This window comes from Microcoleus sp. Z1_A1, from assembly GCF_036700305.1.
Classification (GTDB): domain Bacteria; phylum Cyanobacteriota; class Cyanobacteriia; order Cyanobacteriales; family Microcoleaceae; genus Microcoleus.
In genome coordinates this window covers 1-54813 of the sequence record NZ_JAUBOR010000022.1, presented here as the reverse complement: position 1 = coordinate 54813, position 54813 = coordinate 1, and the positions used below count along the sequence as shown (strand labels likewise).

The window sequence follows — 54813 nt, the reverse complement described above, 5'->3', positions numbered from 1 at the left end:
AGTTCACAGCCAACAGCTATTTTTATATTAAACGACACAATATACGACCAATTGAGAGCATATTTTCGATCGCACAATCAGAGATTAGCCGAAATGTGCGATCGAGACTTCGGCTGGGACTAATCAATATAGCGGTTCTCAAGCGTGGTGAGGTATGGGGGCGAGCCCTATGCCCACGGAACCCTATGCCCTATGAGCACCTCATGTTTTGGCAGTTGGCACAAGAAAGAAAAAATTTTTGCCTTCTTCCTTCTTCCCTCTTCCTTCTTCCCTCTTCCCTCTTCCTTCTTCCCTCTTCCTTCTTCCCTCTTCCTTCATAGCCGATTTGCGGGCGTTGATCTAAAATCAGTACAGTCCTCTGCTGACTTGCTTTTAGCAAGATTTCAGCATACTTACCCTGAAACCTGATAATAATCCTTGTGCCAGACACTGCCCAGAACCGCCCAGAGCTGGATCTGAAGACCATATTTCCCTTCGAGCTAGATAACTTTCAGAGAGAGGCGATCGCCGCCCTCGATGCAGGTAAATCCGTTGTCGTGTGCGCTCCCACAGGCTCTGGGAAAACGTTAATCGGCGAATACGCCATCCATCAAGCACTCGACAGAGGGCGGCGCGTCTTCTACACCACACCCCTCAAAGCACTCTCTAACCAAAAGCTGCGCGACTTCCGCAGTCAATTTGGAGACAACAACGTAGGTTTGCTCACCGGCGACATCTCCGTCAATCGAGATGCGCCGATTTTGGTGATGACTACCGAAATATTTCGGAATATGCTCTACGGTACGCCGATCGGAGAAGTCGGCACTTCCCTCACCGGAGTCGAAACCGTCGTGCTCGACGAGTGTCACTACATGAACGATCGCCAGCGCGGTACCGTCTGGGAAGAATCGATCATCTACTGTTCGAGCGAAATTCAACTGCTGGCCCTCTCAGCAACCGTTGCCAATAGCGAGCAACTCACAGACTGGATTAACAAAGTCCACGGGCCCACAGAGCTCGTCTACTCAGACTTTCGGCCAGTGCCGCTGCAATTCCACTTCGCCAACCAAAAAGGGATATTTCCGCTGCTAGACGAGACCGGCAAAAGAGCGAATGTCCGGTTAGTCCCCAAAAAGAAGCAGCAAAAAGTAGAAAGAGGCAGCATCCCCACTCCGAGTTTGACCGATGTTTTGGCCCGGTTGGACGATCGAGATATGCTACCAGCAATTTACTTCATCTTCAGCCGTCGCGGGTGCGACCAAGCAGTCGCAGAAGTCGGCAACTTCTCCCTAGTTAACGAAGCCGAAACAGCCGAACTCAAACGCATCATTGACGATTTTTTACAGCGAAACCCAGAAGCAGAACGCTTCGGTCAAAAAGAAGCACTTTTAAAAGGCATCGCCGCCCACCACGCAGGCATTTTGCCCGCTTGGAAAGGTTTAGTAGAAGAACTCTTCGGCAGAGGTTTGATTAAAGTCGTATTTGCCACCGAAACCCTAGCAGCCGGGATAAATATGCCCGCCCGCACCACAGTCATTTCCACCCTGTCCAAGCGCACCGACAAGGGACACCGACTGCTAAACGCTTCAGAATTCCTCCAAATGGCCGGTCGGGCGGGTCGGCGGGGCATGGACAAGCAGGGGCACGTGGTCGCAGTTCAGACGCGCTTTGAAGGCGCAAAAGAAGCCTCCTATTTGGCAACAGCCAAAGCCGACCCCCTCGCCAGTCAGTTTACGCCCAGCTACGGCATGGTGCTGAATTTGCTGCAAACACACACTCTCGACGAAGCTCAAGAGTTGGTAGAGCGGAGTTTTGGTCAATACCTGTCTACCTTGTACTTGCAGCCCCAGCAATCAGAATTAGACCGACTGCAAACAGAATTAGCAGTGCTGGAACAGTCCCTAGCGGCCGGAGGAAATGTCTCCACCCTGGAAAAAAACCTCGCCCATTACGAAAAATTGCAGGGCAGACTCAAAGAAGACAAACGTTTGCTGAAAACTCTATTGCAGCAAGCTGAAGAAGCCAGATTTAAGGAAATGTCCGTAGCTGTGGCTTTTGCAGTGCTCGGCACGGTTCTGAGTCTCAAAGGCAAGCACGTTCCGACAGCCAAACGATCGCACACAACTCCTGTACCCGCCGTATTGGTTGCCAAAGTCGCAGGTTCCGGCCAAGCACCAAATTTGGTGTGCTTGGGCAAAGATAACCGCTGGTATGTCGTCGCCATTAGCGATGTCGCTACCCTGCACGCCGAATTACCCCGCTTGAGCGTTGCAGATACCTTGAACCCGCCCTCGGAAATGCCCCTGAGACTCGGCCAGTGCCGCTTGGGAACTGAAGAAACTGCTTCAATTGCTGCATCGATCCCACCATTGCCCACACCAGAACCGACCCCAGAGGCTCACGAGCAACAGCGGAAAATCGCAGCCCTAGAAGCTCAGCTAGAAATTCACCCGGTTCTAGAATGGGGCAATCCCGGTACTTTGCTCAAACGTCAGCGCCGCCGGGAAGAATTGAAAAAAGAAGTTCGCAAAAGCGAAGAAGACTTAGAAAAGCAGAGAGCTCGCTACTGGGAGGAATTTCTCAACTTAATCGACATCTTGCTGAATTTTGGCTGCTTGGAAAGAGTAGTTTCGGCAAATGTAAACCGAGATGACTCCTCCGGTAGGTTAGTACCCACAATCTTGGGTCAAGCTTGCGCCGCCATTCGCGGCGATAACGAACTGTGGCTGGGTTTGTCCCTGATGTCTGCCGAGTTTGACGAACTCGACCCCCACCACCTCGCTGCAGCTTGCGCGGCCTTAGTTACAGAAGTTTCCAGGCCCGACAGTTGGACTCACTACTCGCTGTCGCCAGAAGTTTTGGCACCTTTGGACAATCTGCAAAAAGGCTTGCGCCGCCGATTGTTTCAAGTGCAGCGCAAGCACGATTCTGCAATTCCGATTTGGCTGGAACGGGATTTAGTGACTTTGGTTGAACAGTGGGCTCTGGGTGTTGAATGGCTGGAACTGATTAGCCATACGAGTTTGGATGAAGGGGATGTGGTGCGGATTTTGCGCCGGACTTTGGATTTCTTGTCTCAGATTCCTCATGTTCCTCATGTTTCCGATTCTTTGCGGAGGAATGCTTGTCGGGCGATGCAGTTAATCGATAGATTCCCGGTGAATGAAGCTGCAAGTTAGAAAAGTGTTGACAGTTGACAGTTGACAGTTGGCTGTTGACAGTTGACAGTTGGCTGTTGACTTTTGGCTGTAAGGATCGTGGATTAAATAACTTCGTAGGTTGGGCCCGTGGAACGAACCCTACGCTTCGCTCCGCCCAACGCCACGCTTGATTGTTGGGTTTCGTTCCTCAACCCAACCTACAACAAATGCAAGTTATTTAATTCTCATTCCTAAGCTGTGCGGCATCTAAATTGTATTTTTGGTTTTTCAACCCAAATGCACCCAGATTTTAATCTAAAATCGTTTCCGGTGGCATCGGTATTGTTCAAATGTCCAAATATTCAAACAGTCAACTGTCAACTGTCATGAGGAATAGACCCAGATTTAAATCCCAAATCCCAAATCCCAAATCTAAAATCTAAAATCTAAAATCTAAAATCTAAAATCGCTCGATCTTAATTGTTATTGAAATTTTCCGAAACGGTGCGCTGGGTAATTCTCCTATTTTATGATGCAACAAATCAAAAAGCCCGATCGACTGCCTGATGCCTGCTCCCAGGCTAAAAAAACTCGCTTTTTCACTTTCTTGCAAAGAGTCTTAATTGGCACTCTAGCGAGTACATTACTCAATCTATTTATCCTATTTCCCTCTCCGAGTTTCGCAGAAGTAGTTCTGGGCGTAGTTCGCAGTTCCGAGAATTCTCCCGACTGGGTAAAGATTACCACGCGCCTCTGGGAAAGCGGCATTGCTTACAAACCAATCAATCTCGAAGAAATCAAAAATTTGGGGGATTTAACAGGCGTTAACGTGCTGTTTTTGCCCAACATTGAAACTTTGAGTCCGGCACAAATTAAAGTTTTAGAAGCTTGGGCATCCCAGGGCGGCCGCTTGATTGCTTCGGGCCCCGTCGGCCGCAGTTCCCCAGCCTTGGTGCGCCAATCTTTGCGATCGCTCCTTGGGGCCTATTGGGCTTTTCCGTTAACCCAACCGGCGACTCCGCAACCGCGCAGCCGCTGTCGGGATCTGGCTTGCACTACTTCTAGCAATTGGGTGCCACCCGAACAAAAAAATGCCTCAGTCCAAGGCGGTGTCTTGATTCCGGCTGATGCAAACAGTCAAACTATTGCTACTTGGAAAGATAGTTCCGGTTCCTCCGCAGCCATCGCCACGGATCGCGCTACCTACCTTGGCTGGCGTTGGGGTAGCGACGGTTCGGCAAATGTAGATAAGGCTTGGCTCCAAGCCTCGATCGCCCGCTGGGGAGGCACAATCGCTTCTGGGCCCTCCGCGCCGCCCACTGCTGCCGCGACCCCACTGCCAACCCCCCCCTCCAGAGTCACTAGAAACAGCCCTAGTTTGCCGCGTACTACCCCGCTGAGCCGACTTTCTCCCTCTGGCTCGCTTCCCGATTCAGTACCTGCAACTTTTACAGACCCTTCGGATCAGTCGGCGCCGGCGGGTTTGGACGTGCAGCCCAATTCCAATAAGCCGATCGTCAGCATTGAAGCGTACTTGATGCGCCAAGAACTCACCAACCTCCTCGGCCGGTTTGAAAGCGCCCTGACAGCATCTAATTCAGCCAATACCGCCATCAATCTCAATGCTGCTACCTCCCCTCAACTGCTGGCTGCAGAACAGGGCGGAGGCGGCCCAGCAGCCAGTCGCCCCCCTGTTCTGCAAGCGATCAGGGTACGGGCGATCGCCCAGGCGCGGCAGGTTTTGCAAACTTTTGACCAACTGCTGCAACAGCAAAACTACGCGGAGGCGAGAAAGCAGTGGGTGGAAGCGCGGCAGTTGCTGTGGGAAAATTACCCGAAGGAAGGACAGCGGGTTGGGGCGGAAATTCGGGCGGTTTGGCTCGATCGGGGGACGATCGTCGCAGCACGATCTGAACAGGGTTTGGCGGCAGTGTTCGATCGACTCGCCGCCGCAGGTATCAATACTGTTTTCTTTGAAACATTGAATGCCGGATATACCATTTATCCCAGTCAAGTTGCACCGCAACAAAATCCCCTAACAGTTGGCTGGGACCCGCTGGCATCGGCAGTTAAATTAGCCCACGAGCGAGGCATGGAACTGCACGCTTGGGTCTGGGTTTTTGCCACAGGAAATAAGCGCCACAATACTTTAATTGGCCAGCCTAGTTCTTATCCCGGCCCGGTGCTTTCCGCTCATCCACAGTGGGCAAATATTGACAATAAAGGACGCACGCAAAATCCTAACGATGGTAAATTTTATCTCGATCCGGCAAACCCGGAAGCGCGGAATTATTTGCTACAAATAGTCAGCGAAATTGCCAATAACTACAAAGTAGATGGAGTGCAATTAGACTATATTCGCTATCCTTTTCAAGATGATAATGCGAACTTTACTTACGGTTACGGTATTGCGGCGAGGCAGCAATTTAGGCAGTTGACTGGTGCAGACCCGGTGAATATTTCCCCCAGAAACGGCAGTTTGTGGCGGCAGTGGGTTGAGTTTAAAACTAATCAAATTAATAGTTTTGTAGCTGAAGTTTCTCAGCTTTTGCGGCAGAATTATCCGCGCACAATTCTGTCGGTTGCAGTGTTTCCGCACCCGGAAAGTCAGCGGATTTACAAAATTCAGCAAAATTGGGAAGTTTGGGCTCGTCAGGGCATTGTAGATTTGATTGTGCCGATGACTTATGCTTTGGATACGAACCGACTTCAACGCATCACTGAACCCTTGGTAAATGAACAAATTCTGGGTTCGGCTTTGATTTCTCCCTCGGTTAAGTTGTTGACTCTCCCGGAAGTTGTGGCGATCGACCAAATTCAAGCTTTGCGCGATTTACCGACTGGGGGCTATGCTATTTTTGCTGTGGAAAGTATCAGCAGCGCGATGCAGGGGTTTTTTAACCGCACTCAAGGCCCGCCAGTGCGTTCTACTTCTGCTGCAGAGCCCATTCCTTACCGACAGCCGTTTGCAGCGGCGGCTTCGCGGTATACTGCTCTCAAGCAGGAATGGAGTTTTTTGTTAGCTAACAATGAGTTGCGGGTGTCGGAATCTGAACTGAAGGTTTTGCAAAGTCGGGCGGATGAATTGGCGCAAGCTTTGAGCAAGTTGGCGGCAAATCCTTCTAGAGAAAGTTTAGCAACTGCTAAAAGATTGTTGGGGAGTTTTCAATCTCAGTTTCAATCTTCGATGCGCTTGCATTCTGCGGAAAATAGCTATCAGGTACAAACTTGGCAGAATCGTTTGGAGAGTTTGGATATGCTTTTACGTTACGGCGAAAGGATGGAGTTGAATCGCAGGTAAATACAGATTTTTGGGGTGTTTGCTGCTCTGGATAGTGCGATCGTGCTAACATTTGGGCGATCGTACTCTAATTAAGTTAGTTCGCGATCCACGGGTAATCCTCACCTTGTTTTTTTCACAGTCATACTTCGTTCAATCCCGCAGATTCAGCAAAAAACCCGGTGTTTGAGCGAAGCCGAAACCCGCTGTCTTGGGTCGGAGTGCGATCGCGAACTGTAAGTTTGTAAGGAATGAGAATTAAATAACTTACAATGCGTCATGGTTCTTGTGGGATGGGCGTCCCGCCCGTCCATAAAGGGCGGGCTCTTAGGCCCAACCTCTACTCCCCACTTTCAAGAGTGTCAATTATTTAATTCGCGATCCTAAGTAGGTCATCACAAAATAACCATAGTATCTTATCAGGGAGGATTGAGCTAAGATCCACGATCACAGCGAGTAGATGAGTCCTCTCACCCGCCCGAACCATGTAATGTTTATTTGCACTCACATCTTGCACCATTCTCAAGAACGGGCTCTGGGGCCCGTTCCACAAAAGATAATTTTTCTTGTGGAACAGGCCGAAAAGCCTGTTCCTAAAAGGCTAATTGAGAATGGTGCCAGATATAAGTTTGCACCTACTTAGTGAGGACGGAAGTCCTCAAAACTCTTAAAGGTCCAGTTAAAACAATTTGACGATGAGTGATTAACCGGATTTTATATTCCTCGCTCGTCTCTCGACCCAAGATTTTAACATCTACTAATTTAAAATGCCCATTTTCACTACTTTTAGGATGAATATGTTTCCTAAACCCCTCAATCGTTTAGCTACAAAATTTATCGGCAAAGTTCCATTACAAACGGTGCTAGTGGTTCCTTTTTTAGTGCAAATTGTCGGCACGGTAGGAGTTGTAGGTTGGCTATCTTTCCAAAACGGTCAGCGGGCAGTCAACGATGTTGCTGCTCAGTTGCGGGGAGAAATTAGCGATCGCATCAAAGACCGCATGGAACATTATATGTCAATTCCCCACATTGTAAATTACCTGAACCTTCAAGGCATAAAACTGGGGCAATTGAACCTAGAAGACAAGCAAAAACTAGAACATCATTTTCTAGAACAAATTCAATATTTTGATTCTATCAGTATCATTTACACAGGCAAAGAAAATGGAGAACACTCTGGAGCAATCCGCACTAAAGATGGGATTTTGATATCGGCTGCTGACATCTCTACTGACAATAAATTAGCTCGATATACTGCGGACTCTCAGGGAAACCGCGTTCAATTAGTGCAAATTTCACCCGATATTTATGACCCGCGAACTCGCCCTTGGTACATAGCAGCGGCTGCGGCAAAAAAACCTATTTGGACTCCAATTTATACAGATTTTTTGACTAGGGAACTGGCAATTACGGCTGCTTTGCCTATCTACGACGACGCTGGCAAATTGTTAGGCGTAGCTGGCAGCGATTTGCTGTTTTCCCGCATCAAAGAATTTCTCGTTAGCCTCAAAATTGGCAAATCAGGACAAACTTTTGTCATGGAGCGATCGGGGATGTTAATTGCTACTTCTACGGCGAGTCCAGAATTCGTGGTGGAAGGTAAAGAAACAAGGCGCATTAAAGCTTCAGAAAGCGAAAATCCGGTAATTCGCCAAACTGCACAACATTTAGATAAATCCTACGATAGCTTAGCTAAAATCAATAATTCTCAACAACTTACTTTTGATGTTGATGGCCAGCGAAATTTTATTCAGGTAGCTCCTTTTAAAGACGATCGAGGGTTGGATTGGCTGATTGTCGTAGTTGTGCCAGAGTCTGACTTTATGGAGCAAATTAACCTCAACACGCGCACGACTTTTTTACTGTCGCTTGCAGCATTGCTGGGGGCGACAATTCTGGGAATTCTTACTGCTAAATGGGTAATTCAGCCGATTTTAAGATTGAATGCTGCCGCGAAAGCTTTGGCGCGGAATGAATGGGATACAAAGCTCACTCTGAATCGCGAAGATGAACTCGGAGAACTTGCCACTGCTTTTAACAGCATGGCCGAGCAATTGCAGCATTCATTTACTTCTCTCTCGGAAAGCGAAAACCGAGTAAAACAATTTTTAAATGCAGTACCGCTAGGAATTTTTATTGCCGATCCCAACGGTCAACCTCACTACATTAATCCTACTGGAGAGCAATTGTTAGCTCAAGGAATTGTACCAGCCGATTCCGAAACTTTACGTCAATCCTACCGAGTTTATTTAGCTGGGACTCAGGAAATTTACCCGGCAGAACGCGACCCAATTTTAAATGCTTTGCAGGGTAAGAGTGTAACAGTTGATGACCTTGAAATCACCTCGACTGACAAAACTGTTCCCCTGCAAGTTTGGGGAACTCCTATTTATGACGCTCAAGGAAATGTTATCTACGGGATGTGCGCTTTTCAAGATATTACAGAACGCAAACTAGCGGAGAAAGTATTAAAGGAATACAACGACAATTTGGCAGTGCAAGTTGCCGAACGTACCGCCGATTTTGCCAAAGCACAAGAAAAGTTTTCTAAAGCTTTCCGTTTAAGCCCTAATGCGATTACCCTGACTAGAATCAGCGATGGTCGTCATATAGAAGCCAATGAAAGCTTTTGTCGGATGATGGGGTACAGTCACGAAGAAATCATTGGCAAAACTGCGGTAGAACTCAATTTTTGGGCGAGTTTGGGAGAGCGCGATCGCATGATTCAAATGTTGAAAAATAAGACGGCTATTCACAATTATGAGCTGAGGTTTCGCAATAAAAATGGTACAGAAAGAACGGCACTACTGTCTATAGAAACCATCAATATTGACGGAGAAGCTTGTTTTTTGTCGATTTCTAGCGATATTACCGAGCGCCAAAAAGCCGAAACTGCACTCCGGGAAGCAGAAGAAAAGTACCGCAATATTTATGAAAATGCTTTGAATGGAATTTTTCAAACTGCTATTGACGGGAAATACATCAGCGCTAACCCCGCTTTAGCTAACATCTACGGTTACGACTCGCCAGCAGATTTAATAGCAGTACAGCCGAATTTCCATAACCAGCTTTATGTGAAACCCAACCGCCGCGATGAATTTGCTGCGCTGATGAACGAGGACGGAATACTATCAAACTTTGAATCGGAAATTTACCGCAAAGATGGCAGCATAATCTGGATTTCGGAAAATTGTCGCGCTGTCTGCGATGAAGCAGGAAATCTGCTTTACTACGAAGGCTTTATTAAAGACATTACTGATAGCAAACAAGCGGAAATCAAAATGCAGCAGGCGAAAGAAGCGGCCGAAGCAGCAAACAAAGCGAAGAGTACCTTTCTCGCCAATATGAGCCACGAATTGCGATCGCCCCTGAACGCGGTCATCGGTTTTGCTCAAGTCATGCTTCGCAGTAAAACTTTGTCTCAGGAAAATCAAGAAGATGTCGGAATTATCCTGCGGAGTGGCGAACATTTACTGACTTTAATTAACCAAGTTTTAGACTTATCAAAAATTGAAGCCGGACGCACTACTATTAATTCAAAAAGCTTCGATTTGTACCAACTAATCGACGATTTAGAAGATATGTTTGCTCTCAAAGCTGAGCAAAAAGGTTTGCAATTAATATTCGACAGGGATGCAGAAGTTCCCCATTACATTTGTACTGATGAAGTTAAATTGCGGCAAGTCTTAATTAATTTGCTCAATAATGCAATTAAATTTACTTCAGAAGGGGGAGTGTCGATGCAAGTCAAAGCAGGAAGGCGGAATATACATAAAAACAGCACTGACCAATTGCCCGGCCACTACTGGCTGCATTTTGAAGTTCAAGATACTGGTGCAGGCATTGCTGCTGAGGAAATCAATCAGTTATTTGAAGCATTCGTGCAGACGAAAACAGGTAAAGATTCTCAGGAAGGAACGGGTTTAGGTTTAGCTATTAGCCGCCAGTTCGTGCAATTAATGGGAGGTGAAATTACGGTTAGCAGCGAGATCGGAAAGGGTGCAGTATTTCAGTTTGATATCCAAGTTCATTTGGTTGAAGCTAGTGAGATTGAAAGCAAAAAAACTCAACGTCGAGTTGTTGCCCTCGAACCGAATCAGCCGAGTTATCGCTTGCTAATTGTGGACGACAAACCATTGAATCGCCAACTGTTGGTAAAACTTCTCAGTCCACTCGGATTTGAGTTGAGAGAAGCGAATAACGGTAAAGAAGCGGTTGATATTTTTAGGGAGTGGGAGCCGCATCTGATTTGGATGGACATGAGAATGCCTGTAATGGACGGCTATGAGGCAACGAAACAGATTAAAACTACAACTGGGGGGCAAGCAACGGCGATTGTGGCCCTAACTGCTAGCGTTTTGGAGGAAGAACGGGCGGTGATTCTTTCGGCGGGTTGCGATGATTTTATGCGGAAACCGTTCCGAGAGGAGGATATCTTTGTGGCAATGGGGAAACATTTAGGAGTACGCTATATTTATGAAGATCCAACGGCAGTAAGTGCCACAGGTGTAGAGGAGTCAAGTCAGGAGGTGCTGATACCGGAGGCTTTCGCCTCTCTTTCTCCAGATTGGATGGCCCAATTCAAGCAAAGTATTTTGAGTGTGGACATGGAGGCGATCGCTAGTTCGATCGCACAAATCGGCACTGTCAATCCCTCTCTTGCGGCCAAGCTTCAAGATTGCATTAATAATTTTGAATATGACAGAATTTTGAACATAATCGAACTCAGCGAGAAACAGTAAAGACCCGATGACTTTAACTATACCTAAAACCAATCGAGCTAATATTTTAGTAGTAGACGATACCCCAGAAAACCTGCGGCTGCTGGCAGGAATTTTGAGCGAAAAAGGCTATCAAGTTCGCCCCGTACCCAATGGCAAGCTAGCATTGTCTGCTGCTCAAAAAATACCTCCGGATTTAGTGCTGCTGGATATTATGATGCCGGAAATGGACGGCTATCAAGTTTGCCAGCAACTCAAAGCTTCTGAAATTACCAAAGACATTCCTGTTATTTTTATTAGTGCGATTAATGACGTGCTGGATAAAGTTAAAGCTTTTGCAGTTGGTGGAGTTGACTTTATTACTAAACCGTTTCAGGTTGAAGAAGTTTTAGCCCGGATAGAAACTCATTTAAAAATTTGTTCGCTGCAACAAACTTTGCAAGAAAAAAATCAAGATTTAGCAACGGCGCTCCACCAACTGCAAGCCACCCAAGAGCATTTGATTCAATCGGAAAGAATGGCAGCCCTGGGACAACTGATTGCCGGCATTGCCCACGAAATCAATACCCCCCTGGGCATTATAGGTTCTTCTATTAATAATATAGCTAATTTTTCCGACGATTTTTTAGAGAAATTTCAGGAAATTTATCAAAAACTTTCTGACGAAAGCAAAGCTTATTTTTTAGCTTTAATGTACAGAGCAACCCATCAAGAAGTTTTATTCACAAGTAGAGAAAAACGCAAGTTTAAGCAGCAGTTGACTGCGGACATGATGGCAGAATCTGTTGAAAACTCCGAGGAAATTGCGGATACTTTAGTTGACATGGAAATCTACGAAAATATAGAAGAGTTCTTGCCGCTTTTCAAATCGCCGGATTGGGAAGTAGTTTTAAATAGTGCTTACCAGTTTGCGAGCTTTAAAAAAAGTATTAGCCTGATCCAAAGAGCCACAGCGAAGTCGGGAAAAGTAGTATTTGCCTTAAAAACCTACGCTCATTTTGATAGCAAACCAGAAAAAGTCCAGGCGAACTTACATGATGGCATTGAAACGGTGTTAACCCTTTATCAAAATCAACTAAAACACGGTATAGAAGTAGTGAAAAATTATGGAGATTTACCCGAAATTATGTGCTATCCCGATGACTTAAATCAAGTTTGGACGAATCTCGTTCATAATGCCCTGCAAGCAATGGATTATAAAGGTGTTTTGACGATTGAAACTGGGCAGCAAGGGGCGAATATTTTACTTAAGTTTACTGATAACGGCAAAGGTATTCCCTCAGAAGTTATTCCCAAAATTTTTCAGCCATTTTTTACGACAAAATCTGCGGGCGAAGGTAGCGGTTTGGGATTGGATATTGTGAGAAAAATTGTGGAAAAACACGAAGGCACAATTGCTGTTGATTCTGTACCGGGGCAGACAACTTTTACAGTCTCGCTGCCAATTTATTAAACAAAACTTACCTGTAGGAGCTGATTCCCTCTGACCGAAAACATCCAGGATGCCAGCCCCCAAATTCACCCGTCCAGAAATAAAAAACTTGTATCGGATAAAGGCGCGCCCGAATTTATCTCGCGCAAGTCAAGGCTTCAATTCTTTAATCTGCAATCTAAAATCTAAAATCGATTGACTCCCGTCGCTGTCTCGCTGACAAATACAAGATTTATTACAATAAACCGGGTTAATCTTCGGAAGTCCTATTAAAATAAGATAGGGGACAGATATCCTGCTTCCTTGCCCGAAATCAATAATGTAAAAAAATGTAAAAGCAAGTCCTATCGATAAACCTAAGAAAATTTAAGCAGAGAGGAAAAGATGAATAAGCCTGTAATTATTTGCGTTGACGATGAACCAGATATCTTGAATACTCTCAAGATGCAGCTCAAAAATGAATTTAAAAATGATTATTTTTATGAATTAGCTGAAAGTGGTGATGAAGCTTTAGATTTACTTGAGGAATTTCAAGAAAAAGCTCAGGTGATTGTGGTTGTTTCGGATTGGCTGATGCCGGGAATTAAAGGTGACGAACTTTTAATCAAAGTTCACCAAAAGTATCCTACAATTATTAAAGTGATGTTGACTGGACAGGCCGAGGTATCGGCTGTTCAGCGGGCAGTAGAAGAAGCAGATTTATACTGTTGTTTGTACAAACCCTGGCAAAGCAAAGACTTAATAGAAATTATAAAATCTGGGCTGGCTAAGTTATGAAAAAACCTGTGATTGTTTGTATTGATGATGAACCTGACGTTTTGAACAGTTTAAAGATTGAACTGAAAAAGGCGATCGGCGATCGGTGTATAATTGAAACCGCTGAAGGGGGGGCTGATGCTTTAGAGTTGCTGGCAGATTTGCGGGCAGATGAATACGAGATTGCTTTGGTGCTTTCCGATTATATCATGCCGGATATTAAAGGAGATGAACTGCTCAGAAAAATTCACGAAAGCTCGCCGGAGACGCTGACTATTATGCTAACGGGACAAGCTGATTTGGAAGCCCTGAGCAATGCTATCAAGTATGCTAAGTTGTACCGTTATATTCCTAAACCTTGGCAAAATGAAGACTTAAAATTAACGGTAGTAGAAGCAGTTCACAGTTATTTGCAAGATCAAAAGTTAACAGATGAAATTCATAAGCGCCAAGAAGTAAATGAGGAGTTAAAGCTAGCAAATGAGGCGCTGTCTGCCAGTGAAAGCCGCCTGAGTCAATTTTTAGAAGCTTTGCCAGTGGGGGTATCTGTTTATCATCCCGATGGCTCGATCGCCTATTTCAACCAGACAGCGCGGGATTTGCTGGGTGCAGACACTATCCCGGAAAGCACTGCGGAACAATTAGCTGCGACTTATCAACTGTATGTTGCCAATACTGATGAGCTTTATCCGCCGGATAATCTGCCAATTTTGCGTGCACTGAATGGAGAATCTGTCAAGGTTGACGATGTAGAAATCCGTCAAGATGGCAAAAGAATTGCGATCGAGATCAATACCACGCCGATTTTTGACGCTAGCGGAAATATTGTTTATGCGATCGCAGCTTTTCAAGATATTAGCGATCGCAAACAAGCGGAAAAAATACTAGCAGATTACCACCACACCTTAGAAGCCCAAATTGACGAACGTACAGAACAACTGCAACAAGCTGCATTAGCTGCTGAAGCAGCAAACAAAGCTAAAAGCACGTTTCTCGCCAATATGAGCCACGAGTTACGCACCCCTCTCAATTCTATACTCGGCTTTGCACAAATCATGGAACCCAGTCCGGATCTTACTGTCGAAAACCGAGAAAATATGAGAATTATTCGCCGTAGTGGCGAACACTTGCTTACCTTGATCAATGAAGTCTTAGACTTGTCAAAAATCGAAGCGGGGCGGATGACACTTAACCCGAAAAACTTCGACATCTACCGCTTGCTTGACGATTTGCAAGATATGTTTCAACTGCGGGTACATAATCAAGAATTGCAGTTGCATTTTCAGCGCGATGCTGACGTTCCTCAGTACGTGCGAACCGATGATATTAAACTGCGGCAAGTGTTGATTAATCTTCTGAGTAATGCGATTAAGTTTACCCAAACAGGCGAAATCATCTTAAGAGTTATCAAGTTAGAAAAATCGGGTTTTCTGGATTTACTGGATAGTTCTACAGCTTGCTTTGATACCACAAGAAGTATTCGGGATTTTTCGAGAACTAGCAGTGATTTTGCAAAGGTTGAATGGAGCGATGAGGCTGAGGGTTCAACTGTGCCTGGTTTTTTTCTTCTATTTGAAATTGAAGATACAGGAGTTGGCATTGCTCCTGAAGAATTGGGCAGCATTTTTAATGCTTTTGTGCAAACAGCTTCCGGTCAAAAAAATCAGAAAGGCACGGGTTTAGGATTGAAGATCAGTCGTCAATTTGTCCGCCTGATGGGAGGCGAAATTGTCGTAGAAAGTCAACTGGAACTCGGCACTACTTTTAAATTTGAAATTCCAGTGGGTGCCGTTGATGCTGCTGAGCTTCCCGATCCGGAACTTAACCGCGAAGTGAGTGGTTTGGAACCCAATCAACCGTGCTACCGGATTTTAATTGTGGACGATCGCGAAGACAACCGCCAACTTTTAGTCAAAATGCTTTCTCCTTTAGGTTTCGGGGTGGAAGAAGCCACCAACGGCCAGGAAGCAATAGAAATGTGGGAAAATTGGCATCCGCACTTAATTTTGATGGATGTGCGAATGCCGGTGATGGACGGCTACGAAGCTACTAAACAAATTAAGACTAGAATCAAGCAGAGAGAGCAAGAGGGGGAAATGAATATTTCCGATCCCGAATCCCCGATTCCGAAGATTATTGCTTTGACAGCTAGTACAATTGAAGGAAGGCAAGCGTTTGCTTTATTGGTCGGCTGCGACGATTTTATTAGCAAACCTTTCCGCAAAACCGATATATTTGATGCCATCACCAAACATTTGGGGGTGAGGTATCTCTACTCTAACTCAACGGACTTTATCTCAATAGGCGATCCAAATAATTTATCTGACTCGCTCTCTAATGCTGCGCTTGCTTATTTACCCATACTTCCCGCAGAATGGATAGACAACATGAAGCAGGTAATCCGCAGTGCTGATTTTGACTTAATTGTCAGGACAATCGACGAAATAAGGAGGCCTCATCCTGAATTGGCGGAAATCCTCCAGGGTCATCTCGATAATTTTGATTACCAGAAAATTCTCAATTTAATTGCCGAGGCGGAGGAATCAGATAATGCAGATGAAGGCGGAACAAACTGAAAACCATCAAGCGGATATTTTAGTAGTTGACGATACACCAGATAATCTGCGTTTGTTAATTAGAATTTTGCAAAAAAATGGCTATAAAGTTCGACCAGTTACTAATGGTTTTTCGGCGTTAGATGCTATTCAATCTAGCGCGCCAGATTTGATTTTGCTCGATATTATGATGCCGGATATTGACGGGTACGAACTATGTAAAAAATTAAAATCCCAATTGCAATTTCGGGAAATTCCCATCATTTTCCTGAGTGCGCTGGAAGAAGGAATAAATAAAGCCAAAGCTTTTGAAGTGGGCGGCTCGGATTATATAACTAAACCTTTTCAGGTGAAAGAAGTATTGGCACGAGTCAGCAATCAACTTACTGTGCGTTCATTGCAAATGCAATTGCAAGAAAAAAATCAAAAATTGACCGATCAAAATATCCAGTTGCACCAGGAAATCGCTGAACGCCACCAGGTGGAAATGGAAACAAGATTGCTGCTGCAGGCTACACAAGCTATTAGCAAATCTGAAGATTTTGAGTCGGCTATAGATGTGATCTTAGGTTTAATTTGCAAAACTATTGAATGGAATCTGGGCGAAGCTTGGATTCCTTGCAGTGAGGGTTTTTTAAAATGCGCTACAGGTAGGTACGTCAGTGACTCCAGTTTTGCCCAATTCCAACAAACAAGTTGGGAGTTGATTTTTGCTCCCGGTGTGGGACTTCCGGGTAGGATTTGGCAGTCGCAGCAGTCTGAATGGATAGATGATGTTTCTAATGCACCGGAACAAGTTTTTTTAAGAGCTAAAATTGCGCTGAGTGTGGGATTGAAAGCGGCTTTTGGGGTGCCAATTTTGGCGGAAAACCAAGTGTTAGCTATTTTGATTTTTTATCGCGAGAAAGTTCTGAATTGTCAGCCGCGCTTGTTGGAATTAGTGAGCGCGGTTGCTACGCAGCTCGGTTCGTTGATTCAGCGCAAACAAGCTGAAGCAGCTCTGAAAGTGCAGCAAGAGCAAACAGAAAAATTGCTGCTGAATATTTTACCGAAACCTATTGCGGATCGTTTGCAAAAAGAGCAAAAGTTGATAGCGGAGCATTTTGATGAGGTGAGCGTCTTGTTTGCTGATTTGGTGGGTTTTACAGAGTTTTCGGCTCACAAAAGTCCGACGCAGTTGGTAGAAATTTTGAATGGGATTTTTTCGGAGTTCGATAGGTTGTCTGAATTGCACGGGTTGGAAAAGATTAAGACGATTGGGGATGCTTACATGGTGGTTGGGGGTTTGCCGACGCCGCGGGAGGATCACTCCTCGGCGATCGCACTTTTAGCTTTGGAGATGCAGGCAGCTTTGGGGAGGTTTAATGCCAAAATGGGAGAAAATTTTCAATTGAGACTCGGAATTCACAGCGGTTCGGTGGTGGCTGGAATTATTGGGATTAGTAAATTTAGCTATGATTTGTGGGGCGATACTGTTAATGTTGCTTCACGCATGGAGTCGAACGGATTGCCTGGTAAAATTCAAGTGACGGAGGCGACTTACGAGCGTTTGAAAGAGCAGTTTGTTTTGGAAGAACGGGGTCATATCCCGATCAAAGGCAAAGGAAAGATGCTGACTTACTGGTTAATTGAAGAACAAAAGAAATCTTTTTAAGTTTATGATGTAAATTTCAATTAATATGAAAGGTAGACCGCATTTATACTTTCAGGAGGGCTAATCCTTTGCAAACAGTTGAAACAAAATCGCCGACAGCGTTGAAAAGAGTCCTAGTTATTTTAATATCACTGCTAGCAGTAGCGGTACTGTCGATCGCTACTTTTATCGCTCTACCCGGAGAAAAAACAATGTTTGCTGGAACTAGACCTGCCAATATCGGAATTCAGTCAGGAAAACTCGCAGCGTGCCCGAGTTCCCCCAACTGCGTCAGCAGCTTCAGTCAAGATGCCGAACACAAAATTGAGCCTTTGGCATACACTTCGTCCCAGAGTGAAGCGATGGTAAAGCTAAAAGGGGCGATCGAGTCCTATGGAAAAACTAAAATTATCACGGCAACTGATAATTACCTGTATGCGGAGTTCACCAGTGCTTTGATGGGGTTTGTTGATGACGTTGAATTTTTGGTAGATGATGGAGCGAAAGTGATCCATGTGCGATCGGCTTCGCGTCTGGGACAGTCGGATTTGGGAGTTAACCGCAAACGGATAGAAGCTATCAGAACTCAATTCAATCAACTCTGAACTTAAAATTTCTAGCTTTCCCGAAGCCCCTCTCCTACACGGCTGTTTCATTATCCGTAGGGGCAAACCCCCCGTGGTTGCCCCGATATTTGAAACACCGATTCCCCACGTCCGTGGAGGGGGTAGGCACGGGGGCGCTACCCCTACAAAACGATGATTTCCCTTCATCCGTGGAGGGGGTAGGCACGGGGGCGCTACCCCTACAAAACCATGATTTCCCCACGTCCGTGGAGGGGGTAGGCACGGGGGCGCTACCCCTACAAAACCATGATTTCCCCACGTCCGTGGAGGGGGTAGGCACGGGGGCGCTACCCCTACAAAACCATGATTTCCGTGAGAATAAAACAGCCCTGCCCTCTCCTACAAGATGAGGGGCTTTGAGATTTGTGTACTACTATGTAATGTTGATTTGTCACTACCTAGTTAACAATTATTAACAGTAGGCACAGCGCAAAGGAGTGTCCAGCAGGGGGAGTAGGACACCGCAATGCCGTTTTCCTACGGTTGGCTTTCAGTTTTAAAACTTGTTATAAGATTGACGATTTTATAGTTTTACAATCTTTAAAATAGCTGAGCGCGCTAGCACAGAAGAAGAGATGCCGTAGTATTCCTATAGGATTAAACAACCTAAATGATACACTTCTGACTTTAGGGAGAGGGAACTGAACGAATTAATTTCTACTATTAAATTAAGTAGAACAAAGAGGAAAAACACATGGCACTTCAAAAATTAGCAGACTTTTATCCTAATTATCAGGAAGAAATCTTTGCTGGAGACGACATCAAGGGATTTGATGTTTATGCTGGCGACTCGGATGAAAAAGTAGGCACGGTTTATGACGCTTTGGTTGATGACAGTGGTCGTTTTCGCTATCTGGTAATTGATACCGGTATTTGGATTTTTGGCAAAAAAGTATTGTTGCCAATCGGCTCGGCTCGCTTCGACTACGGCGCCCGTCGCGTCCACGCCACAGGTCTTCGCAACAAAGCTCAAGCAGAACAATTGCCAGCTTACAATGAATTAGAACCATTAGATTACGATCGCGAAGAACAGGTAAGAGGCGTCTACCGCAATCAAGAAACTGCCACTGCCCGCACTGCAACTCCTGCTAGCTACGATCGCAGCAGCTACAGCTACGATATGGATCGCCCCCTCTACGAAACCAACGAACAGCAGCACCAAAATCTCAAGCTTTATGAAGAACGCTTGATTGCTAACAAACACCGCGCAAAAACAGGCGAAGTAGCAGTTGGCAAGCGCGTGGAAACTGAAACAGCGCGAGCTTCAGTACCCATTGAAAAAGAACGAGTTGTAATCGATCGAGTAACCCCGGTAGAAGCGGGTCGAGTAGTTTCAGTCGGTGAGGCTGACTTCCAATCAGGGGAAGTTGCACGCATGGAAGTCTACGAAGAAACTGCCGACATTCACAAGGAAGCTTTCGTGCGCGAAGAAGTCAACGTCAGAAAAGAAGTTGTTCGCACCACGGTTGAGGGCGAAGAAACCTTGCGTCGTGAAGAATTAGAGGTTAAGACCGATGGCACTGCGGTTGTAGATAATAAAAACATCTAAACCAACCGCAACAGGTATTGCATAGGAATTGTGCCTTAATGACATAATTCTGTCACCGCGCAGGTTTGATTGAATTGGTGGCGATCGCGCAATTCCTATGTGATTGGCGGGGGGGGTACAAAACTTGTCTAGTTTTGGCAACGTTTATGCACTTTCCCCGCCTTTACCAATTTCCCCTTACCAATTCATAATAAAAATCCCTAAGCAGGAAAGTTTAAAAAATGAACGGTCAAGCATCAGCAGAAAAAATAGCAACTGCCAAATCAATAACCCGTCTCAACCGGGTACCTGAAAAAGTCAGAACTAAGCTAAAAAGTTTTACCGTCAAAGACAACCAAGGTCATTTGGTCGGCAAAGTTAAAGATGTCTATTTTGATGCTAACGGTCAGTTAAACTTTGTCGTGACCGGGCTAGGCAGCGAAAATCCCCGCATTTTTTTATTAAGTGTTAAGCTGCTCAAGAAAGTGGATTATCACCAAAAAGCGCTGTTTGTAACTATTAATTCGGCTCAAGTCGATCTGCTGCCCGTAGTTTCGGCAAATGGCGAGCATCCGTATTTAGAAAATCCCTCGGAACCGGATAATGAATTTAGCAACCGTGAATTAACAAATCCCTCAACAGTTATGTCAAATCTAACAGATGCCGATCGCACTGATGCAAATTGGGAGACCGATCGGGATGAGGAAAACTTGGATATTGTCGATCGAGAAGTAATTCGCCTGCTAGAAGAACGATTGGTGATCAATCGCAGCAAGCGCAAAGTCGGCGAAGTCATAGTGCGTAAAGAAATTGAAACTCGGATGGTACAAGTACCTATCCAGTGGGAAAAGCTGATTGTCGAACAAGTCGGCGACGATCCGAAGGTGTTGGCCGAAATAGATTTAGGCGAGGGAAGCATCACCGGTATAGATTTGACGGAGATTAAGAGCGATCGCCAAGAACCGACAGTTAAGGCTGAATTTACCTCTGTGCAGAAAGCTAGCAAAATCTTAAATTCGATCGCCTCTCAACCCCGTCACGGTTGCGTCAAAGTCCGCCTAGAACTCGTTCTCGAAGACAAGCAACTTGAGGATACTTACCAAAAATGGATGACGGAACACCACTCAGAGAGTTAAAATATTCGTCCTTTTCGGTCTAGATTTTAGCTATTAGCGAGAAACTTAAATCTAAGAACGGACTGTGGCGATTCGTGCTGGGGAGAAAGTTCACCGCCATCTACTAAGATCATGTTCGGTAAATTAACCGTAATTTTGGTAGTGGCGGGTTTACCAATATCTATAATATAAGCCCGATATCCGTCAACCCGCCCCGACCGGGATATGGAAATTTTTAGCGATCGACCTCTAGACAAAATTGTAGCGACTTGCGGTAAAATTGTGGTGGTCAAATTTAAAAGTATTTGAAAATGCCCAGCACAATCTCCGACATTAAAGTAAAAACGATCGCAGGCGAAGACAAGCAGCTAGGAGAGTACGCTGGCCAGGTACTCTTGATAGTTAATGTAGCTTCCAAATGTGGCTATACACCTCAATACAAAGGACTCGAAGAATTAAGCCAGAAGTACAGCGCGGCTGGACTCCGTGTTTTAGGATTTCCCTGCAACGACTTCGGAGGTCAAGAACCCGGAAGTAATCCAGAAATCGTCAATTTCTGTACTACAAAATACGGCGTCACCTTTGAATTATTTGACAAAGTACGCGCTAAAGGCACTCAGCAGCACCCGCTGTACGCTAAGCTTACGAGTGCAGTCGAGCCCAAGGGTGAGGTTTCCTGGAATTTTGAGAAATTCTTAGTTAGCAAACAGGGTGAAGTGGTTGCCAGATTCCGCAGTAGTGTTGGCCCCGATTCGCCCGAACTGATCGCTGCCATCGATCGAGAATTGGCGAAATAAGAAGTTCGGCAACTAAGCAGTGTACAGGATTTAACTGATTTAACGGATGGATGTTTAGGGAAGAGGGAAGAAATTAATAGGCTTTTTTTCCAATAAGTTGAAAGCTATTTTTTTCCTTCTGCTTTTCCCCCTTGTGTGCAAGCACTAAACCATGAACAAATACCGATGATTGTATTTAATTGGAGAACTGTTTAATTTAATGGAAAATACATCGGGATTAGATTTAGTTGTAGGTGTACTTGCCTTCGCAATTCTGGCAGGTGGTCTGGCCATGCTATTTGTAGGCATGGCATCATTTCCTAAAGAAAAATAACAATACTAGGACTTACTCACAATTGTTGAGAAACCGGGTTTTTTTACGAAAAGACACGTTGTAGACCGCACCAAAGGTAAAAAACCCGGTTTCGAGGCCCCGATTAAGTCCTGACTACCAACTTAAAATGCTTATTTTACAGCAGACCATCTGAATAAATCAAACTCCTTTCAATTTGAACATTCGCAATTGATGACAATCATGCAAACTACCGAAAACAACGTCAAAATTGCCCTCGCGCCGGGGAATTTGCGCCGCGTTCACCATATTGCTTTAAACGTGCGCGACATGAAAGCTTCCCGCCACTTCTATGGTACAATTCTCGGTCTGCACGAACTAACAGGTGCAGAAATTCCCGCAACTTTAACAGAAATGGTAGCCGCTGGTAAAGTCGCTAATTTCGTTACCCCAGACGGTACTGTTATTGACTTATTTTGGCAGCCCGACTTGGAACCGCCAAACCCAGACCCGGAGAAAGCTTTTACCCGCGCCAACCACTTAGCCTTCGATATTGAGCCGGATTTGTTCGATCGCGCTCTGGAAGTGCTAAAGTCAAATCAAATTGCGATCGATAGCGGCCCCGTTACTCGCGCTACAGGACGCGGCATTTACTTTTACGATCCTGATGGATTTATCATCGAAATCCGTTGTGATCCAGCTTAAACACTCGCTATCGGGTTCTCTGTAGTCCGGGTGCACCCTACATTTACTCTTTGGATTGCGGTAATCCCTAACGATCGCTAATTAAATAACTTATACAGCACTTTCCAGGTAAGTGAAGTACAGAGAAACCGGGTTTCTTGAATAAAACCGGTTTCTGGCGAGAAATCCAGAAGAAACCCGGTTTCTGGGGTGTACTTTATAAACCTGGAATCCGCTGTAATTTTAATTATTATTGTGGGATGGGCGTCCCGCCCGTCCAAAAAGGACGGGCGGGAAGCCCATCCCACTTTCAAGAGTGGAAGTTATTTAATTCTCATTCCTAAACATCCTACCTTTAAAGTTGTTTTATTTTCCGTCTTGGCTAATAGGTTGCTTCGGCCAAGTAAACCGAAAAGTTGCTCCCTCACCTTCGGCAGATTCTAGGGAAATAGTGCCCCCTTGACCTTCGACAATTTTTTTCACCAGCGACAAACCAATCCCAGTATTTTCAACTTTATCACGAGCTTCCAAGGTCTGAAAAATCACAAAAACTTTATCGTGATATTGAGGATCAATTCCCGGCCCGTCATCCTCTACAGAAAACTCGTAAAAATCATCTAACTCTTTAACGGATATGTTTACGTGACCCGATTCAGATCGGTTGTGCTTAATTGCGTTGCTAATTAAATTAGAAAAAACCTGCTGCAACAGCAATCTTTCTGCCACAAAAGTTGGCATTTTCGGTTCAACTTTCACCTCAAATCCAGACGGCGGCGCCAACGAATCAATAATTTCGGCTAATAAATTCTCAACTTTTACCATTTCTGAAGGCACTTGAATCCGTCCGACGCGGGAATATTGCAGCAGTCCCTCAATCAAACCTTCCATGCGGTAAACTCTGCCCCGCAGCAGGTTCATTTGGTGCAGAGTATCCTCTGTCATCGACTCGCTGAGGTCTTCTTCTATCCAACTGCTGAGATTGGCGATCGCCCTGAGTGGCGCTTTCAAATCGTGAGAAACTACATAAGCAAACTGGTCTAATTCTTGATTCCGCTTTCTTAAAACATTCGTCGTTTGAGCCAGATTTTGGGCTGTTAACCTCAATTCTTGAGCGCGCAACCGCAGCGATTCCTGCGCTTGTTTGCGATCCCTAATATCTTCAACCACACTCATCAAAAATTGAGTGCCATTTTCTTCTCGCAGCAGCGAAACCGTCAAGTTTGCCCACACCAACTCTCCGTCTTTGCGGATGTAGCGCTTTTCCAAAGAGAAATTTTCAATTTCTCCTGCTAACAATTGGCGCACAAGTTCCTGTTCACTTGCCAAATCTCCAGGCCAAGTAATCTCCTGAAATCTTTTCTCCAGCAATTCTTGCCTGCTGTAGCCCAAAATATCGCAAAGTTTTTGATTGACTAACAGAAATTTGCCTTCCACACTCGCTTGCACCATGCCGACTGCCGCCTGCTCAAAAGTAGCGCGAAACCGCTGGGCGCTTTGGGCTAAAGCAATTTCTGAGCGTTTGCGATCGCTAATATCGTTGCTGATTTCCAAAATAGCAATCGGTTGATCTTGATCGTCGTACTGCAAAGTCCATCGGCTTGCCACCGTTATTTTTGTCCCGTCTTTCTTAGTTCGCACCAGTTCTCCTTGCCAAGAACCCTTCTCGAAAAATACTTTTTGAATTACCTCAAAAGGTTGAGCCCATTCTGTTTGTAAAAGCTTGTGAATATTTTTTCCTACTGCTTGCGACCTCCGCCACCCGTAGAGCCACTTCGCCCCCAAATTCCAATAAGAAATTGCCCCATTCAAGTCTAGTACCGCGATCGTATCGTTGGCCAAATCCAGCATTTGCGCTTGCTTTCGCAGAGTTTCCTCCGCTTGTTTCCGTCCTCTGGCATCGCGGCAAATCGCAATAAACAAGTGTTGATTTGCCAGACGCATTTCGCTGATAGCTAAATCCATCGGAAACTTAGTTCCGTCGTGGCGAATTCCAACTGTTTCTTGTTGGTAAGTCTTCAGCGTAGTATCTGGATGTAACACAAAATATTCGATCGAATAATCCCCCACGGTGCTGTAAGGCTGGGGTTGAGCTATCAGTCGCCGCAAGTTAGAGCCAATTATTCGATCGGCTTTCTCGCCAAAAATCTTTTCTGCTGCCCTATTAAAAGACTCAATATTTCCCCCTGCGTCCAAAGTGATAATCCCGTCAGCCGCATTGTCTACCACAGCTTGAATGCGACTTTTACTTTCTTCCAAGCCTGCTTCCCGCTTCCTTAATTCCTTCTCTAAACCATCAAATAAATACCAGGAAGCCCCGGCGCCAAAACAGCCGCAAAGCAAACCAGCAACTTGCACAAAATTAGTGAAATCTATCAAACCCCGTCTTTGCTGATCTAGAGCTTTCTGGTAGGCTTCGCCGGCATTAGCAAACACATTAATTTTTGCACGCAGGTTATCCCTCCTCGCTTTGCCTTGAGTGAACACCTCAATTATTTCCGGCGACTGCACGCTTGTTGCCGAACTGTCGAGCTTATTCAAAGTGTTTTGCAAGAAATTTATATGCTGTTCGGTACTTTTTTTTATATCTTCAAATCGCTGAGCTTGCAGTTTGTTTTCTTGAACCATAACCTTGAGTTTAGCCAGCAGCGGAGGCAAACTCTTCTTGGCTTCTAAGTAGGGCGAGAGAAATGTGCGGCGCTTCGTCAACCCGTAACCTCGAATGCCCGTTTCCGCATCCACCACGAGGGTTAACAAGCGGTTAGTTTCCTGAAGTATTGCCCTATTAGTATCTCCTCGCTCTCTTATCTGTATGGTAATCTCCCGGAGGGCTGCAATTGCTAGCAGGGAAGCAAACAGAAAAATAATGGGGATAGCAACGATGATTGCTCCCCGCTGGCGAATTGGTCGGTCTGTCCATACAAAGTGGAGGCAGCGATCGAGCAAATACTTCACGAATATTGAAGGAGAAAGTTTGCTGCCAGTATATCGCTTTTTGGTCGTTTAGGCTATGGATAAGTTTGTTTTGTTTAGTTGGGCGAGCGTTGGGGACTAACCGTGGAAACTAGATTAGACCCCTGCTATAGCTACCTGCTGACACTAACAGCAGATTTTTTGGCACGGTGTTTAAACGGAGGCAGGGAGAAAGAAAGGACTTTTTTCGACACCGAGACAGCAGGCGAAGCAGAAAGGATCGTTTCTGTTTTACCTTCGTTTTCGCCTTCGGCTTCTGCTTTTAAACTAGAGTCTGTTTCGCCAGTGTTTGGAACACTTGTAACTACAGTAGTCCACCTGCCTGTAGCCGGATCGCGATAACAAGTAAAAGGGTTTATTTTTAGCGGTTGACTGCAAGGTTTAATCATGTAGATGCACTCCTTTGATTCTGAGAAATTGTGCATTGCTTTCAGCAGCAATGCTATCTCGCCCGTAGAAGCAGTATGAAGGCAAAAAGCAGAATTGTGTTTCTGCGTCCAGAGACTTTTGAAACTTCCTGATTTCCTGTTAAATTTTGCCTTCTACTGCTTCGCGACCATAGCATTACTTTTACCAAATTGCCTTTCTGGAAGCAACCCCCCACCGCCTTAATTAGGTTGAGGTGGGACTTGTGAATGCAGCGAGGCCCCCGATCGTGCCTGCAGGACAATCTTGGAATAATATAGGTATTCTAGGCTGAAAAAAAATGCTACTGTGTGATCGACAACAGAGGTCGATCGCGATCGGTGTCACAATTAAAAAGGGAATGGGTAATTGGTAATGGGTAATTGGTAATTGGAAAATTGGTAATGGGGAAATTATTCCATCTTTTGCCATCCGTTAAATCCGTTAAATCCGGTACACAATTTCGGGAAAAATTCCCACCCGTTAAATCCCTTAAATCCCCTACATTGCTAGTTGCCCAACTTGTTTCTAACTAATATCAACTTTTGCATTTAAATGCACCGTAAAAGTAGAGCCAACATCCAACTCACTCTCAACAGTAATATCGCCGCCCATCATCTGGCAAAACAAGCGACTAATGGCCAATCCTAAACCGGTGCCGCCGTACTTGCGAGTAGTCGAAGCGTCCCCTTGAATAAAAGGTTGAAACAAACCCTGCTGCTGTTCGGCCGACATTCCAATCCCCGTATCAGATACCTGTAAATAAACCCAATCGCTGTCGCCTGCGGGTTCGCGAGTCGCGCTCAACAGCACCGTTCCACCTTCGGTAAACTTCAGGGCATTCGAGAGCAAATTGAACAGAATTTGCCGGACTTTAGTCAAATCTGCATACATCACTCCCAAATTTTCAGAGCAAGAAACTTGCAATTGATTGTGATTTTTTTCGACCAAAGGGTGCAAAGTAGCAACAACTTCTTCTATTAAATTACAGAGGTCAAATTTTTCTAAATAAAGCTCCATCCGACCGGCTTCTATCTTAGAAAGGTCTAGAATATCGTTAATTAAAGTCAGCAAGTGTTTGCCGGCGTTATAAATTTTTTGGGTATCGGGAATGATTTCTTCGAGTCCCGATTCCCGTGCTTCTTCTTGTAGCATTTCGCTGTAACCGATAATCGCGTTGAGCGGTGTCCGCAGCTCGTGGCTCATATTGGCTAAAAAAGTGCTTTTAGCTCTCGAAGCTGCTTCAGCTTTGTGTAAGGCTTCTTGCAAGGCTATTTCGGCTCTTTTGCGCTCGGCAATTTCGATGCGGAGCAGTTTATTGGCGGTGGTGAGTTGAGCGGTGCGCTGATCGACGGTCATTTCTAGCTGTGCTTTGGCTTTGGAAAGGGCTTCCTGAGCCCGCTGGCGCTCAAATCCTTCGATCGCCAGTGCTACCAAATTTGCCAAAGAATCAGCGAAGGTGCGCTCCTCCAGAGCCCACTGGCGGGGCGCGCCGATATGTTCGAGAGAGAGAATGCCCACGATCTGGCCACCGAGCCTAATTGCTACATTTAATATGGATGAATTCGGCTTGCTGGCATTTGGCAGCACACCGGAATGTTCGGCGAGGGAAGATGAGTGGGACAAATTTGTTTGTAGAGAGTTTTGAGTCTTTGTCGTAGGTTCTAAACCATTGTCCGATCGCAAATTTTCGCGCGGTGCGTCGCCTTCAACATCTAAAATTGATAAATTTAAATCGCTTGCCGATATGCACTCCCGGCTCAAATGATTCTCCTGGGTGCGATCGTACACGTCGAGACAAACTAATTTGAGGTTGGGGATTTTAAACTTAGAATGATTAACTCCCTCGTGTTGCTCTGGGGCAGCGGTATCTGTCTCGATTGCCTCTGTTTGGTTGTGGGCGAGTAATCTCTCAGTAAAATTTAGCTGGGGATCGCTGGGGTAGCGATTTCCAAATCTTCCATGGTTGTAAAGCCAGACGCTGACTTTTTCGACATCCAAAGTCCGGGCTGCAGCCTCGGTAATTTCGCGAATTCCCACATTCAGCGCACCGCTGTTGAGAGTCCTCTGCCTACCTAGCTGCAACAAAGCCAAACTCTGGCGGCGGAGGCGCTTTTCGCTCTCTTGGAGGGTTTGTTCTGCTTCCTTGCGCTGGGTGAGGTCGTACAAGGCGCACAATGCCGTCGGCTGGCCGTTAAACACCAGCGACTGAACCGAGATCATGGCCCAGAAAGCGGTGCCGTCTGATTTTTTACAGTGGAGTTCGTAGTTTTGCAGGTATCCCTCTTTAGCAAGTGCCTCAAGTACCTTTGGGCGATCGGCGGGGTTGAAGTAAAAGTCTGGAGTGCTGCAGCCGATCAATTTTTCTAGAGGTATGCTCAGGAGAGAAGCCAATTGAGCGTTCGCATACATAATCAAGCCGTCACAGAGGCGAGAAACTAATATCGGCACGGGAGTTGCCGAGGCGATCGCCCGAAACTGCTCTTCGCTGGAACGCAGCGCCAACTGAGCTTTGCTCAGCAAGTGAGCTTCCATCGTATCTGAATGTTCGGTGGTAGTCTCCAGCAAAAGTTCTAGGTCAACCTTTTCGCGCTTCAAGTTTTCAAGTTCCGCACTCAGCCGCTGAACGTCGAAAAGTAGCTGTTCTGTCGATGGTTCTTCCTGCATAGCAATTGAAAATTGGTAAATTTTAGTCGGTTCTGAAGTTTTTTATGGTTTTGTGCTAGTTTAACTATGACTTATTCCGATTAACTTCAGCCACCCCGATCCTGGTTCGCGGACTTAGCCGGGGATTACTGTCTACCTTTTTCGCTATTATTCCAATTCTAAGTGCAAGGAAGGCATCAGCCGCTGCAAGTTTTTCAGGGATTTTATCTGCCAGGGGATCTGTTTAGAACCTTTGATGGCGATTTGAATATTTTTTTGCTGGCGCACTTTGATCACAAATTTTGAGAGAATATTAATTCCAGAACTATTTAAAAATTCTAGCTTTCGCAAGTCTAGAGTCACCGTGTTTGGGCAGGAGTCAGCCACTTCGTTGAGCAGATCGACGATCGGTGCGTATTCTTCCACCTGGCTGAGTCGGAACGACCCGCTACAGGTGACTGTTTGCGTAGTGCGATCGTACTGGATCGTGTAATCTTTGGTCTGAATCTCCATAGCTGGTAAAAGTATAGTCATTTATAGGCATGGGAGGCTTCAAGTCCCTCCCCCTTCACTTTTACTTTGAGCGGATTAACCCGCCTCGGCTGAACTACGCAGCTCCCTATCCCATCGCTGAAGGCATTTGGGATTGCTTTTCTGAGGATGTTGTACGAAGCGTTGATATCAGAATTAATTAACTGACCAGTCGATGTTTTGTACAAACCTCGCTTGAGCCGCTTACCAGTGAACACAGGCTCTTTATCAGTTTTTCCGTAAACAGGGATTGGGTCTAAGTCCAAAAAACTTGACCGCGACGTGTAGGATTCCTCCTGCACGATTACCTTAATTCCCGCCAACCAAGCTTTGTTTTCCAACATCTCAATTAGTCGAGCGTGAGGGAGACTGACAAAGTTTTGGTTGGTTTGCTTCCCTAGATAAATTCCAGTTTTCCACTGTGCATTCTTGCCAATTACTAGCGTCCCAATCTGCTTGGCCGTTAAAATGTCAATAATTAGGCGGCTGGCATGATGTAAGTAATTGTCAACTTTCTGATTGCGACAGCGAGTTAAGCGCTGAATCCGGGGTGAAGTTTTGCGATTCCCTTTCAACTGGGATTGTAATCGTGAACAGCGTTTGTTGTAGAACTGGTTAATCGATTTTAATGGTCGCCCGTTAATCAACAAAGGGATAAATCCCGGCTGATTTGAAGTTAACGCCACTAAATTATCCAGTCCTAAATCAATACTAGCTACAGAGTTGGCATTGCCAAGGGTGGACTCCGCTTCATCATAAATCACCTCAATTACATAGGAATCACATTTCGGAACCAGTCTAACTTGACAAATCTGGTTGGGATTGAGTTGGGTTTTAATTGAAAGTTCAGTGCCGGAAAGTTTAATGATTCCTTTCTTCAACTGTTTGCTGCTAATTGCTTGAATCGTGTAGACGAGAAGGTTTCGCCCTTTAGTCTTATCTTTGTACTTTGGCAATTTTGGGCTACCCGTGAATCTTGAAGAGTCAGCTTTGTAAGCTTTAATGGCTTCAAAAAACGATTTCCAATTCTTGTCTAGCACCATTAAGATTTGCTGACTTACTTTAGCAGGCAAAGCCTTATATGCTTCGTGAGACTTCATCAATCGGTTCATTTCGTTGTAATTGACATAACCCCATCCATAAATAAAGCTCTGACGAATGACGTAATTGGCGGCATTGTAGAGGTTTTTGGACTTGAAAGCTAGTTCGTCTATTTGGGCGAAACGGTGTGACGTTGATTTAATGATGTGCCTCTGTGTTAGTTGCATTTGAGAGTTGCGTTTTTTGGGCGATGCGTATTCCTTGTTCAACACTCACAACAATAGAATACCATTATTGTTTATAATTGCTTATAAACTCAATGAAGTTTTACAATACTTTTGTCAGTTGCCGATTTTGAGTGGTAAAGGGGCTTTGGCTGCGTGAGCGAGGATTGAGCTTCAGGCTAGCACGATCAAAATTCACCCGTTTGCCGAATGCCGAAGGCCTTGGCGTGTGTAACTTTTGTTACATATACTGCCAACTGTACGATTGCCCCTGGGCAGTTAGGAGTTATTTTAGGATTTAGCGGTTGTGATACGAGTTGGCAAAAATAATGCAACTGTTGACTAGCTCTCAACCCTGGTAGTCATCAGTCATTGCCAATCTAACATTTCCAATCTCAAATCTCAAATTGTATGAGTTGTGGGGGTAGACGAGACCAGCTTTTGCTGAAGTTCCGAGCTATCAATTTGATTTTTTTTATCAATTTGGTATTGACAAAATCCCCAAAATGTGAGACATATTGCACATCTGGCACTGAAGTGAAGGGGAGAATATTTAATGGCAATTTCAGGAATTACAGAAAAGCTTTTGGCTGCTAAAAAAGCTAAGGGAATTAGTTTTGCAGATTTGGAAAAAGTTTTGGGGCGCGACGAAGTTTGGATTGCGGCGGTTCTTTACCGTCAAGCTACCGCATCAGCAGATGAAGCCGAGAAAATTGTATCGGCTTTGGGACTAGATAGCGAGACGGCTGCGGTTCTCTGTGAACCTCCGTTAAAAGGTTCTTTGGAATCCTCGGTTCCGGTTGACCCGCTGATTTATCGTTTCTATGAAATTATGCAGGTTTACGGGATGCCACTCAAAGCAGTGATTCACGAAAAATTTGGTGACGGGATTATGAGCGCGATCGACTTTACTTTGGATGTCGAGAAAGAAGCAGACCCAAAAGGCGATCGAGTGAAAATAATTATGTCGGGAAAATTTTTGGAATACAAAAAATGGTAAGCCCGTGCGGCTTTATTTTCAAGTGAAAATGAAAAATTAAAATTGGCTCCCATGACTCATGACTAATCACTAAAGCCTCAAAAGTGTTAACTTAGAAACAGAGATCGCGAAGCTTGACTGCGCCAAAAAACCGAGACAAGCCCCCGACTTAAGTCGTGCAGAGCCCCAAATTTTAGACCCTAGTTCAGCTCCAAAATTCATCTGTGGAGTAAATCTAAAATCTAAAATCTAAAATCTAAAATCGACTGACTGGCTTGGGTGTCCGATCGGGAAACCCCTCTAGGGCACAGCTAAGGTAACTCCCGCGGCAACTTCCCCAGTCGAAACAAGCAACCGCAACCGTAAAGTAAGAGGCAAATATGTCAAAATATGACTCCCATCTCAGATGCTCCTTTTGCGGCAAGTCGCAAGAGTACGTCCGCAAGTTAATAGCTGGGCCCGGCGTCTACATTTGCGATGAATGCGTGGAACTGTGCAATGAAATTTTAGAGGAGGAGTTCTTTGACTCCAGTAAAACAATTGGCCAACAGATTCCCCAATCAGAGGTGCGAGAGTCTCAGGGACAAGGAACCAGGCGCCCAGGTCGATCGAATAAATCGAAAATTGTTTTAGGTCAAATTCCGAAACCAACAGAGATTAAGCAGCATTTAGACAACCACGTCATCGGCCAGCACTCAGCAAAAAAAGTCCTTTCTGTAGCAGTTTATAACCACTACAAGCGCTTGAGCGTTGACCAAGTAAAAGATAGCGACAAGTCTTCCCCTGACAGCGATGTAGAATTGCAAAAATCCAACATCCTGCTAGTAGGACCCACAGGTTGTGGCAAAACTTTGTTAGCGCAAAGTTTGGCGCAAATGCTCGAAGTTCCGTTTGCCGTAGCTGATGCGACGACACTGACAGAAGCTGGATATGTCGGCGACGATGTAGAAAATATCTTGCTGCGGCTGTTGCAAATGTCCGATTTTGATGTGGAAGCGGCGCAGCGGGGCATTATTTATATTGATGAAATTGACAAGATTGCTCGCAAAAGCGAAAACACTTCGATCACTAGAGATGTATCGGGAGAAGGAGTGCAGCAAGCGCTGCTAAAAATGTTGGAAGGAACAGTGGTTAACGTGCCCCCGCAAGGCGGCCGCAAACATCCTTACCAAGATTTTATTCAAGTTGACACTAGCAAAATTCTATTTATTTGTGGCGGTGCTTTTGTCGGTTTGGAAAAAATAGTTGAACAGCGTTTGGGTAAAAAATCCTTGGGCTTTATTCAGCCAACAGAAAGCGACACCAACTCAACTTTGCCGGCGAAGGATAAGCGGGCCGCTGATATTTTGCAGCAGGTACAGCCGGACGATTTAGTCAAGTTTGGTTTAATTCCTGAGTTTGTGGGGCGGATACCGGTGGTGACGGTGATTTCGCCCCTGGATGAAGCAGCTTTGATGCAGATATTGACCGAGCCCCGGAATGCGCTGGTGAAGCAGTATCAAAAGCTGTTGAAGATGGACAGCGTGGAGTTGGAATTCCAGCCGGAAGCGCTACGGGCGATCGCCCAAGAGGCCTATCGTCGTAAAACTGGCGCGAGAGCTCTCCGCAGCATTTTAGAAGAGTTAATGCTGGATGTGATGTACGAGTTGCCTTCTCGCAAGGATGTGGCTAACTGTATGATTACTCCTGAAATGGTCGAGAAGCGATCGACTGCTGAATTGCTGTGGCATCCCGCATGGCGGCAGCACGAAACTGCATAATTTGTAATCTGTAGGGTGCTTGTGGCGCATCCTACAAACTACTAAACCAGCCCCCAGATTTATCCCTGGGCTCGCTTTCTCCCATCTAAAATCTAAAATCTAAAATCTAAAATCTAAAATCTAAAATCGATTGGCGGTAAGTGCGGTATGATGTGATTTCGCGATCGGTTCTAGCGGGGAGCAGCCGTTAGAGGAAACGGGGAAAGTTCGGTGCAAGTCCGGCGCTGTCCCGCAACTGTAATGAAACCCTTGGGGTTTCTCAAGTCAGAATGCCCGCCGATATATAACTCACTTTTGAACGCATCTGCGAGGTACGGATGATGGATGGAATTAACACGGCTGTACGCACAAAGCACAGTCTATTTGTTTGCACTGCTTGCGCTAGTGTTTGGAAAAACGGCAAGCGCGAAGGTAAAAGCGGCGGTCAACAATTTATGGAAAATTTGTCGCAACTCGCTAAAGATTGGGAGTTTTCTGATAAGTTTGAGATTCAAGAGGTTGAGTGCATGAGTGCTTGTAGTCACTCTTGTGCGGTGTCTTTTGCTGCTGTTGGAAAGTACACTTATCTGTTTGGCGATTTACCAGCAAATGAGTCGGAAAGCGTCGAGGCGGTACTCGAATGCGCGGGTCAATACTATGCTAAACCAGACGGTTTGTTGCCTTGGTCTGAGCGTCCTCAAGCTCTAAAAAAAGGTGTTTTAGCAAAGATTCCACCACTACCAAATTAGAGTTTTTCTCCTTACCATGCTCGGCCCATCGGCGATAACTAAGACCACCAATCCGCCAGGGACTTAAGTCCCTGGCTAATAGCGAAAGTCCTCTAAAGAGGACTGAGAATAAAAAATTTAAACTCATTAGTCCTCTTGAGAGGACTTTCGCTTTGAGGCAGGGGTTTAAACCCCTGCCGGAATGTCGGTTTAACGAGTTTCCTGTCAGCAATTGACTGACCCAAAATTGAAAGATATTCAATCACAGTACAACAACTAAATTATCAATGCACAAAATTCCTGTTACTGTCATCACTGGTTTTCTTGGTAGCGGTAAAACTACCTTAATTCGCCACTTATTGCAAAATAATCAAGGTCGCCGCATTGCTGTTCTGGTTAACGAATTTGGCGAAATCGGAATTGACGGAGAACTGCTGCGCGATTGCCAAGTTTGCGACGAAGAAGAAAATGTCAGCAGCAATATTGTTGAACTAACAAATGGTTGTCTTTGCTGCACTGTTCAAGAGGAATTCTTGCCCACTATGCAGGAATTGTTGAAGCGTAGAGAGCAAATAGATTGTATCTTAATTGAGACTTCGGGCCTCGCACTTCCTAAACCTTTGATTCAAGCTTTTCGCTGGCCGGAAATTCGCACGGGTGCTACTGTAGACGGTGTGGTTGCTGTTGTCGATTGCGAAGCTATTGCTAGCGGTTCTTTTGTCGGTGATATCGATGCTTTGATGGCACAGCGGCAGGCTGATGATAGTTTAGATCACGAAACTCCGATCGAGGAATTGTTTGAAGACCAGTTAGCCTGTGCCGATATGGTACTTTTAACGAAGGTCGATCGCGTAGATGTGGAAACTCACAAGAAAGTCCAAAGCTGGTTGCAGCAAGAGTTACGTCCGAGTGTGAAAATTGTGCCCTGCAAAGGTGGCGAAATTAACCCGGATGTGTTAATGGGATTTAATGCGGCGGTTGAGGATGATTTGGAGTCTCGCCCAAGTCACCACGACACTGAGGAGGAACACGAGCACGATGATGATATTAACTCGACTTACTTTATTGCCGATCGCGAATTTGAACCTGAAGCTTTGGTGAAAAAACTGCAATCCTTGATGCAGCAGGAGGAAATCTATCGGATTAAAGGGTTTGTGGCGGTTCCCAAGAAACCGATGAGGATGGTGTTGCAAGGTGTGGGCTCTCGGATAGAATATTTTTACGATCGCCCTTGGCAATCTTCCGAGATCCGTCAAACCAAATTAGTGCTGATCGGTCGAGAGTTAGAGCGCGATCGAATTGCAGCTATGATTAACAATTAATTGTCATCAGTCATTAGCCACACACGCTGACCTCAGAAACCGGGTTTCTTCCTATATTTCTCGTTCTTCCAAAACTCGTAGAAACCCGGTTTCTAGCCCTATGGGTAAGCCCTGAACCAAAGACTGCGTATTCCTGTAGTTAAAAACTCTTAACATTTTTTAATAAACTTGCTACTACCAGCAAGTTTGGTGTAAAATAACGATAATGGTTATCATTGTACACTAATCGAGGTCAAGTATGGTGAGTGCTGGGGCGATCGAATCAGTTCCTGTTACCGTTCTCACAGGCTATCTGGGTGCAGGCAAAACTACGCTACTGAACCGAATTTTAACAGAGGAACACGGCAAAAAAGTTGCAGTCATCGTCAACGAGTTCGGCGAAGTAGGCATCGACAACCAACTGATAATTGATGCCGACGAAGAAATTTTCGAGATGAACAACGGCTGCATTTGCTGTACAGTGCGAGGCGATTTAATTCGGATTATCGGCAACTTGATGAAGCGGCGAGACAAATTCGACCACATAGTCATCGAAACCACAGGTTTAGCCGACCCCGCACCCGTCATTCAGACATTTTTTGTAGACGAAGATATGCGGGACACATTACTGCTAGATGCAGTTGTCACCGTAGTCGATGCCAAGCACATCTGGCAGCACTGGGACGCAGACGAAGCTCAAGAGCAAATTGCATTCGCCGATGTAGTTTTGCTCAACAAAACAGATTTAGTGACTGAGGAAGAATTGGCAGAATTAGAAAAGCGAATTCGCGCCATGAATGCAATGGCAAAAATTTACCGTACTCACAACGCTGAATTACAAATGGATGCTTTGTTGGGCGTCAAAGCATTTGATTTAAACCGGGCATTAGAAATAGAACCCGACTTTTTGGGCGAAGACACTCACGAACACGACGAAACTGTTACCTCGGTAGCAATAGTAGAATCCGGCGCCATTGACGGCAACAAATTTAGCGATTGGGTCGGCGAATTGTTGCGAACTCAAGGCACGAATATCTTTCGGACAAAAGGCATTTTGAATATGGCTGGAGAAAACAACAGATTTGTGTTTCAAGGAGTGCATATGTTGTTCGATGGCAGACCGGATCGACCTTGGAAAGATACAGAAATTCCGAAAAATGAGCTTGTATTTATCGGTCGGAATTTAAACGAAAATCAATTGCGAGAGGATTTTCGTAAATGTCTGGTTTAACTGACATATTGAAGCATTTTCAATAAGCCTTTTAGCAACAGGCAAGATGCCTGTTCCACAAGAAGAGAATTCATCTCTTGTGGAAGGGAACAGGCAAGATGCCTGTTCCACAAGAAGAAAATTCATCTTTTGTGGAAGGGAACAGGCAAGATGCCTGTTCCACAAGAAGAGAATTCATCTTTTTGTGGAAGGGAACAGGCAAGATGCCTGTTCCACAAGATGAAAATTCATCTTTTGTGGAAGGGAACAGGCAAGATGCCTGTTCCACAAGATGAAAATTCATCTTTTGTGGAAGGGAACAGGCAAGATGCCTGTTCCACAAGAAGAGAATTCATCTCTTGTGGAACGGGCATCTTGCCCGTTCTTAAGAATAGTACAATATGTCAGATTCAATAAATATGGGTAACAAAAAGACAAATAAAAGTGAACTAACCCTGCAATTTCACGCTAAAAAAATGCTGTCTGACTACGTAACTGCTGTTACTTGGTCGCCGGATGGCAAAACTTTAGCAGTCTGTTCCGCTGCGGGCGAAGTGATGTTAGGGACTGTAGGGACAATGAATGAATTGTCCTTGCAACCGCTACAAACTGCTACGGGTAAATCAGCCGATTGCTTGTCTTTTTCCCGCGACAGTCAATTCCTAGCTGCTGGCGGACAAGACGGACGGGTGCAAATTTGGCGCGTTAATTCTGGGGAATTAATTGCTAATTTGGACAACCAGCGCGTCTGGGTGGACAAGTTAGTTTGGAGTCCGAACTGCAATCAGTTAGCTTTTAGTATGGGCCGCTGCGTTCAAGTTTGGAATGCTGATGATGATGTTGTTGAAGTAACGCTGAATTTCGACTCATCATCTATCCTCGATTTAGCATGGCATCCTGTTGTTAAATATCTGGCAGTTAGCGGCTATCAAGGTGTCAAAGTTTGGGACGGCGAAGACTGGGACGAAGACCCGCACGTCTTGTCAGTACCGTCTGCAACAGGTGCAATTTCTTGGGATACGTCAGGGAAATATTTAGCTTGCGGTAATATTGACAACACCCTAATTGTTAATGAATGGGGCAGTTCTCAACCGTGGATAATGCAGGGTTTTCCGGGGAAAGTTCGGCAGTTAGCTTGGTCGGGTAAAACTAATTCTTTGGGTGCACCTTTGTTAGCTGCTTCGAGTTCTCAAGGCATTTCTGTCTGGGAAAGAGACGCTGATGAAAGAGTCGGTTGGGAAGGTTGGGCGTTAGAAGTGCATGAAAAAGTTGTAAATGCGATCGCCTTTCAACCTACCACATTTTTATTAGCTTCTGCAGCCGCAGATGGTCAAGTTTGTTTGTGGTATGAAGCAGAACAATTGCTGCAAATTCTCAAAGGTGCAGAGGGCGGTTTTTCCTGTCTCGCATGGCATCCCGAAGGCCAGTTTCTCGTGGCTGGCGGCTGTGGAGGCGAATTGCTGGTTTGGTCAAAGTCTATGCGTGGCAAAGGCTTCGGGGGGCGCTAAGTTCGCATAGGCGCCGGTTTGACCAAAACATAAACAATTGAAAACTTTAGGATTTACCCATGGATGCCGAGAAACCGGCTTTTTCGAGCGTCTACTTCGTTGCATACCGCATCGAGTAAAAAACCCGGTTTCTAAGCGTCGAAGTGCGTCCTGGAGTGTTATCCTCTCTTTCTTGTCAAAATCCCTTGACTGGGACTGAACAGCAAAGCTACTAAAAATAACCCAAAAACAACTAATACAATTGCCGCACCAGACGGCATATTCCAATAATAGCTGAGATACATACCAGTCACGCTAGCTGTAATCCCAATAATAGCTCCTAATCCCATCATTAAATGTAGCTCTTTTACCAACAAATACGCCGTCATTCCCGGCCCGATTAACAGCGAAATTACTAACAGCGCTCCCACGGTTTGCAAACTCGCAACAATCGTCAGCGTAATCGCCGAAATCATCCCCAAATAAATCCAGTTTACAGGCAAACCGCAGGCTTGCGCCCCCAGGGGGTCAAAAGTATAGAATAGCAGTTCTTTGTAAAAGATTTTAACGATCGCCAAAATAATCAAAGTTATCACAAAAGTCTGCTGCACGTCAGCAGGTGCAACTGACAATATATTCCCAAACAAAAACCCATCTAGGTCTAATTTTGTTGTCCGCAACAGGCTAATTAAGGTGACGCTAATTGCTAAAAATGTCGATAAAATTAATGCCATGACTGCATCAATTTTTAGGCGCGATTGGGATTGAATCCACGCCATAATCACGGCGCTGATAATTCCCGATATAAAGGCACCGATCGAAATATTGAAACCTAAAGAAAAAGCTACGGGCAATCCTGCTAATACTGAATGGGCAATCATGTCAACCATCATTCCCATTTGCTGTACAATTAGGTATGAACCGACAACGGCGCAGAGAATTCCTAGCAAAATGCCGACGGCGATCGCATTTCGCATGAACTCGAATTGTAGCGGCTCAATTAGTAGGTTTAACATTGAATTAGGTTAATAATAGGTTTTTTTTAACTACAATCAATTGCACAGGCGGGACGCCTGTGCCACAATCCACTTCACAGGCGGGACGCCTGTGCCACAATCCACTTCACAGGCGGGACGCCTGTCCCACAATCTACTTCACAGGCGGGACGCCTGTGCCACAATCAATTGCACAGGCGGGACGCCTGTGCCACAATCCACTTCACAGGCGGGACGCCTGTGCCACAATCAATTTTAAAGATAAATCTTTTTTGGCTTACGCTGACACTAAACTTAAATCGTATCCATAGGCTTTTTGAATATTGGCTGCGGTGAGCACTTCCTGGCAGGAACCGCTCGCAATTAACTGCTTGTTGAGCAATAATAAATTGTCGTACTGTTTTAACGTTTCGCCTAAATCGTGACTGATTACTAGCAATGTTTTATTTTCTGCTTTTAGTTCGGCAAAAATATCGAAAATAATTTCTTCGGTTGCTTTGTCGATCGCGTTAAAAGGTTCGTCGAAGAAAAATAAATCGGCTTGTTGGGCGATCGACCTTGCTAAAAAAATCCGCTGTTGCTGTCCGCCAGACAGTTCGCCAATTTGTCGATCGCGCAAATCCCACATTCCCACCCGCAGCAAAGCGGCTTTGACCAATTCTTGGGACTGCTTCGAGGGGCTGCGAAACCAGCCAGTCTTAACGGTTCGCGCCATCATCACCGCATTCCACACCGTAATCGGATAATCCCAGTCAATTTGCGATCGCTGGGGCACATAAGCCACCCGCGATAACTGCTGCTTCAACAACCGCCCCTGATATTTCACCAAACCGCGACAAGCCGGGATCAATCCCAGCATCGCTTTCACCATCGTGCTTTTCCCCGCGCCGTTGGGGCCGAACACACCCGTTAATTGTCCGGGATCTAACTGGAAATTCACGCTGTTGAGGGCTGCAATTCCGCGATAATTGACAGCCAAGTCTTGCACTTCTAGCATAATTAGAGATTTTGAGAACGATTCTTGTTCGTAGCTACTACAATAGGATAACTCGAAAAAGCAATAATGATTATCGTTCCAAAGGTGAAAATGTTAAAGAACTTGCCTGGAAAAACCCGCAGATTTTGCGGTGCCACTGTTTTGGCAATTGGCTGCGGGCTGGTTGGCTGCAGTGGAGGACAGAACGCAACCAATCCGGTGTCAGAGAGTCCCGCCGCAACTCAAACTCCAGCCAGTCAGGCCGCCAACTTGCCCAAAGTCGTCGCCACGACTGGCGTTATCTGCAACCTAACTAGAGAAATCGCTCAAAGTTCGATCGACACCACCTGTCTAATCAAGCCGGGAGACGACCCCCACGCCTATCAAACTAAGCCGGAAGACCGCAAAGCGATTGAAACCGCAAATCTGATTTTATACGGCGGCTACAACCACGAACCCAGCATCATTAAGTTAATTGAATCTAGCAGTAATTCCGCACCCAAAATCGCCGTACACGAACTCGCAGTTCCCAAACCGCTGATAGGCGAACACGAGCACGAACACGGCGAAGAGAAAGCGGAAAATGAAGCCCATGCAGAAGGCGAAAAAGTCCCTGACCCTCACGTTTGGCATAACCCTCAAAATGGCATCCGTATGGTAGAAACAATTCGCGACCAATTGATCGAAGTTTCTCCCACCAATGCTCAACTTTATACAAAAAATGCAGCCGCCTTAACAGATGAGTTGCAAAAAGTAGATACTTGGATCAAAGCTCAAATTGCGACTATTCCAGCCCAAAAACGCAAGTTAGTAACAACTCACGATGCTCTGAGTTACTATGCCGATGCTTACGGTTTGGAGATGGCTGGAGCTTTACAGGGTGTGACGACAGAGGAACAGCCCACGGCCGCAAGAATTGCCGAATTGTCCTCAGAAATTAAGAGTACAGGAGTGCCGACTATTTTTGCCGAAACTACAACTAATCCGAAGTTGATGGAGACTGTGGCGAGGGAGGCAAATGTCAAAATTTGGGACAAGGAACTTTACAGCGACGAGTTGGGCGGCCCCGGCACCGGTGCTGATACTTATCAGGGAATGCTGAAAACTAATACTTGCACGATTATTTCTGGCCTCGGCGGCAATTGTACTTCCTTTGCAGGAGAAACTGCACCAAATCCCAAACCATAGACTTTCTAAAGTTCGCCTAGCAAGCACCTTACATTTGCTGGATACGCAGCAAAACGCAGCGTTTGCAATCGCAGGGGTTTTCGATTGCAAACGCTGCGTTGGCTGCGATGACTTTAAGGTGAATTTTGCTCCTCGGTACTGGGGGGGTTTTGGCCAATTCCCAATTGCTTCTTAGAGGATTTTAAGTCTTTCCAAAGCATCTTAATATCTTTATAGGCTTTCTCAGCACTAATTTTCCCCCCTGTTTCCAGCGAGCAAATATAAGTTATTTTTTGAGCAAACTCCTGCAAATTGGCATTAAACGCCAAGTTTTCTGGCGTGAAATCACCGTAGTAGCGATTGCGAGGATGTAAAAAATCTTCCCGCTCTTTCATTGCCCCCTCCTAATTTAACTTTTGGTATTCAACTTTTGGTTCGGTCTCTGCTGTTAATAGCACTATTTGTACTCTGTATCGCGGCGCCAACTTGCTTCTATTGTATTGCGTAAGTAGCAATTGTGCTTTTTCGCTCTGTATTTAGTCTATTAATGCAGTCTTAACCTTAAGTTAGCTTTATTTTAACTTTTCTTTAACCTAAAAGCAAAAAAATTGGGAAATGCGCGGTTCGCATCTCCCTTTAGAGATATTTGGCAGTGGGTGATTAACCTTTTCTGAAGCCGAATATTTATTTGTTGCACTCGCAGCCTGTATGGCCGCAGCCTTGGCCGTTGGGGTGTCCGTCAGCGCAAGCACTGGAACAATATGTTTTGCCGTCTTTTTCAATGGCTTCGCTGGGACTGACAACGCACGAACATGAAGGGCAGGCACATTTTGTTTGGGTGGCGGTAGTCATTTGAGCTTCTCCTGGTGGGGTTGTTTGTCTATACTTATATATGAACACATATTCAGATATAAGTCAAGGGAATGTAAAAGTTTTGTTACAAAAGGTTTGCCGATCGCACTAAAATGAAATTGGCATCCACCCCGCCCTGAAGTGCGGGGATTCCCAATCATCACTAATTGGGTTTCTGCTTCATAGCACCAGCCTTCCGAGACTTACTCTCTTCGGGTCTTACAGTTGCTCCACAGACTGAAACGGCTAGCCCAGCCGCCAAAATATTCTTTGCCGCATTGATATCGCGATCGTGGTTTGTCCCGCACTTAGGGCATTCCCATGCGCGAATATTCAAAGGCAATTTCTCAACAATGTGACCGCAGTTTCCACAGCGCTTAGAACTAGGAAACCAGCGGTCTATTTTTATTAAATTTCGCCCGTACCAATCGCACTTGTAGCTTAGTTGGCGAATCAGTTCACTCCAACTAGCGTCACTAATAGCCAGAGCTAACCTATGGTTCTTTACCATATTTTTGATAGCCAAATCCTCAACTACAATCGTTTGGTTTTCACGAACGAGTTGAGTCGTTAGCTTATGAAGAAAATCCTTACGCACATCGACTATCTGTGCGTGGACTTTTGCCACCTGTCTCCGGGCTTTCTCTCGATTGTTGCTTCCCGGATGTTTACGAGCTAAAGCTTTTTGCTTTCTTTTCAACTTTTTCCGAAGCTTTTTAAAAGGCTTGGGATTGGAGATTTTATCGCCGTCGCTAGTAGCAATCAAACTTGTAATTCCCACATCCAATCCGATAGTTTTATCTGTTCGGGGAAGTGGTTGGATTGTGTAGTCATCTACCAATATAGAGACAAACCAAAGTCCAGCGGGTGTTAATTTCACCGTAAGAGTAGAGGGAATGCACCCTTCAGGAATTTGTTTGCTCCAGCGAATAGGTAATGGCTCATTACATTTAGCCAAAAATACCTGCCCGTTTTTCCAGCGGAAGGCAGATTTGGTAAATTCAGCACTACCGCCGTTATGCTTTTTCTTGAAATTAGGATACTTGGCTCGTCCTGCAAAGAAATTGGTGAACGCTGTTTGGAGGTGGCGCAGTCCTTGTTGAAGAGGCACGCAGCTAACTTCATTCAAAAAATCAAGTTCTTCCTCTTTCTTCCAGTTCGTTAGCATAGAGGAAGTTTCGCCGTAGCCAACTCTTTCTTGGCGTTCGTACCAAGATTCTGTCCGGTAAGCCAAAGCCTTGTTGTACACTAACCGAGTACAACCCATTGTCCGTCGCAAGAGTTTTTCTTGCTCGGTGGTGGGGTAGATTCGGTAGCGATAGGCTTTTTCCATATCGTCACAGTCTAACACGTCTTTTGTGATAGAGTTGGCTGAGTGTTGTATATTTTTGTCAAGCCGTCCTATAAGGACGGGGTTTCCACCCAGTTTTTTTGATGAGAACTAAAACCAGCCTGGAAAAGATGTCACCCAACTCTGCTGTTAATGGAGCGATAAGTCAGCCTCACGAACAAAACGATACACCAACGTGCGATCCATCGCACCTAGTTGACTGTTGGCGGGTCGGGGACATCCAAACACAAGTTCTCAACACCGCAAAAGCCCAGCGGATGGCTGAGTTTTTCAGTCTTTTGGGAGATGCGAATCGCCTGCGGCTGCTGTCGGTTTTGGCAAAACAAGAACTGTGCGTGTGTGACTTAGCTGCGGCGTTGAGTATGAGTGAGTCAGCAGTATCGCACCAGTTGCGGGCATTGCGGGCGATGCGGTTGGTAAGTTACCGCAAGGTTGGGAGACAAGTTTTTTATAGTTTACTCGATCGCCACGTTTTTGAACTTTACCAAGCAGTCGCCGAACACTTAGACGAAACCTAATCTTATTCTCCTTGGATGGTGTGGCCCGTAGCTACCACAGCTTGTTTGATTGACTCATCAGAAGCTTGGGCTTCAACAGTAACAGTCTTAGCTGCGACATCCACATTGACAGTAGCTTCGGAGTCAACAGTTTTGATGGCTTTGGTAATTGTATCACCGCAGCCAGAACAGACGATCGAGGGAACCTTAAGTAGTATTGCCATAATAAAAGCCAAATATTGTAGATGACAGTGTTGATTGTGCTTTTATTTTAATCTAATTTCGCTTTCCCCGCAAAAGTGCGCCAGAATAAATTCTGACCCTACAAAAGCCAAGTCCTGCGGCGCCAACTAATGACTAAGGATATCATCTCCGATCGAGCGATTAAAAGGGCGGGTTTTTGAGATTGTTAATTATTGGCAGATATTGTGGGTGAACCCGCCCCTACCGTATTAGGGGTAATCGACCGGACATAATATGACTGATGACTGATGACTAATGACTGATGACTAATAACTAATAACTAATGACTAATGACTGATGACTAATGACTTAATATCTGGTATGCACCGGCCAACGGCGGCGGCTACAGGCCGTAAACTCGCAACTAAATCTACCATATCTGGTAAAGAAAGAGCTTGCCGCGCGTCAGAAACCGATTTTTCTGGTTGCGGGTGACATTCAATAATTAATCCGTCTGCACCGCAAGCAACCGCTGCTTTGGCGAGTGGTGCGACTAATTCTCGCTTGCCGACGGCGTGAGAAGGGTCTACAATTACTGGCAAATGAGTTAACTGTTTGAGGGCTACGACTGCACCTAAATCTAATACATTCCGGGTGTAATTGTCGAAGCTGCGGATGCCTCTTTCGCACAGAACTACATGAGGATTTCCGTGACTGACAATGTATTCGGCGGCCATCACAAATTCTTCGATTGTGGCTGACAAGCCGCGTTTTAGCAAAACTGGTTTTCCGGCTTGACCGATCGCCTTTAGTAACTCGAAGTTTTGCATATTCCGACTGCCTAATTGCAGCATATCAGCATAGGTGACAACTGGCTCAATTTGGGCGATCGACATTACCTCTGTCACCACGGGCAAACCGTAACGCCTGCTGACATCGGCTAAAATTTCCAGTCCCTCAATTCCCATCCCTTGGAAAGAATAGGGAGAAGTGCGGGGTTTGTAGACTCCGCCTCGCAAAGCTTGCACGGAGGCGGCGGATAGTTGGCGGGCAACTGTTTCCATTTGTGCGGAGCTTTCTACGGTACAGGGGCCACCGATGATTAATAATTCTGTGCCGCCGACTGAGACTGTTTCTGAAAGTTTGACAATTGTTTGGTGTTCGGGATGAGATTTGGTTACGAGTTTGGCTTCTAACATGAGGATATTTTCCAGCAAAATTAAGTGGGTGGTTGACAACAAAAAACCCGGAACTTTTAGGAGTTCCGGGTTCGTGCGAAAAGACAGCGCGACAATTTACCCAGAACTCTTGTTGGGCCAAAAATAAAAGCTGTAGTACCAGTTACTGAATAATGTCATAGCTGTTTTCGCTTGTACTCGATTGGTTGTTGGGGAAAGAAGTAGAAAAAACAAAACCGCAGGTGTTAATCTGCGGTTCGCCCGGATGTTCACAGTGAATTGCAAATTCACTCCGGGCGAACTTGGCTGTACCAAAAATAAAAATAGCTGTTGGCTGTGAACATAGCTGAAGTGCTGCGATTTTTGGATTAAACACAATACTATTCGACAAGCTAGCACAGGGAGACTGGGATGTCAAGCATTGTTTGCAAAATGTATGGAAACGGCAATGGCGTTTAACTCGGCGCGGTTGTCGTTTTTTGGCTATGTCTGTTATTATATCGATATAGGGACAAAGCGACAAGTCCTTATATCGACAAGCGACCCTATCCGATCGCGCGCCTGTGTGTCAGGCTAGACACATAGACAAATCGATATAGCGATATGGAAACTTTGACTACAAGTAAAACTGTGTCCGTAAAAATCTATCTACCTGAAGAGACAAGAGCCAAGTTCAAAGCATCTTGCGCCATGCGTAGCCTCAGCATGAATGAGGTTCTGTTGGAGTATATCGAAACTTGGTTACAGGAAAACGAACCCGTTTTAGAGCCAAAGCCCCAGCGCGTCAAGACGATCGCCAAAACTGAGGAAACACACTGATGACAAGCGAATTTCTTCATGTGGTAGCCGCCACGTGATTTATCTCGCGCAAATCAATCGAAAGCATCTCAAATCTCAAATCCTTGCGTCCCCCGAATTTATCTCGCGCAAGTCAATCCAAAATCCAAAATCTAAAATCTAAAATCGAATGACCGATCGACTATATCGAATAAATGGCATCCTCGAACCAACCGCGAGGGACAAATGCTGAGAGATTCAGACAACCCAGAGAAATCTTGGGAGGATTTAGAAGCGGAACTGCTTCCTCACCGTCCTTTTTATGCCCCCGGCGAGACTGAAATTGAAAAAGACCTTTATGCTAAGCGACGATGTGCTCAGCATAAAATGAAGGCTGAAAAACGCCCCGATATTGCAGGCCGTTCTTATTACTACTGCACGGAGACAAATAATGATGACTAACTCGAATTACCGACTGCTACCTGCCAGAGATGAGTATGTGCAAGTGTCTATCTATCTCAATCGGGTGCATTTAGACGGATATACGCCCGATCGCGCGATCGCACAATTGATCGAAATGGGTTATGCTCCTATTTTGCAATATCAGTGGAATCCAAAACGAAATGAGTTTGATTTATTTGCTCTGATTCACGATCGCCCGATCGCCGATTCACTGATGGATAAACAGGCTTGTGATGCTCTCTGGGCTGCTTTTAACCAATCTTCGCTTTACGTGATTGGTTGCGAGGCGGCGCAAAATTCTAACTGGCTAGCGGCACGCAGCTTTAATGATCCGCGCCGTCACGCTACGCCGGAGGAAATCGAGCCTCTGGAAGCAAATGCTACGGCCGCTGCTTAATATTTTAGTCCTGAGCGCAACTGGCACAAAAAAGGTATGTAGTTGCGTTTAAGCGCTCTTAATATCTATGAAAGAGCGCTCTCTTGGCAACTATGTGCCTCAAAAATCTTTAACTACTTATGGTTGAATGAAAATACCGATCGCATTATGAACTCTCGCAGCAGTTGACGGAGGTCGATCGAGCAAACTACCTCCCAAATACAAACCCGTCGAACTTCCCCCATCCAAATTTAAAGCATCCACAGCACCCATTTGCTGCAAAATCTGCGCCAGTTCTGCGAAATTTGGCCCCGCCCCGCCCGCGCGATTGTGCACCGCTACAATCAGCAAATTCCCCGCAGCATTTCGCCCGATCGCACTTCTAATTGCTGTCTGTCTAACAAACGCATCGCTAAACCCTTCCGCCTTAGCATCCAGCACAACTTGACTGTTTTGTACCAACACCGGGCCGCCGCCGATAATGTAAGGAAAACGGTTGAAATCAGCAGGAAAAGTGTTAGTTTCCAAACGCAATAAAGTGCCGATAGAAAGTTCAGATGCCGGGAACAAATCGGCACGCAAAGCCAAAATATAACCGTTAGCTGGAATGGGAAAAGTTGTTGTTCCCGGCGCACCTCCGGGGGATTGGCTGACAACTCTATCGCCAGCAACTGTCACAACTATTTCATTGCCAGACAACGGAGTATAAGTTGTTCCCCAATCAGAATTGTAGCGACCGATTCCCGGTTGTACGTAGGCACTATTGAGATGAGAAACAGGCAAAAGTTGATTGGCCGGAGTCATCACAGTTTCTTGCAAAGTTAAACGATCGATCGCAAATTCTCCCCGATCGTTCCACGCGATCGCCCCCCGGTTCAATATCGGCCCGGAAAGCCATTTATTGTCGCGCCGAATTGCCCCTAAAGCTAAGCGATTAATTCGATTAAAAAACCCTGCATTAATCGCCGCAGCAGCACCGGAAACTTCGGCTGTTTCCAATAAAGGTGCAGTGCCTCGATCGGCAGGCGGATTGCTGAGAATTGGTCGAATTTTCACACCCGCTTGACGCGGATTAACTTCTAACCAAACTACCGGAAAACGATCGGTTCCTAAATTCTGATACTGCTGCCGCCACTGCACACCGGGCGCCCAAACGATGTTTTTTTCTACTAGCGAATCTGGCCGAATGTCGATAACTAATCGATTGGGATTTCCCAGGCCCAAAACTTGCGGCCGCCAACCTAAAGGAATCTTCACTTTGACTTTGGTTCGATCTCCGTCAGGTTCGACTTTTAGTGATAGCAATTGTTGGCTGGTTTGAAAAGTTTCCTGAAGTAACGCCGGATCGACTTTGGCATCGATCGCGATCGACCATTCTTGACCGGCGATCGGCGCTGCGGGCGTTATTGGCAGCGGGAGAGCGGGTTTGGTCGGGTCGTCTGGTGTTTCGAGGTTTGGCGCTGCGCGGAGGTTTGGCAGTGGGATAGCGGGCTTTGTGGGGTCGTCCGGGGGGTTGGGTGTGGGTGTCGGCGACGGGATTGGTTTATTGACAAAGTTGACTTGCCAAGGGGCGGGTCGATCGATATCTACTACAATGCGATCGCCCGATTCTATTTCTGCTTGCCGAATTCCGGTAACACTTGCAGTTTGAGAAGTAATTTTTAGAATATTCCCATCAGCAGATATCTCCCAGCCCGCAAGTCTAGCAAAATCGGTAACATCTAAGTAACGATACGGGCCTGTTGCCCAGGTTGCTAAGCTTTGATCACCGGTTAAAGATACCGAAAACCACTGCACAGGTTGTTTGGTACTGTCGGCGCTGCTAAGCAAATCCACTCCCGCACCTTGCATCAATCCAACATCAGCAATCCAAGTTCGGAAATTCGCAGAAGTGCTGTTTGCCGGCTGCTGAGTCCAACTTAGGGGGAGAATGCGGCCGTTTAGAGACACTTGGCGGCCTTGTTTGATTCTGGAATCTGGCGGTAGAGATTGAGCCAAAAACCTATATTCCGACAGGGAATGAATTCCCTGTCTCATAGCTGAAGTCCTCTCAAGAGGACTATCTGTCAATATTTCAGTCGGTTTTAACCGACTTTCGCTATCAGCCAGGGAATGAATTCCCTGGCGGGATCTCGAAGCATGAATCAACCCAGCCCTTTCCCCCTCTTGTGCTCTTGCGGGTTGATTCCAGACTAAAGACGGGACGATCGCCATTACGGGTAAAATCGAGACTAACAATATTAGACGCCAATAGAAAAAATTACGTTTCACAGCTTACCACTCACAATTTCACTTCTAAACACATGGGGATTTAGAAACCCGGAAAATCCGTATGTCTCTTCTTACTCAACGGCACTAATTGCCCTCAAGCCTTACTACAAAAGGCTCACACCGGAATAGAAATCACAAACTCCGAACCCTCCCCCAAAGAAGAATTCACGAGTAACGTACCTCCATGTTTTTCCACCACAATTTGATGGGCGATCGACAATCCTAATCCCGTTCCTTGACCCACAGGCTTGGTTGTGAATAAGTGGTTAAAGATATTTTCTTGGACTTCCTTCGACATCCCCACTCCATTATCCTTAATCCGAATCAAAACCTGATTGTTGTCTTCGCTCAGAGCAGTTTGAACCGTGATTTGATTAGGTATGGCTTTAATTTCACTAAAACTGCGCCCCTTATTTGACTCCTCCAGAGCATCAATGGCATTAGCCAGTATATTCATAAATACCTGGTTTAACTGTCCGGGAAAGCATTTCACTAGAGGCAATTTACCATACTCTCTCACAACTTCAATGGCAGGGCGGAACTCGCTGGCTTTTAAACGGTGCTTGAGAATTAGCAGAGTGCTCTCTAGTCCATCGTGAATATTGAAAGAAACTGGTCGATCGCTATCAGCCCTAGAAAACGTTCTCAAACTTGTACTGATATTGCGGATGCGCTCGACTCCCTCCTTCATCGAGCCAATCAATTTTGGCAAATCTTCTCGCAAATACTCCAAGTCCATATCCTCTATTTCGGCTTCAATTTCCCCTCCCGGATTGGGAAATTTTTCTTGATACAAATCAATCAAATTGAATAAATCCCCCACGTAGTCTTGAGCAGGTTGCAAGTTGCCGGCGATAAAGCCTACGGGATTGTTAATTTCGTGGGCTACCCCTGCGACTAAATTTCCCAAAGCAGACATCTTTTCACCCTGTACCAATTGCAACTGCATCTGTTTGAGATTCTGAATAGACTGCTCCAGTTTTTGGGCATAATCCTGAGATTGTTGATAAAGCTGTTGAGATTGCTGATACAAGCGGGCGTTTTCCAGCGAGATGGCAGCTTGGGAGCAGAGGATGTTGAGGAGGGCGACGCGATCGCCAGTGAATGCCCCCGTCGTCAGATTATTTTCCAAATACAGAATTGCCATCATTTTGCCTTGATGGATAATCGGAGTACATAGGATACTCTTAGGTTGGTGCTGCTTGATATAGGGATCAGAAGCAAATATCAATTCAGTCTTGACATCATCGAAAACTAGGGTTTTATTGCTACGTTTAACGTAATTAATCACAGTCTGGGGAATAGATTCGCTCTCCTCAATCCCAATAGTTTCTTGCAGAAGACAGCCTTGGCGATCGCTACAGTGGACGGCGATAGTCCAGTTGTCGTCTTCTTTTAAAATTAATACTCCTGTTTGAGCGCCTGCATTCTGAATCGCCACTTCCATCAGGGTAGTGAGCAATTGTTCCAGCTTAATTTCGCTAGACAAAGCTTGATAAGCTTTGATAACAGTTGGTAAATCTATGACTGTGGTACTCGTACTGCCAGCAATTGTTTGGCGATGAATAGAAATCAATGAAGTCTCATGGGAGGTAGTACCTTTCTCCAATGAACGAGCGTTTTCCTGTTTGAATATAGGAGCCAGAAGTTCGGGATAGCGTTGTTCTAGAGCGTCGATTTTTGCTTTCGCTCCCCAACGAGCATAAGCATAGTAAGCATCTATTAAATATACCTGGGCAACTTTTTCTTTCCCCCATGCCAGGTAGAATTTAGCAGCCAATTCATTCGCCAGAGCTTCTTCGTTGAGATAATCGTTTTCTTTAGCCAGAAAAATGGCGCGATCGTATGCCTCCATCGCCTGCACATTCTCACCCAGCACTCGGAACAGTTCGGCTTCCACTAGGTAACATTTGTGCGAAAAATTCATGGGGGCGTGATGTGCCCATTTATGAAGGGTTTCCTGGTTGCTTCTCACTTTTTGCAGATGTTCTTGTTTCTCTTGGGATGAACCCACATCGCTACAAACTCCCAGCCGTGCTAGAGAGTCATAAAAATAGAATATCGGCACATTAAGCATACCCATAACCGCGTCTAAATACTGTTCGGCTTGCCGAGCATTTTCTAAAGCTTGCTCGGTTTCTCCAAACAGGTAACACACAAGCAATTTATGGAAATAAAAATAGTGGAGTCCGTTGCGATCGTTTGCTTGGATGTGAAAGGGGAGCATTGTTTCTTCATTGTAAGCATTTCCCACAAATTGACAGGGATTTTCCGATCGCCCCAGCAGATTTAATAAAGCCTGATGAACGATTTTAGTATAATTTAAAGCTGCTTCTTGTTTAAATTGAACCAGCGCATTGCAGTAAGTCGCCACCTCCTGTTCGAGTCCCGCAATTTCCCGACCGATTAAATATGAATATTGAGAGATTTCTTTGGCAGAATATCCTAATTCTAGCTCTCCTGTTTCCAGTCCTCTGGCGTAACCCTCTTTTAAAAGAGGGATGGTTTCTTTAACATGATGTTTACCATGTATGATGTGAACGCCGACTGTATAATATACTTTAGTTTTGAGATAATTAGCATTAAATAAATCTACAATATTTAACGCTAGTTTTCCAAATTCAAACCCTGTTTCAATGTCTTGAACTACACCGCTTAATACCAATCCATACAAGCCGTAAGCAAAAGCAGATAAGGGAGCATTGCCATAACTAACCGACAAATTAACCATTTCGACAATAACCAGTGGCAGGAGAAGTGGAGCCGTGATGTAGGCTGGAGAAACTAAACCTGATAAAATTCGCAAGGCTGCTTGTTTTTGGAGATTTTCCATTTCTGGCAAATCAATAAAGTCGGCAATTTTTTTGCCAGCAAAAAGTGATGCGGTTTGTCCTAGTCCCTGCTGAATATCTGCCGGAGTTGGATTTTTTGGGAAGCAAATTCCCAAGAGTTTGAGAACTGCTAAGCCCATTTCAACGGCTTGTTGAGGTTTGACTTGCGCCGTACAAGCAGAAAGCTCGATTTCATAAACTTTGACCTTATCCAGCAGCGTTTTGGCATTGTGCAGGACTAAAGCTGCTAATTCCTCCATTTCCTGAAAATCATAGCTCAGGTATGCGGTTTCGGCCGCTAATACGTGCAGTTCCAGGGCTGTTTCATAGTGAGTGTGCCAGCTATCGGGAGCTAGGATTTGCCTGCCAAAACTTAAATATTTGCGTGCTGCAGCATAAGCAGTAGAATTCTTCGCCTTGCGTCCAGCGATTAAATTCAACTCAGCCAGTTGGTAACGCTCTGTTGGTTCGGTAATTAAATCAACACCATAATTCAACTGGTTGACTATATTAAAAATTTTCTCTTCTCTTTCTGTTGTTGGAGTATTAATCAACAAAAGTTGACCAATATTGAGGTGAGTGGATTGTTTCTGGGATTCTGGAATCAAAACGTAAGCTGCTTGCTGTACGCGATCGTGCAAAAATTTGTAATAACAGGAGTCGGGATTCTGGAACCACGAGTCAGAAGTATTGCTTTCTTCTTCTGAATTCTGATTTGTGAATTCAAACTCCTCTGAACTGAAAAATTTATAAACTTCAGTTAGTGGCAGAATCAACCCTGCTTGCAAAGCTGGCCACAAGTTGGCTGCCGTATCTGAAGAAGATTTTTCACACACTACCGCCAGCGTTGCCAAATCGAATTCGTTGCCAATGCAGGCCGCTAACTTTAAAACTTCTTGCGTCTGGATCGGCAACTTTTGCAATTGAATCGCCATGAACTCGACAACATCATCTGTCAGAGCTAAGGTTCGCACTGTGGCGATATCGCACTGCCAATACCGCTCGTCAAAATTAAAGGTAATTAGCCCATCTTCATGCAAAGATTTGAGAAATTGTGTGCTGAAAAATGGATTGCCTTGGGTTTTTTGATCGACCAGTTCTGTTAAGGGCATGGCCAACGCTCTAGAACAAACTAAAGTATCGGCAATCAAACAATTTAAATTGAAACAATCGAGTGGCGCGAGAGTAATAGTGTTGACTGTGGCTCCGGTTTGTTGAATGTCGGATAATGTCAGCATTAAAGGGTGCACGGGACTGACTTCGTTATCTCGATATGCTCCTATTAAAAAGAGATAGTGCCGATCGCGATCGCTCGTCAAAAGTTGAATCAAGTTTAATGAGGCTGAGTCTGCCCATTGCAAGTCGTCTAAGAAGATGACGAGGGGATGTTCTTTGGTTGTGAACAGTTGAATGAACTTCTCTAATAAGCGATTGAAGCGATTTTGGGCAGCACTGCCCGAAAGCTCTGGTGCGGGTGGTTGCTCTCCGATAATCCGTTCTAGTTCAGGAATTACCTCAACGATTACCTGAGCATTCTCGCCCAATGCTGTCATAATTTGAGTCTTCCACTGTTCAACTTTAGCGTCGGTTTCACTCAACAATTGACCCATTAAATCGCGAAAAGCTTGTACAAAAGCTGAGAATGGTTGGCTGCGTCCAAATTGGTCGAATTTGCCTTTGATGAAGTAGCCTCTCGCTGCGACAATCGGTTTGTGAACTTCGTTGACGACGGCGGTTTTGCCAATACCTGAGAAGCCAGCCACCAGCATCATTTCGGCGCTTCCTGCACTCACGCGATCGAAGGCTGCTAGTAGGGAGAATACTTCGTTCTCTCTACCATATAATTTTTCGGGAATGATGAAGCGATCGCACAAATCTCGCTGCCCTAGCTTAAAAGAGGCGATTTCTCCAGTTTCTTGCCACTGGTACAAACAAGTTTCCAAATCAAACTTGAGTCCGATCGCACTTTGATACCTATCTTCAGCATTCTTCGCCATCAGTTTGCTAACAATTTCAGACAGCACCAATGGAACGCTTTTGTTGAGGTGATGGAGTGGGATAGGCTGCTTGGCAAGGTGACAGTGTACTAACTCTATCGGATCTTCGCTTTGGAAAGGCAACTGTCTCGTCAGCAGTTCGTAGAATGTAACTCCCAGAGAGTAGAAATCTGTGCGGTAATCAATGCCTCGGTTCATTCGCCCAGTTTGTTCGGGAGATATGTAAGGTAAAGTGCCTTCAAGGAGGTTGGGATTTTGAATTTCTTGGGTTTGGCGCGGCAACAGGGAAGCGATGCTGAAGTCAATAAGCTTAACTTGTTTGCTGGCAGGGTTAATGAGAATGTTCGCGGGTTTGAGGTCTTTATGGATGACGTGGTGGCGATAAAGTCCGTCAAGCGAGTTGGCAATTTGAATGGCAATGGGAAGAAACTCGTTAATAGGCAACCCTTCCAGAGGTTCCTTGCTGGCGAACACTAGACTAGCGAGGTAGCTATTTAAGGAAATTCCGCCAAAGTCTTCCATCACCAGAGCATAGTGGTTATGGTATGTCTCCAGGCTGTATGCCTTGACAGTGCCGGGGATCTCTAAGTTTTTAGTAATGACAAACTGATTGCGGAAGTGAACGAGTTCGTGGAAGCGGGGAAAGTCATTTCGCAGCAGTTTGATCACTACGGGCTGCCGATCAGCAGACCGACGGGCACGATAAACTAGAGTTCGATTGCCTGCGTATATTTGCTCGTTAATCTGATATCCTCGCAAAATATTTGTTATACTAGCCATACCTACCTATTCCTACTGCTTCTGTCAAGCCTGAAGCTTTTTAGAGTTACTATCTAATATTTTCGCTCTATCGGCCGTGCTATTGATTAACTATATTTAGTTTAATCTACTTTGTAGCTCAAATTATGAAAATGCAATTTTTAAAACAAGACTTAATATTTGAGGTAATAAATGTTGATAAGGGATTTGATACTAAGTAGAAAATCAAGGATGCTAACGCTGATTGAATGACAGCAGTTCATTATTGAAGAGGAAGGTAAGACGCTAAGGAATGAGAATTAAATAACTTCCACTCTTGAAAGTGGGATGGGCTCTTATAGCCCGTCCACTCATGACGGGCTA

The 54813-nt window shown here is 45.3% G+C and carries 39 protein-coding genes and 1 riboswitch; of the genes, 24 read left to right on the top strand and 15 right to left on the bottom strand.

Annotation, left to right across the window (positions count from 1 at the left end; genetic code table 11):
• The first annotated feature begins 419 nt into the window (after positions 1-419).
• The 10 genes from QT973_RS15970 to QT973_RS15925 all read left to right on the top strand — a co-directional run bounded on the left by QT973_RS15970 (position 420) and on the right by QT973_RS15925 (position 20786).
• Positions 420-3158, top strand: coding sequence for a DEAD/DEAH box helicase (locus QT973_RS15970; RefSeq protein WP_333338986.1), 2739 nt, complete (start codon positions 420-422; stop codon positions 3156-3158).
• 493 nt (positions 3159-3651) lie between these two features.
• Positions 3652-6420: a family 10 glycosylhydrolase gene (locus QT973_RS15965; protein WP_445305697.1), complete on the top strand. Its 2769-nt coding sequence runs from the start codon at positions 3652-3654 to the stop codon at positions 6418-6420.
• Between the two features lie 776 nt (positions 6421-7196).
• Positions 7197-11141 carry a PAS domain S-box protein gene (locus tag QT973_RS15960; protein WP_445305696.1) on the top strand — a complete coding sequence of 1315 codons (3945 nt, stop codon included), beginning with the start codon at positions 7197-7199 and terminating at the stop codon, positions 11139-11141.
• Positions 11142-11148: 7 nt separating this feature from the next.
• Positions 11149-12573 carry a response regulator gene (locus QT973_RS15955; protein WP_333055988.1) on the top strand — a complete coding sequence of 475 codons (1425 nt, stop codon included), beginning with the start codon at positions 11149-11151 and terminating at the stop codon, positions 12571-12573.
• Positions 12574-12936: 363 nt separating this feature from the next.
• Complete coding sequence (locus QT973_RS15950) at positions 12937-13329, top strand: response regulator (RefSeq protein ID WP_333055987.1); 393 nt, start codon at positions 12937-12939, stop codon at positions 13327-13329.
• Complete coding sequence (locus QT973_RS15945) at positions 13326-15884, top strand: response regulator (RefSeq protein ID WP_333055986.1); 2559 nt, start codon at positions 13326-13328, stop codon at positions 15882-15884. Before QT973_RS15950 ends, QT973_RS15945 begins: the two co-directional genes overlap by 4 nt.
• Positions 15859-17517, top strand: coding sequence for an adenylate/guanylate cyclase domain-containing protein (locus tag QT973_RS15940; RefSeq protein WP_333055985.1), 1659 nt, complete (start codon positions 15859-15861; stop codon positions 17515-17517). Before QT973_RS15945 ends, QT973_RS15940 begins: the two co-directional genes overlap by 26 nt.
• A 68-nt stretch (positions 17518-17585) precedes the next feature.
• The gene (locus QT973_RS15935; protein ID WP_333210579.1) at positions 17586-18101 is read left to right on the top strand and encodes a DUF1499 domain-containing protein; all 516 of its coding nucleotides are present in this window, start codon (positions 17586-17588) and stop codon (positions 18099-18101) included.
• Positions 18102-18816: 715 nt separating this feature from the next.
• Positions 18817-19671, top strand: coding sequence for a DUF2382 domain-containing protein (locus QT973_RS15930; RefSeq protein ID WP_333391676.1), 855 nt, complete (start codon positions 18817-18819; stop codon positions 19669-19671).
• Between the two features lie 221 nt (positions 19672-19892).
• Entirely contained in the window at positions 19893-20786 is an 894-nt protein-coding gene (locus QT973_RS15925) for a DUF2382 domain-containing protein (protein WP_333055982.1), read from the top strand.
• Between the two features lie 26 nt (positions 20787-20812).
• Here the strand turns inward: QT973_RS15925 and QT973_RS15920 are convergent, their stop codons facing one another.
• Positions 20813-21058 (bottom strand): hypothetical protein, encoded by a 246-nt coding sequence (locus tag QT973_RS15920; protein WP_333262597.1) that lies wholly within the window; start codon positions 21056-21058, stop codon positions 20813-20815.
• Positions 21059-21076: 18 nt separating this feature from the next.
• On the opposite strand from QT973_RS15920, the gene QT973_RS15915 reads away from it, so the two are divergent.
• Together QT973_RS15915 and QT973_RS15910 are read left to right on the top strand one after the other, a co-directional pair.
• Positions 21077-21562, top strand: a complete 486-nt coding sequence (locus QT973_RS15915) for a glutathione peroxidase (protein WP_333161383.1) — start codon at positions 21077-21079, stop codon at positions 21560-21562.
• Between the two features lie 514 nt (positions 21563-22076).
• A complete protein-coding gene (locus QT973_RS15910; RefSeq protein WP_333212880.1) occupies positions 22077-22538 on the top strand; it encodes a VOC family protein in 462 nt (153 codons plus the stop codon).
• A gap of 345 nt (positions 22539-22883) precedes the next feature.
• Here the strand turns inward: QT973_RS15910 and QT973_RS15905 are convergent, their stop codons facing one another.
• The 5 genes from QT973_RS15905 to QT973_RS15885 all read right to left on the bottom strand — a co-directional run bounded on the left by QT973_RS15905 (position 22884) and on the right by QT973_RS15885 (position 30337).
• Positions 22884-25469 (bottom strand): PAS domain S-box protein, encoded by a 2586-nt coding sequence (locus QT973_RS15905; protein WP_333313135.1) that lies wholly within the window; start codon positions 25467-25469, stop codon positions 22884-22886.
• A 131-nt stretch (positions 25470-25600) separates the two neighbouring features.
• On the bottom strand, positions 25601-25927 hold the full coding sequence (locus tag QT973_RS15900; RefSeq protein WP_333240786.1) for a hypothetical protein: 327 nt from the start codon (positions 25925-25927) through the stop codon (positions 25601-25603).
• A gap of 493 nt (positions 25928-26420) precedes the next feature.
• Positions 26421-28559 (bottom strand): ATP-binding protein, encoded by a 2139-nt coding sequence (locus tag QT973_RS15895; RefSeq protein WP_333055977.1) that lies wholly within the window; start codon positions 28557-28559, stop codon positions 26421-26423.
• Between the two features lie 147 nt (positions 28560-28706).
• Entirely contained in the window at positions 28707-29051 is a 345-nt protein-coding gene (locus QT973_RS15890) for a slr1659 superfamily regulator (RefSeq protein WP_333056031.1), read from the bottom strand.
• Positions 29052-29068: 17 nt separating this feature from the next.
• Positions 29069-30337 carry a transposase gene (locus tag QT973_RS15885; RefSeq protein WP_333055976.1) on the bottom strand — a complete coding sequence of 423 codons (1269 nt, stop codon included), beginning with the start codon at positions 30335-30337 and terminating at the stop codon, positions 29069-29071.
• Between the two features lie 553 nt (positions 30338-30890).
• Here QT973_RS15885 and cynS point away from each other — a divergent pair.
• The 7 genes from cynS to QT973_RS15850 all read left to right on the top strand — a co-directional run bounded on the left by cynS (position 30891) and on the right by QT973_RS15850 (position 37799).
• Positions 30891-31334 (top strand): cyanase, encoded by a 444-nt coding sequence (cynS, locus tag QT973_RS15880; RefSeq protein ID WP_333055975.1) that lies wholly within the window; start codon positions 30891-30893, stop codon positions 31332-31334.
• Between the two features lie 359 nt (positions 31335-31693).
• Positions 31694-33073 (top strand): ATP-dependent protease ATP-binding subunit ClpX, encoded by a 1380-nt coding sequence (gene clpX, locus QT973_RS15875; RefSeq protein WP_333055974.1) that lies wholly within the window; start codon positions 31694-31696, stop codon positions 33071-33073.
• A 148-nt stretch (positions 33074-33221) separates the two neighbouring features.
• A riboswitch (cobalamin riboswitch) is annotated at positions 33222-33368 on the top strand.
• A 22-nt stretch (positions 33369-33390) separates the two neighbouring features.
• Positions 33391-33801 carry a DUF1636 domain-containing protein gene (locus QT973_RS15870; protein WP_332960812.1) on the top strand — a complete coding sequence of 137 codons (411 nt, stop codon included), beginning with the start codon at positions 33391-33393 and terminating at the stop codon, positions 33799-33801.
• A 266-nt stretch (positions 33802-34067) separates the two neighbouring features.
• The gene (gene cobW, locus QT973_RS15865) at positions 34068-35102 is read left to right on the top strand and encodes a cobalamin biosynthesis protein CobW (RefSeq protein ID WP_333055973.1); all 1035 of its coding nucleotides are present in this window, start codon (positions 34068-34070) and stop codon (positions 35100-35102) included.
• Between the two features lie 238 nt (positions 35103-35340).
• Positions 35341-36312 carry a GTP-binding protein gene (locus QT973_RS15860; RefSeq protein WP_333055972.1) on the top strand — a complete coding sequence of 324 codons (972 nt, stop codon included), beginning with the start codon at positions 35341-35343 and terminating at the stop codon, positions 36310-36312.
• A gap of 98 nt (positions 36313-36410) precedes the next feature.
• Positions 36411-36587 (top strand): hypothetical protein, encoded by a 177-nt coding sequence (locus tag QT973_RS15855; protein ID WP_333055971.1) that lies wholly within the window; start codon positions 36411-36413, stop codon positions 36585-36587.
• A gap of 105 nt (positions 36588-36692) precedes the next feature.
• Entirely contained in the window at positions 36693-37799 is a 1107-nt protein-coding gene (locus QT973_RS15850; protein ID WP_333055970.1) for a WD40 domain-containing protein, read from the top strand.
• Between the two features lie 158 nt (positions 37800-37957).
• Here QT973_RS15850 and QT973_RS15845 read toward each other — a convergent pair whose 3' ends face one another.
• On the bottom strand, positions 37958-38794 hold the full coding sequence (locus tag QT973_RS15845; protein WP_333055969.1) for a metal ABC transporter permease: 837 nt from the start codon (positions 38792-38794) through the stop codon (positions 37958-37960).
• A gap of 256 nt (positions 38795-39050) precedes the next feature.
• On the bottom strand, positions 39051-39770 hold the full coding sequence (locus QT973_RS15840) for a metal ABC transporter ATP-binding protein (protein WP_333055968.1): 720 nt from the start codon (positions 39768-39770) through the stop codon (positions 39051-39053).
• Between the two features lie 66 nt (positions 39771-39836).
• On the opposite strand from QT973_RS15840, the gene QT973_RS15835 reads away from it, so the two are divergent.
• A complete protein-coding gene (locus QT973_RS15835; RefSeq protein WP_333055967.1) occupies positions 39837-40937 on the top strand; it encodes a metal ABC transporter solute-binding protein, Zn/Mn family in 1101 nt (366 codons plus the stop codon).
• A gap of 113 nt (positions 40938-41050) precedes the next feature.
• Here QT973_RS15835 and QT973_RS15830 read toward each other — a convergent pair whose 3' ends face one another.
• The 3 genes from QT973_RS15830 to QT973_RS15820 form a co-directional block, all read right to left on the bottom strand.
• Positions 41051-41311 (bottom strand): DUF7219 family protein, encoded by a 261-nt coding sequence (locus QT973_RS15830; RefSeq protein WP_333055966.1) that lies wholly within the window; start codon positions 41309-41311, stop codon positions 41051-41053.
• Positions 41312-41600: 289 nt separating this feature from the next.
• Complete coding sequence (locus QT973_RS15825) at positions 41601-41768, bottom strand: metallothionein (RefSeq protein ID WP_333055965.1); 168 nt, start codon at positions 41766-41768, stop codon at positions 41601-41603.
• A gap of 163 nt (positions 41769-41931) precedes the next feature.
• Positions 41932-43101: an RNA-guided endonuclease TnpB family protein gene (locus tag QT973_RS15820; protein ID WP_333056030.1), complete on the bottom strand. Its 1170-nt coding sequence runs from the start codon at positions 43099-43101 to the stop codon at positions 41932-41934.
• A gap of 128 nt (positions 43102-43229) precedes the next feature.
• On the opposite strand from QT973_RS15820, the gene QT973_RS15815 reads away from it, so the two are divergent.
• Complete coding sequence (locus QT973_RS15815) at positions 43230-43637, top strand: metalloregulator ArsR/SmtB family transcription factor (protein ID WP_333056029.1); 408 nt, start codon at positions 43230-43232, stop codon at positions 43635-43637.
• Between the two features lie 2 nt (positions 43638-43639).
• On the opposite strand, the gene QT973_RS15810 is transcribed toward QT973_RS15815, so the two are convergent.
• On the bottom strand, positions 43640-43840 hold the full coding sequence (locus QT973_RS15810) for a heavy-metal-associated domain-containing protein (protein ID WP_333055964.1): 201 nt from the start codon (positions 43838-43840) through the stop codon (positions 43640-43642).
• 306 nt (positions 43841-44146) lie between these two features.
• Positions 44147-44998, bottom strand: a complete 852-nt coding sequence (gene aroF / locus QT973_RS15805; protein WP_333055963.1) for a 3-deoxy-7-phosphoheptulonate synthase — start codon at positions 44996-44998, stop codon at positions 44147-44149.
• 582 nt (positions 44999-45580) lie between these two features.
• Here aroF and QT973_RS15800 point away from each other — a divergent pair.
• From QT973_RS15800 to QT973_RS15790, 3 genes are all read left to right on the top strand, one after another.
• Positions 45581-45796: a plasmid partition protein ParG gene (locus tag QT973_RS15800; protein WP_333055961.1), complete on the top strand. Its 216-nt coding sequence runs from the start codon at positions 45581-45583 to the stop codon at positions 45794-45796.
• 204 nt (positions 45797-46000) lie between these two features.
• Positions 46001-46216, top strand: a complete 216-nt coding sequence (locus tag QT973_RS15795) for a hypothetical protein (protein WP_190739384.1) — start codon at positions 46001-46003, stop codon at positions 46214-46216.
• Positions 46206-46613: a hypothetical protein gene (locus tag QT973_RS15790; RefSeq protein WP_333055959.1), complete on the top strand. Its 408-nt coding sequence runs from the start codon at positions 46206-46208 to the stop codon at positions 46611-46613. Before QT973_RS15795 ends, QT973_RS15790 begins: the two co-directional genes overlap by 11 nt.
• Positions 46614-46730: 117 nt before the next feature.
• On the opposite strand, the gene QT973_RS15785 is transcribed toward QT973_RS15790, so the two are convergent.
• On the bottom strand, positions 46731-48863 hold the full coding sequence (locus QT973_RS15785; RefSeq protein WP_333233816.1) for a phosphodiester glycosidase family protein: 2133 nt from the start codon (positions 48861-48863) through the stop codon (positions 46731-46733).
• 115 nt (positions 48864-48978) lie between these two features.
• On the bottom strand, positions 48979-54471 hold the full coding sequence (locus QT973_RS15780) for an AAA family ATPase (protein ID WP_333391673.1): 5493 nt from the start codon (positions 54469-54471) through the stop codon (positions 48979-48981).
• Positions 54472-54813 lie beyond the last annotated feature (342 nt).

Bases quoted from the DNA above. Each gene is read 5' to 3' on its own strand.
- QT973_RS15780 (WP_333391673.1), bottom strand. From the start codon at position 54,471: ATGGCTAGTATAACAAATATTTTGCGAGGATATCAGATTAACGAGCAA.
- QT973_RS15925 (WP_333055982.1), top strand. From the start codon at position 19,893: ATGAACGGTCAAGCATCAGCAGAAAAAATAGCAACTGCCAAATCAATA.
- QT973_RS15885 (WP_333055976.1), bottom strand. From the start codon at position 30,337: ATGCAACTAACACAGAGGCACATCATTAAATCAACGTCACACCGTTTC.
- QT973_RS15915 (WP_333161383.1), top strand. From the start codon at position 21,077: ATGCCCAGCACAATCTCCGACATTAAAGTAAAAACGATCGCAGGCGAA.
- QT973_RS15795 (WP_190739384.1), top strand. From the start codon at position 46,001: ATGCTGAGAGATTCAGACAACCCAGAGAAATCTTGGGAGGATTTAGAA.
- QT973_RS15955 (WP_333055988.1), top strand. From the start codon at position 11,149: ATGACTTTAACTATACCTAAAACCAATCGAGCTAATATTTTAGTAGTA.
- QT973_RS15860 (WP_333055972.1), top strand. From the start codon at position 35,341: ATGGTGAGTGCTGGGGCGATCGAATCAGTTCCTGTTACCGTTCTCACA.
- QT973_RS15940 (WP_333055985.1), top strand. From the start codon at position 15,859: ATGCAGATGAAGGCGGAACAAACTGAAAACCATCAAGCGGATATTTTA.
- QT973_RS15910 (WP_333212880.1), top strand. From the start codon at position 22,077: ATGCAAACTACCGAAAACAACGTCAAAATTGCCCTCGCGCCGGGGAAT.
- cobW (WP_333055973.1), top strand. From the start codon at position 34,068: ATGCACAAAATTCCTGTTACTGTCATCACTGGTTTTCTTGGTAGCGGT.
- aroF (WP_333055963.1), bottom strand. From the start codon at position 44,998: ATGTTAGAAGCCAAACTCGTAACCAAATCTCATCCCGAACACCAAACA.
- QT973_RS15815 (WP_333056029.1), top strand. From the start codon at position 43,230: ATGTCACCCAACTCTGCTGTTAATGGAGCGATAAGTCAGCCTCACGAA.
- QT973_RS15810 (WP_333055964.1), bottom strand. From the start codon at position 43,840: ATGGCAATACTACTTAAGGTTCCCTCGATCGTCTGTTCTGGCTGCGGT.
- QT973_RS15960 (WP_445305696.1), top strand. From the start codon at position 7,197: ATGTTTCCTAAACCCCTCAATCGTTTAGCTACAAAATTTATCGGCAAA.
- QT973_RS15790 (WP_333055959.1), top strand. From the start codon at position 46,206: ATGATGACTAACTCGAATTACCGACTGCTACCTGCCAGAGATGAGTAT.
- QT973_RS15945 (WP_333055986.1), top strand. From the start codon at position 13,326: ATGAAAAAACCTGTGATTGTTTGTATTGATGATGAACCTGACGTTTTG.
- QT973_RS15820 (WP_333056030.1), bottom strand. From the start codon at position 43,101: ATGGAAAAAGCCTATCGCTACCGAATCTACCCCACCACCGAGCAAGAA.
- QT973_RS15845 (WP_333055969.1), bottom strand. From the start codon at position 38,794: ATGTTAAACCTACTAATTGAGCCGCTACAATTCGAGTTCATGCGAAAT.
- QT973_RS15950 (WP_333055987.1), top strand. From the start codon at position 12,937: ATGAATAAGCCTGTAATTATTTGCGTTGACGATGAACCAGATATCTTG.
- QT973_RS15930 (WP_333391676.1), top strand. From the start codon at position 18,817: ATGGCACTTCAAAAATTAGCAGACTTTTATCCTAATTATCAGGAAGAA.
- QT973_RS15895 (WP_333055977.1), bottom strand. From the start codon at position 28,559: ATGCAGGAAGAACCATCGACAGAACAGCTACTTTTCGACGTTCAGCGG.
- QT973_RS15890 (WP_333056031.1), bottom strand. From the start codon at position 29,051: ATGGAGATTCAGACCAAAGATTACACGATCCAGTACGATCGCACTACG.
- QT973_RS15835 (WP_333055967.1), top strand. From the start codon at position 39,837: ATGATTATCGTTCCAAAGGTGAAAATGTTAAAGAACTTGCCTGGAAAA.
- QT973_RS15855 (WP_333055971.1), top strand. From the start codon at position 36,411: ATGCCTGTTCCACAAGAAGAAAATTCATCTTTTGTGGAAGGGAACAGG.
- clpX (WP_333055974.1), top strand. From the start codon at position 31,694: ATGTCAAAATATGACTCCCATCTCAGATGCTCCTTTTGCGGCAAGTCG.
- cynS (WP_333055975.1), top strand. From the start codon at position 30,891: ATGGCAATTTCAGGAATTACAGAAAAGCTTTTGGCTGCTAAAAAAGCT.
- QT973_RS15870 (WP_332960812.1), top strand. From the start codon at position 33,391: ATGATGGATGGAATTAACACGGCTGTACGCACAAAGCACAGTCTATTT.
- QT973_RS15800 (WP_333055961.1), top strand. From the start codon at position 45,581: ATGGAAACTTTGACTACAAGTAAAACTGTGTCCGTAAAAATCTATCTA.
- QT973_RS15840 (WP_333055968.1), bottom strand. From the start codon at position 39,770: ATGCTAGAAGTGCAAGACTTGGCTGTCAATTATCGCGGAATTGCAGCC.
- QT973_RS15825 (WP_333055965.1), bottom strand. From the start codon at position 41,768: ATGACTACCGCCACCCAAACAAAATGTGCCTGCCCTTCATGTTCGTGC.
- QT973_RS15965 (WP_445305697.1), top strand. From the start codon at position 3,652: ATGCAACAAATCAAAAAGCCCGATCGACTGCCTGATGCCTGCTCCCAG.
- QT973_RS15850 (WP_333055970.1), top strand. From the start codon at position 36,693: ATGTCAGATTCAATAAATATGGGTAACAAAAAGACAAATAAAAGTGAA.
- QT973_RS15830 (WP_333055966.1), bottom strand. From the start codon at position 41,311: ATGAAAGAGCGGGAAGATTTTTTACATCCTCGCAATCGCTACTACGGT.